The 57,407-nt window shown below is 56.0% G+C and carries 52 protein-coding genes and 1 pseudogene (1 of these 53 running past the window's edge); 30 read left to right on the forward strand and 23 right to left on the reverse strand.

Annotated features, from left to right (window positions below):
- The 3 genes from ACOTYB_RS10205 to ACOTYB_RS10215 form a co-directional block, all read left to right on the forward strand.
- The coding region (locus tag ACOTYB_RS10205; RefSeq protein WP_421765802.1) for a phage tail protein at nt 1-1,221 on the forward strand (1,221 nt) is incomplete at its 5' end.
- A gap of 82 nt (nt 1,222-1,303) precedes the next feature.
- Complete coding sequence (locus tag ACOTYB_RS10210) at nt 1,304-1,543, forward strand: hypothetical protein (protein WP_022650864.1); 240 nt, start codon at nt 1,304-1,306, stop codon at nt 1,541-1,543.
- Entirely contained in the window at nt 1,543-1,866 is a 324-nt protein-coding gene (locus tag ACOTYB_RS10215) for a hypothetical protein (protein WP_137041795.1), read from the forward strand. The genes ACOTYB_RS10210 and ACOTYB_RS10215 overlap by 1 nt, the downstream gene beginning before the upstream one ends.
- Before the next feature lie 189 nt (nt 1,867-2,055).
- Here ACOTYB_RS10215 and ACOTYB_RS10220 read toward each other — a convergent pair whose 3' ends face one another.
- The 3 genes from ACOTYB_RS10220 to ACOTYB_RS10230 are packed head-to-tail and all read right to left on the reverse strand — an operon-like array spanning nt 2,056 to nt 2,949.
- Nucleotides 2,056-2,238: a DUF1869 domain-containing protein gene (locus ACOTYB_RS10220; RefSeq protein ID WP_003856955.1), complete on the reverse strand. Its 183-nt coding sequence runs from the start codon at nt 2,236-2,238 to the stop codon at nt 2,056-2,058.
- Between the two features lie 3 nt (nt 2,239-2,241).
- On the reverse strand, nt 2,242-2,595 hold the full coding sequence (locus tag ACOTYB_RS10225) for a DUF1971 domain-containing protein (protein ID WP_003856958.1): 354 nt from the start codon (nt 2,593-2,595) through the stop codon (nt 2,242-2,244).
- A 27-nt stretch (nt 2,596-2,622) separates the two neighbouring features.
- Complete coding sequence (locus tag ACOTYB_RS10230; RefSeq protein WP_023303799.1) at nt 2,623-2,949, reverse strand: DUF1971 domain-containing protein; 327 nt, start codon at nt 2,947-2,949, stop codon at nt 2,623-2,625.
- A 243-nt stretch (nt 2,950-3,192) separates the two neighbouring features.
- On the opposite strand from ACOTYB_RS10230, the gene ACOTYB_RS10235 reads away from it, so the two are divergent.
- On the forward strand, nt 3,193-3,366 hold the full coding sequence (locus ACOTYB_RS10235) for a GhoT/OrtT family toxin (protein ID WP_003856960.1): 174 nt from the start codon (nt 3,193-3,195) through the stop codon (nt 3,364-3,366).
- An 86-nt stretch (nt 3,367-3,452) separates the two neighbouring features.
- Entirely contained in the window at nt 3,453-4,211 is a 759-nt protein-coding gene (locus ACOTYB_RS10240) for an alpha/beta fold hydrolase (RefSeq protein WP_003856961.1), read from the forward strand.
- A gap of 33 nt (nt 4,212-4,244) precedes the next feature.
- On the opposite strand, the gene ACOTYB_RS10245 is transcribed toward ACOTYB_RS10240, so the two are convergent.
- Genes ACOTYB_RS10245 through ACOTYB_RS10255 form a run of 3 tightly spaced genes read right to left on the reverse strand, consistent with a single transcriptional unit; the run spans nt 4,245 to nt 10,739 of the window.
- Complete coding sequence (locus tag ACOTYB_RS10245; protein WP_211989037.1) at nt 4,245-6,419, reverse strand: virulence factor SrfC family protein; 2,175 nt, start codon at nt 6,417-6,419, stop codon at nt 4,245-4,247.
- The gene (locus ACOTYB_RS10250) at nt 6,416-9,397 is read right to left on the reverse strand and encodes a virulence factor SrfB (RefSeq protein WP_409248849.1); all 2,982 of its coding nucleotides are present in this window, start codon (nt 9,395-9,397) and stop codon (nt 6,416-6,418) included. Before ACOTYB_RS10250 ends, ACOTYB_RS10245 begins: the two co-directional genes overlap by 4 nt.
- A 4-nt stretch (nt 9,398-9,401) precedes the next feature.
- Entirely contained in the window at nt 9,402-10,739 is a 1,338-nt protein-coding gene (locus ACOTYB_RS10255) for an SrfA family protein (protein ID WP_023324697.1), read from the reverse strand.
- Between the two features lie 282 nt (nt 10,740-11,021).
- On the opposite strand from ACOTYB_RS10255, the gene ACOTYB_RS10260 reads away from it, so the two are divergent.
- Entirely contained in the window at nt 11,022-12,620 is a 1,599-nt protein-coding gene (locus ACOTYB_RS10260) for an ABC transporter substrate-binding protein (RefSeq protein WP_032609282.1), read from the forward strand.
- 101 nt (nt 12,621-12,721) lie between these two features.
- A complete protein-coding gene (locus ACOTYB_RS10265; protein WP_003856971.1) occupies nt 12,722-12,955 on the forward strand; it encodes a YdcY family protein in 234 nt (77 codons plus the stop codon).
- 3 nt (nt 12,956-12,958) lie between these two features.
- Here ACOTYB_RS10265 and ACOTYB_RS10270 read toward each other — a convergent pair whose 3' ends face one another.
- Together ACOTYB_RS10270 and ACOTYB_RS10275 are read right to left on the reverse strand one after the other, a co-directional pair.
- Nucleotides 12,959-13,408: a DMT family transporter gene (locus ACOTYB_RS10270; protein ID WP_003856973.1), complete on the reverse strand. Its 450-nt coding sequence runs from the start codon at nt 13,406-13,408 to the stop codon at nt 12,959-12,961.
- Nucleotides 13,405-13,923 carry a GNAT family N-acetyltransferase gene (locus ACOTYB_RS10275; protein WP_003856975.1) on the reverse strand — a complete coding sequence of 173 codons (519 nt, stop codon included), beginning with the start codon at nt 13,921-13,923 and terminating at the stop codon, nt 13,405-13,407. Before ACOTYB_RS10275 ends, ACOTYB_RS10270 begins: the two co-directional genes overlap by 4 nt.
- 148 nt (nt 13,924-14,071) lie before the next feature.
- On the opposite strand from ACOTYB_RS10275, the gene ACOTYB_RS10280 reads away from it, so the two are divergent.
- The 3 genes from ACOTYB_RS10280 to ACOTYB_RS10290 all read left to right on the forward strand — a co-directional run bounded on the left by ACOTYB_RS10280 (nt 14,072) and on the right by ACOTYB_RS10290 (nt 16,675).
- Nucleotides 14,072-14,647 (forward strand): helix-turn-helix domain-containing protein, encoded by a 576-nt coding sequence (locus ACOTYB_RS10280; RefSeq protein WP_003856978.1) that lies wholly within the window; start codon nt 14,072-14,074, stop codon nt 14,645-14,647.
- Nucleotides 14,648-14,713: 66 nt separating this feature from the next.
- The gene (locus tag ACOTYB_RS10285) at nt 14,714-15,748 is read left to right on the forward strand and encodes an NADP-dependent oxidoreductase (RefSeq protein WP_045336345.1); all 1,035 of its coding nucleotides are present in this window, start codon (nt 14,714-14,716) and stop codon (nt 15,746-15,748) included.
- Nucleotides 15,749-16,006: 258 nt separating this feature from the next.
- Nucleotides 16,007-16,675: a GntR family transcriptional regulator gene (locus ACOTYB_RS10290; protein ID WP_003856981.1), complete on the forward strand. Its 669-nt coding sequence runs from the start codon at nt 16,007-16,009 to the stop codon at nt 16,673-16,675.
- Nucleotides 16,676-16,798: 123 nt separating this feature from the next.
- Here the strand turns inward: ACOTYB_RS10290 and pqqU are convergent, their stop codons facing one another.
- Nucleotides 16,799-18,916 (reverse strand): TonB-dependent receptor PqqU, encoded by a 2,118-nt coding sequence (pqqU, locus tag ACOTYB_RS10295; RefSeq protein ID WP_421765803.1) that lies wholly within the window; start codon nt 18,914-18,916, stop codon nt 16,799-16,801.
- Between the two features lie 246 nt (nt 18,917-19,162).
- On the opposite strand from pqqU, the gene ACOTYB_RS10300 reads away from it, so the two are divergent.
- On the forward strand, nt 19,163-20,224 hold the full coding sequence (locus ACOTYB_RS10300; RefSeq protein WP_220153855.1) for a YncE family protein: 1,062 nt from the start codon (nt 19,163-19,165) through the stop codon (nt 20,222-20,224).
- Between the two features lie 93 nt (nt 20,225-20,317).
- On the opposite strand, the gene ansP is transcribed toward ACOTYB_RS10300, so the two are convergent.
- Entirely contained in the window at nt 20,318-21,814 is a 1,497-nt protein-coding gene (ansP, locus tag ACOTYB_RS10305) for an L-asparagine permease (RefSeq protein ID WP_022648235.1), read from the reverse strand.
- 327 nt (nt 21,815-22,141) lie between these two features.
- Nucleotides 22,142-23,032 (reverse strand): LysR family transcriptional regulator, encoded by an 891-nt coding sequence (locus tag ACOTYB_RS10310; protein WP_220153854.1) that lies wholly within the window; start codon nt 23,030-23,032, stop codon nt 22,142-22,144.
- Nucleotides 23,033-23,144: 112 nt separating this feature from the next.
- Between ACOTYB_RS10310 and ACOTYB_RS10315 the strand changes: the two genes are divergently transcribed.
- The 13 genes and pseudogenes from ACOTYB_RS10315 to ACOTYB_RS10375 all read left to right on the forward strand — a co-directional run bounded on the left by ACOTYB_RS10315 (nt 23,145) and on the right by ACOTYB_RS10375 (nt 34,620).
- Complete coding sequence (locus tag ACOTYB_RS10315) at nt 23,145-23,543, forward strand: (R)-mandelonitrile lyase (RefSeq protein ID WP_023314200.1); 399 nt, start codon at nt 23,145-23,147, stop codon at nt 23,541-23,543.
- A gap of 71 nt (nt 23,544-23,614) precedes the next feature.
- Nucleotides 23,615-24,154: a shikimate kinase gene (locus ACOTYB_RS10320; protein WP_048240726.1), complete on the forward strand. Its 540-nt coding sequence runs from the start codon at nt 23,615-23,617 to the stop codon at nt 24,152-24,154.
- Between the two features lie 109 nt (nt 24,155-24,263).
- The gene (locus ACOTYB_RS10325) at nt 24,264-25,265 is read left to right on the forward strand and encodes an MsnO8 family LLM class oxidoreductase (RefSeq protein ID WP_045342988.1); all 1,002 of its coding nucleotides are present in this window, start codon (nt 24,264-24,266) and stop codon (nt 25,263-25,265) included.
- A complete protein-coding gene (locus tag ACOTYB_RS10330) occupies nt 25,262-26,383 on the forward strand; it encodes an amidohydrolase (protein ID WP_220153853.1) in 1,122 nt (373 codons plus the stop codon). The genes ACOTYB_RS10325 and ACOTYB_RS10330 overlap by 4 nt, the downstream gene beginning before the upstream one ends.
- Before the next feature lie 16 nt (nt 26,384-26,399).
- Nucleotides 26,400-28,663, forward strand: a pseudogene (locus ACOTYB_RS10335) (NtaA/DmoA family FMN-dependent monooxygenase).
- A 9-nt stretch (nt 28,664-28,672) separates the two neighbouring features.
- Entirely contained in the window at nt 28,673-29,182 is a 510-nt protein-coding gene (locus ACOTYB_RS10340; RefSeq protein WP_220153851.1) for a GNAT family N-acetyltransferase, read from the forward strand.
- 9 nt (nt 29,183-29,191) lie between these two features.
- On the forward strand, nt 29,192-30,118 hold the full coding sequence (locus ACOTYB_RS10345) for an amino acid ABC transporter permease (RefSeq protein WP_003857005.1): 927 nt from the start codon (nt 29,192-29,194) through the stop codon (nt 30,116-30,118).
- Nucleotides 30,102-30,875, forward strand: coding sequence for an amino acid ABC transporter ATP-binding protein (locus ACOTYB_RS10350; protein ID WP_003857007.1), 774 nt, complete (start codon nt 30,102-30,104; stop codon nt 30,873-30,875). Before ACOTYB_RS10345 ends, ACOTYB_RS10350 begins: the two co-directional genes overlap by 17 nt.
- A 9-nt stretch (nt 30,876-30,884) precedes the next feature.
- A complete protein-coding gene (locus ACOTYB_RS10355) occupies nt 30,885-31,772 on the forward strand; it encodes a transporter substrate-binding domain-containing protein (protein ID WP_003857009.1) in 888 nt (295 codons plus the stop codon).
- 41 nt (nt 31,773-31,813) lie between these two features.
- Nucleotides 31,814-32,431, forward strand: coding sequence for a glutathione S-transferase family protein (locus ACOTYB_RS10360; RefSeq protein WP_006810732.1), 618 nt, complete (start codon nt 31,814-31,816; stop codon nt 32,429-32,431).
- A gap of 37 nt (nt 32,432-32,468) precedes the next feature.
- Complete coding sequence (gene pptA, locus ACOTYB_RS10365; RefSeq protein ID WP_032609265.1) at nt 32,469-32,699, forward strand: tautomerase PptA; 231 nt, start codon at nt 32,469-32,471, stop codon at nt 32,697-32,699.
- Nucleotides 32,700-32,885: 186 nt separating this feature from the next.
- Nucleotides 32,886-33,887: a Kdo(2)-lipid IV(A) acyltransferase gene (locus ACOTYB_RS10370; RefSeq protein ID WP_059370431.1), complete on the forward strand. Its 1,002-nt coding sequence runs from the start codon at nt 32,886-32,888 to the stop codon at nt 33,885-33,887.
- A gap of 91 nt (nt 33,888-33,978) precedes the next feature.
- Nucleotides 33,979-34,620 (forward strand): hypothetical protein, encoded by a 642-nt coding sequence (locus ACOTYB_RS10375; RefSeq protein ID WP_023296669.1) that lies wholly within the window; start codon nt 33,979-33,981, stop codon nt 34,618-34,620.
- Here ACOTYB_RS10375 and ACOTYB_RS10380 read toward each other — a convergent pair.
- Nucleotides 34,613-34,912: an ArsR/SmtB family transcription factor gene (locus tag ACOTYB_RS10380; RefSeq protein ID WP_000612740.1), complete on the reverse strand. Its 300-nt coding sequence runs from the start codon at nt 34,910-34,912 to the stop codon at nt 34,613-34,615. The genes ACOTYB_RS10375 and ACOTYB_RS10380 overlap by 8 nt on opposite strands.
- Before the next feature lie 161 nt (nt 34,913-35,073).
- Between ACOTYB_RS10380 and fusA the strand changes: the two genes are divergently transcribed.
- Complete coding sequence (gene fusA / locus ACOTYB_RS10385; protein WP_003857019.1) at nt 35,074-37,176, forward strand: elongation factor G; 2,103 nt, start codon at nt 35,074-35,076, stop codon at nt 37,174-37,176.
- Nucleotides 37,177-37,243: 67 nt separating this feature from the next.
- Here the strand turns inward: fusA and ACOTYB_RS10390 are convergent, their stop codons facing one another.
- From ACOTYB_RS10390 to ACOTYB_RS10400, 3 genes are all read right to left on the reverse strand, one after another.
- Nucleotides 37,244-37,669 (reverse strand): DUF3828 domain-containing protein, encoded by a 426-nt coding sequence (locus ACOTYB_RS10390; protein WP_220153849.1) that lies wholly within the window; start codon nt 37,667-37,669, stop codon nt 37,244-37,246.
- Entirely contained in the window at nt 37,669-38,031 is a 363-nt protein-coding gene (locus ACOTYB_RS10395; protein WP_038416106.1) for a hypothetical protein, read from the reverse strand. The genes ACOTYB_RS10390 and ACOTYB_RS10395 overlap by 1 nt, the downstream gene beginning before the upstream one ends.
- A gap of 125 nt (nt 38,032-38,156) precedes the next feature.
- Nucleotides 38,157-38,729: a flavin reductase family protein gene (locus ACOTYB_RS10400; RefSeq protein WP_220153848.1), complete on the reverse strand. Its 573-nt coding sequence runs from the start codon at nt 38,727-38,729 to the stop codon at nt 38,157-38,159.
- A gap of 105 nt (nt 38,730-38,834) precedes the next feature.
- On the opposite strand from ACOTYB_RS10400, the gene nhoA reads away from it, so the two are divergent.
- Nucleotides 38,835-39,680, forward strand: coding sequence for an N-hydroxyarylamine O-acetyltransferase (gene nhoA / locus ACOTYB_RS10405; protein WP_045894438.1), 846 nt, complete (start codon nt 38,835-38,837; stop codon nt 39,678-39,680).
- 79 nt (nt 39,681-39,759) lie between these two features.
- Here the strand turns inward: nhoA and narI are convergent, their stop codons facing one another.
- The 6 genes from narI to ACOTYB_RS10435 form a co-directional block, all read right to left on the reverse strand.
- Complete coding sequence (narI, locus tag ACOTYB_RS10410) at nt 39,760-40,440, reverse strand: respiratory nitrate reductase subunit gamma (protein WP_003857027.1); 681 nt, start codon at nt 40,438-40,440, stop codon at nt 39,760-39,762.
- Complete coding sequence (narW, locus tag ACOTYB_RS10415; RefSeq protein ID WP_023324683.1) at nt 40,437-41,132, reverse strand: nitrate reductase molybdenum cofactor assembly chaperone; 696 nt, start codon at nt 41,130-41,132, stop codon at nt 40,437-40,439. The genes narI and narW overlap by 4 nt, the downstream gene beginning before the upstream one ends.
- Nucleotides 41,132-42,676 (reverse strand): nitrate reductase subunit beta, encoded by a 1,545-nt coding sequence (gene narH, locus ACOTYB_RS10420; RefSeq protein WP_003857031.1) that lies wholly within the window; start codon nt 42,674-42,676, stop codon nt 41,132-41,134. Before narH ends, narW begins: the two co-directional genes overlap by 1 nt.
- Nucleotides 42,673-46,413: a nitrate reductase subunit alpha gene (locus tag ACOTYB_RS10425; RefSeq protein ID WP_409248852.1), complete on the reverse strand. Its 3,741-nt coding sequence runs from the start codon at nt 46,411-46,413 to the stop codon at nt 42,673-42,675. The genes narH and ACOTYB_RS10425 overlap by 4 nt, the downstream gene beginning before the upstream one ends.
- A gap of 67 nt (nt 46,414-46,480) precedes the next feature.
- Nucleotides 46,481-47,866, reverse strand: coding sequence for a NarK family nitrate/nitrite MFS transporter (locus tag ACOTYB_RS10430; RefSeq protein ID WP_003857034.1), 1,386 nt, complete (start codon nt 47,864-47,866; stop codon nt 46,481-46,483).
- A gap of 211 nt (nt 47,867-48,077) precedes the next feature.
- Nucleotides 48,078-48,653, reverse strand: coding sequence for a TetR family transcriptional regulator (locus ACOTYB_RS10435; RefSeq protein ID WP_045342981.1), 576 nt, complete (start codon nt 48,651-48,653; stop codon nt 48,078-48,080).
- Between the two features lie 116 nt (nt 48,654-48,769).
- On the opposite strand from ACOTYB_RS10435, the gene ACOTYB_RS10440 reads away from it, so the two are divergent.
- On the forward strand, nt 48,770-50,260 hold the full coding sequence (locus ACOTYB_RS10440) for an MFS transporter (protein ID WP_409248853.1): 1,491 nt from the start codon (nt 48,770-48,772) through the stop codon (nt 50,258-50,260).
- Between the two features lie 45 nt (nt 50,261-50,305).
- Here the strand turns inward: ACOTYB_RS10440 and ompC are convergent, their stop codons facing one another.
- Both ompC and yddG read right to left on the reverse strand, forming a co-directional pair.
- Nucleotides 50,306-51,379: a porin OmpC gene (ompC, locus tag ACOTYB_RS10445; protein WP_023314189.1), complete on the reverse strand. Its 1,074-nt coding sequence runs from the start codon at nt 51,377-51,379 to the stop codon at nt 50,306-50,308.
- 627 nt (nt 51,380-52,006) lie between these two features.
- Nucleotides 52,007-52,885: an aromatic amino acid DMT transporter YddG gene (gene yddG / locus ACOTYB_RS10450; protein ID WP_023314188.1), complete on the reverse strand. Its 879-nt coding sequence runs from the start codon at nt 52,883-52,885 to the stop codon at nt 52,007-52,009.
- Between the two features lie 220 nt (nt 52,886-53,105).
- Between yddG and fdnG the strand changes: the two genes are divergently transcribed.
- The 3 genes in view from fdnG to fdnI are tightly spaced (at most 11 nt apart) and all read left to right on the forward strand, a layout consistent with a single transcriptional unit that may run on beyond the window.
- Nucleotides 53,106-56,153, forward strand: a complete 3,048-nt coding sequence (fdnG, locus tag ACOTYB_RS10455) for a formate dehydrogenase-N subunit alpha (protein WP_409248854.1) — start codon at nt 53,106-53,108, stop codon at nt 56,151-56,153.
- Between the two features lie 11 nt (nt 56,154-56,164).
- Entirely contained in the window at nt 56,165-57,049 is an 885-nt protein-coding gene (gene fdxH / locus ACOTYB_RS10460; protein ID WP_409248855.1) for a formate dehydrogenase subunit beta, read from the forward strand.
- Nucleotides 57,042-57,407: the 5' portion of a formate dehydrogenase-N subunit gamma gene (gene fdnI / locus ACOTYB_RS10465; protein ID WP_003857050.1), read on the forward strand. Its footprint extends 291 nt past the window's final position; the window shows 366 of its 657 coding nt (coding positions 1-366); the start codon lies at nt 57,042-57,044; its stop codon lies off the right edge, out of view. Before fdxH ends, fdnI begins: the two co-directional genes overlap by 8 nt.

The following is a 57,407-nucleotide window of genomic DNA, read 5'->3' on the forward strand; positions in this document are numbered from 1 at the left end:
TTTCAGATTACCGCAATTGGAGGAGCAACAAGCCTCACTGTTACGCCAGCGGCCAGTCCTGCCATTCCGGCCGGAACAAAATACGCCATTCTTCTGAGTGACAGCCTGAGCGTGGACGGTCTGGCGCAGGACATCGCTGAAACCTTCACAATGTACCAGCGCTATATGAGCGGGTTCGCTGATGTGATGAACGGGACATCTGATGTTACCATCACTATCAATGGCGTTGCCGTTACCGTACCGGGTCAAAAATCACTGGCGAAGAAAGGTGCAAACAGCGATATCACCAGTCTTTCCGGTCTGACAACAGCGCTCAGTATCAGCCAGGGTGGTTCTGGGGCAAAGAATGCCGCTGACGCTCGCACAAACCTCGGTTTGGGAAGTGCCGCAACAGCCGCACTAACCACATCATCAACTGATATGACTTTAGGTCGGGTTCTGAAAGTTGGTGACTTTGGATTAGGCAGAACAAATCTGAATGCGTCTGACGCCACTTTAAATGCAAATGACGTAACTTTCTCGTGTTTTAGTTCTGGCCCTGGTGCCAGCGGTTCTAATTATTATGACCCCTATTCCACCATGATAACTGGCGTACGTGCGGGGGGAGGTGATGACACAGGTTATGTATCGCAAATACAGCTAACAGTTGATAATCGAATGGCATCACGTCGAAGATATCTTAATAACTGGTCACCGTGGGTCGTCTATTATTCCTCGGCGAACACCACTAAGGCATCAGATGGCACGCTTAAGGCAGCTTCGCCGGTGGCCAGAATCGTGAAATCTCAGAACGAGAACCAGCGTACCGATGTTGACGAAGTAGGCTTCACCTGGTGCGGCTGCGGTACGGCGAACACCGAAGCTGAAGGGATCAAAATTTCCCGGCTCGATGTGGGAGTTTATGTGTTGACTGGTTCGGCAGGCCTGGCATCAGAAGGCTGGCAGCTGCTGCCGCCAATGGACCCTGGCGGCATGGGAGAGCTTGGGATTGTTGAAGCAGAGCAAACCGAAAACGGAGGACTGACTATCCGCCTGTTTAAGCGAAAATACATGCTGAGCGATGAAGGGGAGATCGTCAAAACAAAAGGGCAACCGATGGACGTGCCGGCCAACAGCTGGATCGACGTACGCCTCGACATGCCTGATGATAGCATTTGGAATACAAGATCTTCTGAAGCTTCTCTGGAACTGACAGAGCAGCCAGCAGTCATTCAGCCTTAAAAATTAATAGGCGAACCCAAATTGATCTGCATTCCATTTGAAACTACTGTATATAAACACAGTAATAAAGGGAGTGCAGATTATGCCCCGAATTTCAGATATTCAGGCCGCCTTTATTGCGGCCATAGAGCTTAACCCAAAGGGCTACCGCTACCTGAGAACAGACAGCTTTATAGAAAAGTTGCGTGGTTTTAACTGGCACTTCACCCGAGCCGACGCCAATGCATGGATAGAGCGCAATCAGCCAGGCTTCGCTGACAAGACGACAGACGGCAGTGATAACAGATACTGGATCCTGCGCAACATGGGGAGAGTTCTCTAATGGGATTTGCATCACCTGCTACCGATTACGTCGAACGCCAACTTTCTCCATCCGTTCTGTGCAACATAGGGGCCGAAAGCAGGGTGCTTGAAACAGATGTTGGGTTTGCAGTCATCGAGCCAGCCACGAAAAAAAGGCCAGGAGATGTGTTGTTAATTTTGTGCGACGGCCATACGCAGTTTGCCAAACTGATGGGTAAGGCGTTAATCACGGACGATGGCGAGGCGATAGAAGGCCCGGCACTGGAAGAGGTTGAGGTAATGGGGCGGGTGACGTTCTTCATTAACCGTGCGAGGGATGATGACGACTGCCCGGTGATGTAATGGGGCATGGTTGGGGCAAAAAATTAGCGCAAAACAACTCAAAACCTCATAAGGCAGTGATTCGTCTTGCGCTAATACTTTGGTTTTAGCTAGCTTCTTACTTACTTCAACTCAGTTCGTCAAAAAGATGCCGTACATCATGTTTAAACACTAAACCCTCATGCCCGGCGCAGTGCCGGACGATTCAGCTTACCAGCCACATACCTCGTGTTCATTTTCCGTATCGTAGGCGCGAACGGTGTTCACCAGATCCTTCACGACATCTGCCGCGACGTCCGGGATCAACAGCTCCATTGGCGCTTCTGTTTCATAATCCACTGACACGCCGTTGCTGTTGTTGGTGACGGTCACAGTATAGGTAGCCTTACCCATTATTTACTCCTTATGCGTGTTGACCACTTTACCGATGCCCGCACCGCTGAGCGTGACGGCAGGATCCGCGAAAAAGTCGATATTAAAATAGGTGTCGTCGGTCAGAAGCTCAATGCGGTGCCATTTTTGCGGTGGGGAGATGCCAAAAGAACCGGCCTCAATGACCACTTCCAGATCGGGCTCGGTGGCGTCGCCATCGGCAAAGCCAAAGTAACGCACCGCACCCTGCATGACGGACAACCGACCGTACACGCCGGCTTTGGTGTTGTGATGGGTAAAAAGCGCTTTTGGGGCGGTCTCTTTATTCCAGAACGGCGTCGAGCGGGTATGAACAAAGTTTTCAGGAATACGTAACATCATAGTTTCCTTCATGTTGGCGGGTGCTTAAAGGGACTTAAGCACCTCAGGTTCAACAAAGAATTCAATATTGAACAGGGTGTCGTCGGTCATCACCTCAATGTGGTGCCATCTCTCTGGCGGGAAAACGCCGAAACGACCCGCTTCAATGACGAGCTCGCTGTCAGGCTCAGAGGTAAATTCATCAGCATAGCCCAGATAACGCACTGCGCCACGCATCACCGACAGGCGAGGGTAAACGCCCGGACGCGTGCCCGTATCAAGGTGACGTTTAAAAATGCCGGCGGGGGCCGTTTCTTTGTTCCAGAAAGGCGTGGAACGGGTGTGAATGCAACTCTGCGGAATGCGTAGCATGTTTCCTCCCTTAAAAGCCTGCTGTTATTAAACTGCTTTCTGAGGGGATGGATTTATCAAAAAGTGCATTTAATTTGCATGTTATCAATAATAACCGTTTTGCTTTACCCGGCGTTGTTACACAAGGTACTCAGTTGTTATTATCCATAGTATTTAAGTGGTTATGATGTAACGAAAAAACTTGATCTGTGTCAACATATGACGCATATTGCGTGCGGTTATTTTTCGGCTCAGGTAAACAGAATGACGTTGTATCAAAAGATGTTGGTGTTCTACGCAATCATGGCCTCCATCTGCGCATTAATCACCTGGTTCCTGTCTAAAGATCGTAAACGTATTCGCCTGTTGAGCGCATTCCTGGTGGGTTCCACCTGGCCGATGAGCTTTCCTGTTGCCCTGTTGATCTCTCTTTTCTGAAGCACGCTTCCAGAATCGGCATCCAGACATAGCATTCCATACATTGAGGCTGTATAAATATACAGTTTGTCATACATGGAGTGCTTATGAACAGTTTCTATTCGCAGCAAGCAGGCTGCACTGTGCGCTGGCAGGATCTTCCCGGTTTCGGTGACCCGGTTGTGTTTATCCACGGGTTGGGCTGTGCATCGTCGTATGAATATCCTCGTATTGTCTGTGATACCCGTTTCGGGGGGCGCAGAGCCATTCTGATCGATCTTCCCGGTAGCGGTTACAGTGACAAACCTGACAACTACCGTTATCGCACGAGCGAACAGGCGCAGGTGGTGGTTGAACTGTTAAACCATCTCGGCCTGGATAGTCTATGGCTCTATGGTCATAGCATGGGGGGGAGTATCGCGATCGAAACGGCAACGCTGTTAACGTCGCGCGTTAAGGGCCTGATAGTGTCTGAACCCAATTTTCATGCGGGTGGCGGGATGTTCAGCCGGGCAATTGCGGCCCAAACGGAACAACATTTTCTGGCTCAGGGCTATGATGACATGCTGCGGGCGGAAACGTCGCCGTGGGCTGGAAGCCTTCAAAGTAATGCCCCCTGGGCCGTCTGGCGCGGCGCAACAAGCCTGGTCGAGGGCGTTAAACCTGACTGGGAACACCTGTTCTTGTCATTGCGCTGCCCGGTAATGTTAGTTTTTGGTGAGCGATCCCTGCCTGATGACGATTTTAATCGTCTGCAACAAAACGGCGTTGCTGTAAAAATTATCCCTGATGCGGGCCATTCAATGTCCTGGGAAAACCCGTCAGCGTTGGCTCAGGCTTTGTCTGGCTTCATTAACGGCTCATGAATGGGCAGCCCGCATTGTTGCGGGCTGGAATGATTAAGACAGCAAGGCAGACAAGGCTTTCCGTGCCGCAGGCTGAACGTCATACGGACACTGATAATCCACGTTCTCAATCGCGCGGGTGTAGAGCGCAACCAACCAGTCATAAACATAGGCTGTCGCCGCATGGACAGGCTGCTCGCCAAGTCGGGTAAGACGGGGTGAAGCGCTGCTCACAACGGGCGTCACAAAAATTGGCTCACCTTTGCGGATCCGGCTTGCAGGCCGTTCAGAGACGGGTGTCAGTTCATAGCCAAGCCAGCTAATGAAATTGCCTGTCGCGGCATGCAGCTGCGCGGCGCTGCTTTTATCTTTTTCTGCAATGCGTTGCAGTTGCAGCGGCAGATCCAGCCGGTAGCTGGTAACGATCAGCACATCCGCAATCTGCTGTAGTACCTCTGCGTCCAGGCCCAGACGGGCAGCCGCCGCGTCGTTGCGACTCCACTGACGAAGATGGTTAACCCACACGTTATGGGCCAGCCGCGCTTTGTCTTTGGTCTGCAACGCGCCTGGATTTTCCTGCGTCTCTTCCGCAAACAGATCGATAACATCGTTAAACAGGCCGTTGACCTGTTCCTCACGAGGCTGGTGGACGGTCAGCAGCGTCTCAAACGCGTTTAACGGCGGCAGAAGCCCCTCAAGCAGTTCACCATGACGAGCGGCACTGCCTTGCAGCGTTCGGACCATTTTTTCGGCCATTGCCCGCCCTGCGCCTGGCTCCTGAGTGAGAGGCGCGACATATGGGCGCATCAGCGTTGACAGCAACTCTTGTAACAGCCTTTTCAGCGCGCGGAGACGCTTCTGGCGCTGTGCCGGCAGGGTAGCCTGCGACAGCCACTCAATCACTCGCTGCATGCTGTGGCTATCGAGCGCCTGAAGCGTGCCCCAGCGCAGACCCGGCTGGCCCAGCAATTGCTGCACCGCTTCGTCCAGATTCTGCTTTGTGGTAAACCGCGCATCATGAGGGGTAATGGCCCAGACCAGCCCCGGCAACGCGGATTCTTCAACCGGCTGCGTCTCTTTGACCCAGTTTTGCAAGAGCCTTGCCGTTTTCGCGGTCTGCTGGTGGTGCGCCGTTGCATTGCAGATAACCAGGACATCTGGCTGAATGTGCTGACGATAATGCTCCAGCAACCACAGGCATTTTGCCTGCATCATCAGCGGCGTGTTTTCCTCAGAAATGGCCGGAATATCAATGACGTCAACGGTATCCAGCACGCAGTTCTCAACGGGCAGCACAACTTCGCGGGTCAGAGATGCCAGTACATCAACTGGCAGGCTAATGGCGTTAAGCAGCTCGCCGTTTTTTACCGGATGAAGCAGTGTTTCCTGTGCTTCCGGCACGGTAAACGCCCCGTGAGTAAGAAAGCCTTCGCAGGGTAGACCAAAGCTGTCCACCAGCAGACTCAACGGCGCCGCAAGTGCGCTGGCATGGCTGGTTTGATGCAGCACCTGGGCGAATTTAAGCCACTGCTGGGTTAACTCCTGCTGCTCACCCCACAGCAGAGACCAGACGCTGGCGCGGGTGCTGAGATCAAGCGACGGAACCAGCAGAGCAAACTGGTGCCACAGGGCATCATCAATATGCTGCTTAGCGCCGGGTACTACGCTTTGCCAGAACCGGGCAATGGTCGCGACTTCCCGCGCCGTCATTCCCGGCACGCTCTGCGGTTGACGCAGCACCCGCCACTTCTCAAGCCGGGCTTCAATCACCGATTTATCCACCGCGCGGATCTGCGGATCCAGCGTGGTGCGCGCGATAAACAGCTGCACCAGCTCGGCCTCTGTTACCAGGCGCAGGCGCAGGGGAAACGCGTCGTCTGCGACCTCGCGGGACGCTCTGCTGAAACGCACGGCCATGTTGGTCGGTGCATGCCCGGGGTTAATATGCGAGAAGTAATCAAACGTGCGTTGACCCGGCGTAACGTTCAGCCGTTCGTCCCCGCTGTCGCACAGGGCAGCCAGCAGGTACGCTTTCGCGGCCTGCGAGTGGCCATATAGGCCGATACTGCCCTGGCTGACAAGGGCGCGATCGAGCGCCTCTTCACGCGCGCTTACTGCGTTAAGGCGGGCAAGCAGGGCGTCGGCTTCGTTATCCAGCATCGGGGCGTGCTGTCGCGTCTCGTTGATCCACCCGATTAAGGCCTGAGTGGTGGCAGTCGTCGCAGTCATTTGAGGTATACGCTCCCGCTGTCGATCCAGTAGTGGCTGCCGCTGTGTCGGCGATCGGCCAGAGTATTCAGTTTAAAGGTCAGGGCATCCGGCGGCACTGGCGTGCCGTCCTGTAGCCAGGCATCACTCAGCTCGAAAGATTCCGGACCTTCCTGCTTAGTGCCGCCACGCAGCTTCAGGCGCACGTTCAGTACGCCGTCGCCCGCAATGGCTTTCGCCAGCTCGGCAGAGTTGATGCTCAGGGTATAGAGCGGCGTCGCGGGCCAGCGGGCATTGGCCAGCTGCCGGAAGCCGAGCGTAACGTTGCCGCGCAGCGGGAAGTGCAGACGGGCGTCCAGTTTCGCGCCGGGTTTATCGAGGTCGATATCGTGATACCAGACGTTCTCGTCCCGCAGGGTATTGATCGTGTTATCCAGCACGCCCAGATAGCGCACCGTAGAGTACGCGCCGATATCCGCTGCTTTAAAGTTAAAGCGCGGCAGACGAAGATCCAGCGCCAGGCTACAGAGCATCGCTCCCACCGCAGCGGTGGATTTCGGGTTGCCGATCCGTCCCTGCTGGCTGAACGGATACCATTCATGAACCTGATATTTATCCAGCCAGACGATGCGGTTGACGGGCACCGGTTGCAGGTGGCGAATCAGGGCCTGAACGCCCGGCAGACAGCCCGGCCGTCCCGTGATCAGCAGGATATCGCAGCTGTAGTGAGAGATCGCCTCACATACCGCATGAAGCGGGGCGGCAAGCGTGAACTGACCCGCCAGCATGGCGTCCCGCATCTCCCGAAAGCTGACGTGCAGCGGTACGCTGAACAGATCAAAGTGTTCTGAGCCGGCAGGCAACGCATGGTCAATCGCCTGCTGGAGATAATTCATCACGTTGCGCGTCGGTTTTTGCGTAAGCAGGTCGCCAAAGGTGGCATGCAGCCCGGCCAGCGGATCGTCAACATCGCTCGATTCCCACGCCGCCAGGATCGCGTGACCTATCGGCATAAAAAGCTGAAGCGCCGTCTGCTGGCGCAGGACCGCCTGGGTATCGATCCGCCCGGAATCACCGAACAGGGATGCCATCAGTTGGGAGGCATCGGCTATGCCGGATTTCTGAAGCTGGGTTTGCAGCGCGGGCAGAACGTAGCGCTGGATCACGTCCAGCAGCGTATCATCGCCAGCGACCTTGAACCCTTCGCGGAACAGCAGCTGCGGGGTGATTTTGACGTTATTTCCGGAACCATCATCTAACTGATAGTGCGTGATGGCCATATCCGTCGTGCCGCCGCCGATATCAATCGAGGCCACGCGCAGCGCACGCCCCGGCAGGACGCCAGGCTCAGGCGCGCGATCCGGACGGGCGAGGGAGGCGAAAAAGGCCTCGGTCTGGCCACCGAAATGGGAAATGGCTTCGTTATACAGCCACACCAGCTGGCCGCAGCTGGCCTCGTCCCACTCCATCTGGATCTCAGGGACCGGCACCACGCTTTTTTCCTGCTGCTTGCGGCTGGCAAAATCTTCATCCTGCGGGTGCCAGCCCATCGCTTTCCAGACGATGGCGATGGCTTCGAACATGCGGCGACGGAAAATCTCGCGCTCCTGTTTCGGCATTGCTGAAGGCAGGGTGAGGATCAGCGTCCGCAGCTGGCGGGGAGAGGCCGGGAAGCCGAGCCGCAAGCGGGTGGCCACGCTGTTAATCTGGCCAAGCGCCTGAGCCAGCAGCTCGCAGAGCATGTGCGTCATCAGGGTGCTGCGGCTGTACTGCGGAGAGAACACCGGCAGACGCTCATCCTGCGGCAGCGTAAAGAGTGGTTCCCCGTCGTCGTTCATCAGGTTCATCAGCGGAAACGCAGTTGCCAGCGGTTCGCGCTGGGTTTTGCTGTTCATCTGGCTAAAGCGCCAGTCCTGCACTACCGGCGTCTCGTCCCACAGATAGCGACGCGGGCTGGAAATTCCACTGTTGCCTTCCGTGCCCAGACGCTGCATTGCCAGCTTTTGCGCTTCATCACCCACGCGGACAATGGACGGCCAGACGAATGCATCCTCCCGGCCGCTTTCCACCGAGAAGTGCTGCTTGCCAAAACGCGCTTCGCAAAATTCAAGACGGCTGGTAAACAGCGGCTCATTCAGGAACTGTGGCTCACTCAGAGATCGTACCTGAAGTTCAGCCGTCTGGCGCAGGCCGTCGTTGGCATCACCATGATCTTCAATAATCACGCCGCAGGTGTGGGTGTTGCCTACGTCAAGGATCAGATCGACAGGAATAGCAGGGGTGCTCAGGGTATGGGTGACAAACTTCACTTCCGGCACGGTGAGTTGTTCCCCGAGCATGGAGAGCAGGTTGAGCCAGTGTGCCTGATATTCAAAGCTGCGCATGGCCTGATGCAGCTCCCGCTCGGAGCGTTTTTCAACCCCGTCGGCAAACTGCGTAAAGGCTTCGCGCAGCCAGCCGTCAATCCAGGTCTGGTCAAGGAAACTCTCAACCTCACTGTCGCGCCAGGCGAGCGCGAAACGCGTGCCGTTAAGGATATCGTTTTCAACCGGCGACAGCGCAGACGTCGCATGCTCTGCAATCTGGCTGTCGAGCGCGACGGTGACCCGGTGCGTATTGCCAGCCGCGTCGGGCGTGGAAAGCTTTCGTACCTGGACGCGCGCCCAGTTATCCGGGCCATCAACAAACGTCCGCGGCGGGTTAAAGCGCAGGAAAGGGAGCGGCAGCCAGACGCCGTCCAGCACGTTCAGGGAGTTATGCAGTGGAATGGTGCTTTCAGGCTTGACCACTTCCGGCTGCCCGCCATCGGTGGCAGGCAGCGTGTACCGGCCGTTAACCAGATCAAAATCCAGGCGCAACAGCGGGCCATTTGCCGTTTTACGCACGAAACGCCCGTTGCTGGCAGTGTCCTGCGGAGTCAAGCCAAAATCGAGAAACTGCACGCCGCTGTTAGCAATCAGCGTCACGCTCTGTTTATAGTCGCAAAGATTAACCAGCATAGGATCAGACACCTGCTTTCTTGAACGTCAGAGGAACGATGGTGTTGGCATCGTAACGTGCGGTGCATTCCGCCACGTCGCTGGCACCTGCCTTACAGGTCACTTCCGGCATCGGATAGCGTGAACCGTCGGTGCAACGAGCGTTTCCGCGCGTTTTGATCAACAGCTCGCCGTTGCTGTGTAATCCGGAAAAGACGTCTACCCGGCAGACAATGTTGTCGCCATGCACAACCCGGGCGAAACCTTTATTGTTCTGGATCTGATAGCGCAGCGACGGCGGTTTGCCGGTGAGCGGATCCTGCACATCGAGAAACGCGCGCCAGGTGCCATTCAGGAAGCGCGTTAACCCCGCTTTGACCTGGTTTGCCTCCATCACCATCGCATCTTTCGGTATCGCGGTAATGACCACTGGTTCGGCTGCCGGTGCAGGCGTTTTCACCTTCGGCTCTACCACTTCGGCCTGGTGCAGCGGGAGTTTCAGCTCAAGCGGCTCGACCGTCTTTACGGGGGCCGGAGCAATGGCGACAGGCACTGGCGCTGGTGTGGCAACAGGCGCTGCGGTCGGGGCCTGTTTTGGCCAAAGCAGCGGGGTGGCAATGGCCGCAATAATGACGGCGGCAACCGGCAGCAACCACAGGGGGGAGCGACGTTTTTTCTGCATGGCCGCCGGTGCGGGCTCTGGCGGCGCGGCGTTCATGCGCACCGGCTCTGGCGTATACAGTTCATCTTCGGTGATACGGACGGAAGCCACAGGCGTGATAAGCGGCGCGTCGGCCTGCTCAAAGGTCACTACCGGGGCCGGTTCTTGCTCCTGTTCAGGTTCAGGCTCGTTAATCACCACTGGCTCAGGTTCAGGGACCAACGATTCGCGCAGGCAGTCCAGCACGTCGTCGCGCGCGTTCTCGTTAAGATTGACGAAACCCCAGAAGCAGATCACCGGTTTGCCATCCACCAGGAAAACAAAGTTTTCACCGGGAAACTGAAAGGCTTTTGAGAGCAGAGAGCCAAACAGTTGCTGCGCCGTTTTCGGTGACTGAAGGCATTTTTTACTCAGCGACTCCACGCTGGCGAGCGTGTTTTCCAGATAGCGTAGGGCGCGATAACGATCATCTTCATCCGCCGCCTTCCAGCTGGAGACGGTTCCCTCAACCGGGGAGTACCAGTCAACGCGATCGCCGCCGTCGTAGACCTGGGGGATGGCCAGACAATCGACGATAGCCTGTTGTTTGCGCAACCGAAGCGCTTCGCGGATTTGCAGCGCTGATTCAAAAACGGCCTGTCCGCCGCCACCAACGGCCTGAAAATCATCCAGATTACCGCTGCGTAAAAGTGTTTTTGCCACGATTTGGTCCTGTAGACTTCTTCACGCCATTACTTTAACGAAACAGCTAAGCAAGCAAACGGCGGAGGAGACGATAAAAGGGACGATTTCTTGCGGCATTGATCGTGATGGTTGTGCTTGACGAATAATGAACCTTAAGGCAAATCGGTTTCTGCGGGGTGATGCTAAAACCAGCGAAATGTACGGCTTAAGAAAAACCTGATAGTGATTCGTTATTTGTCAGGCCAATACGTCTGTGCTGTTATTACTGTTCACTATAATAAAACCGAAAGGGTAATAACCATGTCTACAGGGAAAACCGTGCTCGCCCTCGCGCTGAGCGCGCTGCTACCGGCAAGCGCCGCATGGGCGGCAAATAAAGACACCATTATCTACTGCTCCGAGGCGTCGCCGGAGTCGTTTAACCCGCAGATCGCCAGCTCTGGACCTTCGTTTGTCGCCAGCTCGCAAACGCTGTATAACCGTCTGATTAACTTCGACCCGGTAAAAAACACGCCGGTGCCTTCCCTGGCCGAGTCGTGGACCATTTCGCCAGACGGCAAAACATACACGTTTACCCTGCGTAAAGGGGTAAAATTCAACAGCAATAAATACTTCAAACCTACCCGTGATTTTAACGCTGATGACGTTATTTTCTCCGTTATGCGTCAGAAAGACCCTAAGCATCCCTATCACAATGTTTCCCAGGGTAATTACGAATACTTTAATGACGTGGGCCTCGACAAGCTCATTCAGGATGTGAAAAAGATCGACGATTATCACGTCCAGTTCACGCTGAGCGGACCCAACGCGGCGTTCCTGGCCGACTGGGGAATGGACTTCGCCTCGATCCTCTCTGCCGAGTACGCGGACGCGATGCTGAAAAAGGGGACACCTGAAAATGTGGACACCTGGCCAATCGGCACCGGCCCGTATGTGCTTCAGCAGTACAAGGTGGATTCGCTGATCCGCTACGTCGCCAATCCGAACTACTGGGACGGTGAGGTGCCGACCAAACACCTGATCTTCTCCATCACGCCAAACGTTGAGACGCGTCTGGCGAAGCTGCAAACGAACGAGTGTCAGATCATTCCTGCGCCGTCGCCGGTGCAGTTTGAAGCGATCAAGAAAAACAAAGACCTGACCCTGCACTCGGTGGATGCGCTGAACGTGGGGTACCTGGCGTTCAACACGGAGAAAAAACCGTTTGATAACGTGCTGGTGCGCCAGGCTCTGAATTACGCGACGGACAAAAAGGCCATTGTGAACGCGGTCTTTATGGGGTCTGGTACGGTCGCTAAATCGCCGATCCCGCCGAACATGCTCGGCTTTAATAAAGACCTGAAGGATTACGGCTACGATCCGGAAAAAGCGAAAGCGCTGCTGAAGCAGGCGGGTCTGGAAAAGGGCGCGGAAGTGACCCTCTGGTCCATGCCGGTTCAGCGTCCGTACAACCCGAACTCACGACGCATTGCGGAGATGATCCAGGCTGACTGGGCGAAAGTGGGTGTGAAGGCGAAAATCGTCTCTTACGAGTGGGGTGAGTACCTCTCCGGCATGCGTAAAGGCGAGCATGATTCCGCGCTGTTCGGCTGGATGTCTGATAATGGCGATCCGGACAACTTCGCCGATGTGCTGCTGGGTTGTAACAGCATCAAAACCGGATCTAACGCCGCGCGCTGGTGTGATAAGGGGTATGATGAGCTGGTGCAAAAGGCCAAACTGACCAGCAACCCGGACGAACGTGCGAAGCTGTATGGACAGGCACAGGAGATTTTCTATCAGCAGGCACCGTGGATTGCGTTAGCTAACGGCAAAACGTTCTACGCGACCCGCAGCAACGTGACCGGGTACAGCGTGAGTCTGATGGGCAGTGACTTCTCGAAAGCGAAGCTGAACTGATCGTATTCTTGCCGGGTGGCGGCTATGCCTTACCCGGCCTACAGTTAGCACCCGTAGGCCGGGGAAGCGTAGCGTCACCCGGCACGTGATAAGGAGTGACAATGTCACATTTAAACAAAGTTATCGCCCGCGTCGATGCCACCATCGAAGAGAGCGTGATTACCCACATGAACGAACTGCTGATCGAATTAAGCGACGATGCAGAGCTCAGCCGTGAAGATCGTTATACCCAGCAGCAGCGCCTGCGTACCGCGATTGCGCATCATGGCAAGCAACATAAAGAAGAGGCGGAGGCACGCCATGCCCACCTCACGCAGGGTGGGACTATCCTGTAAGGGTTAAAACTGGCGCCGTGCCACCAGCCAGGCGCCAACCACCAGCATCACTGCGCCGCAGACCGGGCCAACCAGCGCGCGCAGGGGAACGCCGTTGCTCTTGAGGATGTCCATCACCAGACCGCCAATCAGTTGGCTTGCCACCAGTACGGCAATGGTCGTTGCCGCGCCCACATTCTGATATCCGCTAATACTGGCAAAGACAAAAAATGACCCCAGCAGGCCGGGGATCAGTGTCCACCAGCGCACCGTTGACGCCAGTTCGTTAAACCCCGCCATGCCATTTTTCACCAGCAACATGCTGACAAACAACACAATCCCCACCAGCGAGTTCAGCAGCATGGCGATAAGAATGGTGGAAGAGGATTGCGTAATGCGCACCATAAGGGTGTTTTGTACCACCAGCCCAATCCCGGCGGCCACCAGGAATGCTAACGTCAACGATTGATTCATGGCAGAGCATCCGGATCGCTGCGCTCATCGAGCTGGAGTTGCATAAAGGTTAAATCCAGCCAGCGACCGAATTTGGTTCCTACCTGCGGCATATTTCCGGTGGTAATAAAGCCCAGGGTTTCATGCAGATGAATCGACGCCTGGTTCTGCGCCTCAATACCGGCAACCATCACATGTTTACCAATCTGGCGGGCTTCCTTAATTAATTCCGTCATTAGCAGTCGACCAATGCCTTTGCCCTGATGATCGGGATGAACGTAAACCGAGTGCTCCACCGTATGGCGAAAACCGTCGAATGCTCGCCAGTCGCCAAATGAGGCGTATCCCGTCACTACACCTTCTTCTTCACTGACCAGCACCGGATAACCCAACAGCGTGCGCGCCTCAAACCATGCAATACGGTTATCGGTATCGACAGTTGTATCGTTCCAGATTGCGGCGGTGTGCAGCACCGCATGGTTATAAATTTCACCGATAGCGGCACAATCTTCTTTGCAGGCATGACGAACAATCATGGTTAACCTCTGGCTGTGTTGTTCACTATAGTAGTATGATTTTCTCACAATATTACACAGTTCATGTATTCCATCGCTACGACAAAATCCCTGTTTTTTTGTCACAAAACTGCCCCGAAAAACCATCCGTACACTATAGTATGACGTCATGAATACAATGACAGACAATATGAATCAACGCATTAGCGCCCGCATACGCCTTGAACGCGAGTCGCGTGGCTGGTCATTAAGCGAACTGGCCGAACGGGCAGGTATCTCACGCGCCATGATCCATAAGATTGAACGGGGTGACAGTAGCCCAACGGCGACGCTGCTTGCGCGGTTATCCGGTGCCTTCGGTATTAGCATGTCTACGCTCATTGCGCGCGCGGAAATGCAGGAGGGCAAACTGTTACGTCTGGCGAACCAGCCCGTCTGGCGCGATCCGCAAACCCACTATTTGCGTCGCCATGTGTCGCCGCGCACCGATATGCCTATCGACCTCGTCCAGGTGGAGCTACCCGCAGGCAGCGATGTGCCGATGCCCGCTTCCTCTTACGCGCTGGCGCGACAGCTGATTTGGTTGCAGGCAGGTGAACTGGTCTTTCTGGAGGGGGATACCCGCCATGAAATGAAGGCCGGAGATTGTCTGGAACTCGGGCCGCCGAACGACTGCCGGTTTATCAACGAAACGGATGAATCGTGCCTCTATCTGGTCGTGCGGCTTAATCAGTCCGGCTCATAATGCAAAGGCGATCCGCAGGATAACGTGCCAGACTTGAATGACATTTTCAGCAGTAAGGAGCGAAGAATGAATCAATCAACTACGCAAAACCGACGCTGGGTACTGGCTTCCCGTCCACACGGCGCGCCGGTTGCCGAAAATTTCCGCCTGGAAGAGCAGCCGATCCCCACGCCCGCAGAGGGACAGGTGTTATTACGCACCGTATGGCTCTCGCTTGATCCGTACATGCGTGGCCGTATGAGCGATGCCCCATCCTATTCACCTCCTGTCGAGATTGGCGCGGTGATGGTGGGCGGCACGGTAAGCCGCGTCGAGACCTCCCGCCATCCGGATTATAAAGAGGGCGAGTGGGTTCTGGGCTACAGCGGCTGGCAGGAGTATGAACTTTCCGACGGGAAAGGGCTGGTCAGGCTGGGCGAAAACCCGTCGCACCCTTCATGGGCACTCGGCGTGCTCGGGATGCCGGGCTTCACCGCGTATATGGGGCTGCTTGATATCGGCCAGCCTCAGGCAGGGGAAACCCTCGTCGTGGCGGCGGCCACGGGGCCGGTTGGCGCAACGGTGGGGCAGATCGGAAAAATCAAAGGGTGCCGGGTCATCGGCGTGGCTGGCGGGGAGGAGAAATGCCGTCATGCGGTCGACGTGCTCGGTTTCGACGCCTGTCTGGATCACCATGCGGATGATTTTGCCGAACAGCTGGCGAAAGCCTGCCCGCAGGGCATTGACGTGTATTATGAAAACGTCGGCGGTAAAGTCTTTGACGCCGTACTGCCGCTCCTGAATACCTCCGCGCGCGTGCCGGTTTGCGGACTGGTCAGCGGCTACAACGCGACCAACCTGCCGGAGGGGCCGGATCGCTTGCCGCTGCTGATGGGGACCATCCTGAAAAAACGCATCCGCATGCAGGGCTTTATCATCGCTCAGGACTATGGTCATCGTATCGGCGAGTTCCAGCAGGAAATGGGACGCTGGGTGCAGGAAGGCAAAATTCACTATCGCGAGCAGGTCACCGAAGGGCTGAACGCGGCGCCGGAGGCGCTGATTGGGCTGCTGGAAGGGAAAAACTTCGGCAAGGTCGTGATCCGCGTGGCGGCGGACTAAACAGAGCATCGGTTATGGCGGGCAAAGTCCGCCATAATTATTTGTGAAGATACGATATATTGTCTTTAATTAATCCATAAGCATTGCGCGCCATCGGCCAGCTGAGCCAGAAGTGGTAAACGTAATAGTAATTGAACAATTTTTATTTTAACGCGCGCCCTTCATACCAGGCATGACGATACAGGATATATCAAACCGGCGATGTTTTTTTAAACAGTCGCTGAAAATGGCATTTTGTTTTGGCTACGGGAATTAAACATGCTTGATTTGGAAAACCTGGAAAAAGCACAAAGAATCAGTCTGACGATGCAAGTTGAGAACAGTTTAAAGGGAGCGTTAATTACGGGCTCATTAAAACCTGGGGCTCGACTCATCACGAAAGAGATTGCGGATAAATTAGGCACCAGCATCACACCAGTGCGCGAAGCCCTGCTGCGTCTGGTGTCGGCAGGCGCATTACAGGCCACGCCTGCTCAGGCGTTTTTGGTGCCAGAGGTTACGCTGGAGCGTTATAACGAAATTAACGCCATCCGAAAACAGCTTGAGCCGATGGCCGTTGCGGCGGCGTGTCAGAATATGACCGAGACCAAACTGGATGCATTACGCGCGCTGTCAGATAACTTCAGCACCGCCATGCATCAGGGCGACGTGCAGAAGGCGATCCATGCCAACCGCGTGTTCCGGTTTACGCTCTATCAGTATGCCGAAATGCCGACCCTGAACTCGCTGATTGAGCAGCTATGGGTACGGATTGGTCCGTGTATCAACTACCTGCACGAAGAGATGAAAGATATCCCTGCCACGACTTACCATTATGCCGATCTGCTTTCTGCGCTTGAGCAAAGGGACGTGACGGCCAGTCGGGAAGCGATCGACCGAGCCATTGATGAAGCCAATATCCTCCTGCAACGGCAATACTACAGTTAAGGATCGCACTGGCGCACTTATTTTTTTATTCGTTTTAAACTTCCCTGAGTATATTCCCGGCGCTTAAGGCTACCGGGAATGATGTTATTTTTTTACCGGCAACGTGCGCTGCCGGAAAATGTTTTACTCAAAGCGATAAGAGACCGACAGGCCCACGCCATAGTTACGGCCAGGGGCGGGTTCGTAATAGCGATTGTAGCCTGCGTTTACAATCTCTGAACCGACGTACTCTTTATCGAACAGGTTATCGACGCGACCAAAGATGTCCATTCCCCATTTGCCGTAATTGAGTTTATACCCGGTATTCAGACCGACCACGGTATAAGAGGGCGCTTTGGCGGTATTGGTGTCGTTTGCCATCACGTCGCTCATGTAGCGGGCATCTGCCCCCGCGTACCAGCCTTCCTCAGGCTCCCAGCCAAACGACGCATACCCCATGTTACGGGCAATCCCCGGCATCCGGTTGCCGCTACAGTCTGCATTGCTACAGACGTTGGTACGGTAGGTCGCATCGAGATAGGTCCACGCCATTTTCAGCTTCCAGTTTTCGGCAAACTGCTGGTCGAGCGCAATTTCCACACCCTGACGGCGCGTTTTCCCCGCATTTTTGTAGGTAGTGCGACCATCTTTGTTTTCGTCTACCACGATCTCGTTGTCGGTATCCGTGCGGAACAGCGCCGCCGTCAGGATGCCATTGCCGATGCGGGTTTTGCTGCCAATCTCATAGGTGTTGTTGGTTGACGGTTGCAGGTTGATATTGAGGCCGCCTTTGCCATCAGAACGGTATGAGAGTTCGTTGATGGTAGGGGTCTCAAATCCCCGTCCCGCCGCGGCATACAGGTTCCAGGCGTCGGTCACGGCGTATTTCACCGCACCAGCCGGGAGCCATTTATGGTAGCTGGCGTCACCGCTGTCATCGCCGTTTTGCGGGGTAATGTAATGATCGTTGGAGTCAAACCAGACGGAGCTGTAACGCACGCCCGCCTCAACGGACAGCTTTTGCGTGAGCTGCCATTGGGTTTGCAGGTAGGGATCAAGGTTCCACATCAGGTTACGTTCGTCACGGCGTTTGTTACCCTTCACGCCAAAATCCGGCACGCCGTTGTTCATCACGAAGTTTTCATACCCGCGGCGATTTTCACTCATATTTTCGTAGTTCAGGCCGGTGGTAAACGTTACCGGCACCAGCAGCTCACCGCGGTGGGTCCAGCGGGTATCAATACCCTGATAGTGGCGCTGCATATCAATTACGCCACCCGAATGCGCAGGATTTTCAGTCTGCGCGGTATCCGGAATGGACTGGTACTGGGTCATTTCACGCTCACCGGCGTACATCATCACGCTGAGGTCGTCCTGTTCGCTCAACTGACGGTCGTAGCGGATCCCGGCCTGGGTCTGCTTAATGGTTTTACGCGTGTTGTACTGATCGCCACGGGGTGACTGGCGTGGGTTGTTCTGCCACTCCTGATAACTCAGTCCGCCCGGATCGTTGGCTTTCATGTCGACGCTGTTAAAAATCAGCGTTAGCTTGCTGACATCATCAATGCGTACGCCCAGTTTCGCATTGGCGAGGTTTTTCCGTGCGCCGCTGTGGTCGCGATAGCCATGGGTGGTGAAGCGGGTTGTGGATACCGCATAGTCCACATCCCCCGCCTGAGTCCCGTCGCCCACCGCACCGGTGGCCTTCATGCCGTAACGCCAGGTGCCGTAACTGCCGTAATAGCTGCTGGCTTCAATTGTGGCTGGCTGTTGTCCGGTCTGGGTGTAGATGTTGATTACGCCGCCGGAGGCATTGCCGTACAGGGCAGAGAAGGGGCCGCGCAGCACGTCGACGCTCTCAATGCTGTTGAGGTCTATGTTTGACGTCTGCCCCTGGCCGTCGGGCATGGTTGCCGGAATGCCGTCCACGTACATGCGGATCCCGCGTACGCCGAAGGTTGAACGCGCGCCGAATCCGCGAACGGAAAGTTGCAGATCCTGAGCATAGTTCTGGCGGTTCTGGATTTGCAGGCCAGGCACGCTCCCAAGGGATTCAGAAAGGTTGATGCGCGGTGTGGCATGTCGCATATCCTCGCCGCTCACCACGCTGACTGCGGCCGGGGTGTCCAGTTCGGAGACAGTTTGCGGCGTGGCGCTGACGATCAGGGTCTGTTCATCCGCGGCCATCGCACTCAGCGGGCCAAAAATGACGGGAGCGAACAGCAGGGGTAGTGATGCCTTGCGGGCAGTAATAATTTTCATGGAGTAAACCGGTTAAGAAAAATTCGAACCAAATCAACTGGAACCTGTGTATATATGTTAAATCCTTTGTAAATGTTATGAAAACTATAACCGCACATTTCGTGAATGTAAGGCTTTGAAGGAAAGAAATACTCCACATTCAACTGATTAATGATTACTATTCTCATTAAAATAACGGCAAAGCGATGACTTTGCCCACCGGAAGTGATGTCAGCGGTAAATCTCCTCATTTAAAAAGGAATTGTTATGTCTTTACGTCATCTGTGCTCGCCGCGCCTGCGTGGGTCTCTGCTGTTGGGCTCTTTACTGTTTGCCGGTACGTTCCAGGTTCATGCCGCTGAAGAGATGTTGCGCAAAGCGGTCGGCAAGGGCGCGTATGAAATGGCCGTCAGCCAGCAGGAAAACGCGCTGTGGGTTGCGACGTCACAAAGCCGCAAAACCGATAAGGGCGGCGTGGTTTATCGTCTGGATCCGGTCACGCTGGAAGTGACGCAGGCGATTCATAACGATCTCAAGCCGTTTGGCGCCACGATCGATAACGCCACCCAGACGCTGTGGTTCGGTAACACCGTCAACAGCGCCGTGACGGCGATTGACGCCAAAACGAGCGAGGTGAAAGGGCGCCTGGTGCTGGACGATCGCAAGCGTAGCGACACGGTGAAGCCGCTTCAGCCGCGCCAGCTGGTGGCCGATGACACGACCAATACGGTGTACATTACCGGCATCGGCAAGGAGAGTGTGATCTGGGTTGTTGATGGCGCAACGCTGAAGCTGAAGGACACTATCACGAACACCGGCACGTTCAGCACCGGACTGGCGCTGGATGCGAAGGCAAAACGCCTGTATACCACCAATGCGGACGGCGAGCTGGTGACCATTGATACGGCAACCAACAAAATCCTCAGCCGTAAAAAAGTGCAGGATGACGGAAAAGAGCACTTCTACCTGAACCTGAGCCTGGACACTGCCGGCCACCGTGCGTTCGTGACGGATTCAAAACAGCCAGAAGTGCTGGTGGTGAATCTGAAAGATGGCAGCGTGATGCAGAAAATCGCCGCGCCAGAATCGCTGGCCGTACTGTTTAACCCGGCGCGTAACGAAGCCTATGTGACGCACCGCGAGGCGGGCAAGGTGAGCGTGATCGACGCCAAAACTTACAAAGTGACCAAGACCTACGATACCCCGGTTTACCCGAACAGCCTGGCGCTGTCCGCGGACAGTAAAACGCTGTACGTAACGGTGAAACAGAAATCAACCCGTCAGCAGGAAGCGACCCAGCCTGACGATGTGATTCGTATCGCGCTCTGATGTGGGATTTGCCCGGTGGTGGTGCGCTTACCGGGCATAAAAAAACCATGAAATGCAGGCCGGGTAAGGCGAAGCCGCCACCCGGCTTTTTTATTAACGCGACGTCTCTTCCACCAGTGGACCGTCCTGTTTGTCATCTCCAGGATGAACCGGTGCGGTACTGTGGATTTCATTCACGCGTTTACGAACGCCAAACCAGCCAGCAATCAACAGCACCGCCAGCAGCGGGATTGTGGCGATGGTGTAGGTACCGTTCGGGTAGTCGAAGGCCATCAGCACCAGCACGCTCAGCAGGAACAGCAGGGTAAGCCAGGAGGTCACCGGTGCGCCCGGCAGCTTGAAGCTGACGTCAGCCGCTTTTCCTTCTTTGATCGCTTTGCGCAGACGCATCTGACACACCACAATAAAGGCCCAGGAGGCAATAATGCCCAGTGCAGCGACGTTCAGCACAATCTCAAACACCTGAGACGGCACCAGATAGTTCAGGAACACGCCAAAGATATACACCACCAGAGTGGCCAGAATACCCGCGTAAGGCACCTGCTGCTTGCTCATCTTCGACATAAACTTCGGCGCAGAGCCCCCCATCGACATGGAGCGCAGGATACGGCCCGTCGAATAGAGTCCGGAGTTCAGGCTGGAGAGCGCGGCGGTCAGTACCACGATGTTCATGATGCTGCCCACGTACGGCACGCCCAGCTTAGAGAAGAAGGTTACAAACGGGCTTTGGCCCGCCTGGTATGCGTTCCACGGCAGCAGCAGAACCAGTAGCACCACGGAGCCCACATAGAACAGGCCGATACGCCAGATCACGCTGTTGATGGCTTTTGGCACCATCGTCTGCGGATCTTTGCATTCACCTGCCGCTGTACCGACCAGTTCGATGGAGGCAAAGGCGAACACCACCCCCTGCACCAGAACCAGCGCTGGCAGCAGGCCGTGCGGGAAGAAACCACCGTTATCGGTAATCAGGTGGAAGCCGGTTGCGTTACCGTCCAGCGGTTTACCGGTGCCGAGGAATACGGTCCCGACCACCAGGAAGATCACAATGGCCAGCACCTTAACCAGCGCGAACCAGAACTCCATTTCGGCGAACCATTTCACGCCGATCATGTTCATGGTCCCGACAATTGCCAGCGCTCCGAGGGCGAACACCCACTGCGGCACATCGCCAAACGCGCCCCAGTAGTGCATATACAGCGCAACGGCGGTGATATCGACAATACCGGTCATTGCCCAGTTAACGAAGTACATCCAGCCCGCGACATACGCGGCTTTTTCACCAAGAAACTCGCGGGCGTAAGAGACAAAGCTGCCGCTGGAAGGGCGGTGGAGTACCAGTTCGCCGAGCGCACGAAGGATGAAGAAAGAGAAGATCCCGCACACCAGATAGACCAGGGCGAGAGCGGGGCCAGCCATTTGCAGACGTGCGCCTGCACCTAAAAACAGACCTGTACCGATAGCGCCGCCGATGGCGATCATCTGCACCTGACGGTTGCCCATCGCCTTGTGATAGCCCTCTTCATGAGAGTTCAACCAGCGACGTTTCGCAGCATGATGATCGGCTGCGCTTTTATTGCTTGTTTTCATTGAGTTACCTGTTTGCCTGTCTGAACCATTAACGTGATAGTCCTGCCTGGCAGATGCCGAAACAAACGATTGCTTCTGCGCAGACACATGCTGCCTTTCCAGTCATTCTGTGTATGGATAAGGCAAAACATGGCGAGGCATCCTACCCGCAATTGATAAGCGACGCAAAATATAACCGTGCCGAAAGTGATGCACGTCGAAGGAAATCGTGTGGTCAGAGCAGACGGGGATCACAACGCGCTGAATCGTGGCGTTTTTTTAGGCAAAAAGGTCTGCGAATGCTGATTTAATCATCAGGTTTACTTAATAGTTACTTATAGGTAGAGACTATGTATGCCGCAGGGCTGCAATGAGTAATGCAAAGGCGGTAGTGTGCTGGCGGCGGCTCGGATAATACAGATGGTATCCCGTAAAAGCCGGACACCAGGCTTCAAGCACACCCACTAACCGGCCCTTAGCAAGGGCGTCCTGAACCGCATCTTGCGGAACATACGCCAGCCCCAGACCGTTTTCGGCGGCATCGATGCGCTGCGGCAGGCTGTTGAGGATCAGCTGGCCGTCAACCCGCACGCGCAGCTCACGTCCGTCCCGTTCAAATTCCCAGGCATATAATCCGCCGCGTGTGGGCAGGCGCATATTAATGCAGCGGTGCTGATCGAGCTGCTCCGGCGTTTTCGGTATGCCGAAACGTTGCAAATACTCTGCTGACCCGACAACCGCCATGCGCATGTCCGGCGCAATACGTACCGCAATCCTATCTTTCGCCACCTGCTCACCCAGACGCACCCCCGCGTCAAAGCGGCCATCGACAATATCAGTCAGCCCATTGTCCACCGTGACTTCAACGTTGATGTCAGGATACTGCGCCATAAAGGGTTTAAGCACAGGCCACAGCACCGTAGACATGGCGTGTTCCCCGGCGTTAAGGCGAATATTCCCGGCAGGTCTGTCGCGGGTATCACGCAACGCGGTGAGTTCCTGCTCGATCTCCAGCAGATGGGGGCTTAAGCGCCTAAAGAGTTGCTCGCCGGCCTCGGTAGGGGCCACGCTACGGGTGGTGCGGGTTAACAGACGGACTTCCAGCCTCGCTTCCAGCTTGCGCATTGCGTGGCTGAGTGCCGACTGAGATACCCCAAGCTGCGCCGCGGCGCGGGTAAAGCTGCGCTCCCGGGCGACGACCATAAAGGAAAGCAGATCGTTGAAGTTGTCTTTTAACATGGCGGCTTACTCGATTTATGAATTGAACTCATGGTTCCTTTCTGATTATGCACTCTAATGCTCCCCATGGCTTTACGCTACTGTTAACGCAACAGCAAACGAGGAGTAAATCATGAAAATTATCCGTAGCGGTTCGTTACCTTCCGTTCAGGGTCCAGAGGCCTGGTTTACCGGCAGCGTGCGCATTGACGCGCCTTTCCAGGCGACTGAACCGGCAAAAGTCGGTGGCGCGACCGTCACCTTTGAACCCGGCGCACGTACCGCCTGGCATACGCATCCTCTTGGACAAACGCTGATCGTGACGCAGGGGCGCGGCTGGTTACAGGAGTGGGGGAAAGAGGCGGAACCGCTGAATCAGGGGGATATCGCCTGGATCCCACCCGGCGTGAAGCACTGGCACGGCGCAAGCGCGCAGACGGCGATGACTCATATCGCCATCGCAGAAGCGGTCGACGGGAGTCCGGTGGCGTGGCTGGAGAAGGTCACCGACGAGCAGTATCCGAACGAGTAGTCTGGCGTTTCGTAAACAAATTATTAACGTTATGATTCGATCCGTTTTCTTCAGCATTTGCAGGCGGAACGGTGAAAATCAATATCATAGGTACCAGCGGAAGTGGGAAAAGCACGTTTGGCAGGCGAATCGCGGAGGCGCTGGCTATCCCTTACATTGAGATGGACAGGCTTTACTGGCGAGCGAACTGGCAGGGAACACCGGACGATGAGTTTCTTGCAACCCTGGAAAAAGCACTCGCCGCCTCGCCTGACTGGGTCCTGGACGGGAATTACAACCGCACACGCGACGTTAAGTGGCGCGACGTCGATCTGGTGGTGTGGATAGATCGTGGGTTTATCCGCACGCTCTGGCAAGCGGTGACGCGGGCCTCCAGACGCGCCTGGCACAAACAGGAGCTCTGGCCCGGCACGGGGAACCGCGAAAGCTTTCGTCGGTCGTTCCTTAGCAAGGACTCTATTATCATCTGGACGATCAAAACCTGGCGCAGCAACCGCAAACGCTATCAAGCGGATATGCAAAACCCGCAGTACAAACACATTCGCTTTCTCCGCATTACCCGACGGCAGGATGCCGAAAGACTCATTGCCTCGCTTAATTCACGCCGATGACAGACTCTCTATTGCCGTTTTCCGGCAATCCAAATGTAAATTAATTGTTTCTCAGAGGTGAAATCCGCCTTTAATAATGACGACATGTTAAGTCAAACGAGAACGCAACATGTCATGGCGAATCAGCATTCTGGATAAAAGCCCCGTCGCAGAACACGAAACAGCCGCCGATGCGCTGGCGCGAACCTTAGCACTGGCGCAGCAGGCAGAAACGCTGGGTTATCACCGCTTCTGGATTGCCGAACACCACAATACCCCGCAGCTTGCCAGCCCCTCGCCGGAGCTGCTGATTGCCTGGATCCTCGGGCAAACAAAGCGTATTCGCGTGGGTTCAGGCGGCGTCATGCTGCAACATTACAGCCCCTACAAAGTCGCCGAAAATTTTAACGTACTGGCCGCCATTGCGCCGGGCCGGGTTGATCTGGGCGTTGGCAAAGCGCCCGGCGGTCTGCCGCTCTCTACCCGCGCCTTGCAGTACGGCCTAAATCCGCAGGAGAAAGGCAGCTTTGCGGACCAACTGACGCAGCTTGATCGCTGGATCCGCCCTGAAAATCAGTCAGCGGAGGAGGACGTTCGCGCCACGCCGCTGCCACCGGCGCCTGCCCGGGGATTCCTGCTGGGCGCCAGTACCGAAAGCGTGCTGCTGGCGGCCTCCCTCGACTGGCATTTTGTCTTTGCCGCCCATCTGAATGGTGATCCTGAGCTGCTGCGCGAGGTCGTCACAGCCTGGCGTCAACACAGCGTCCGGGAGGTGATTGTGGCCGTGCAGGTCATTGTTGCCCCAACCCAGGCTGAGGCCGATGCGCTGGCGCAGAAGGTTGAAGTGTGGGGTGTGGAGCTGGCAAACGGACAGCGCGTCACCGTCGCCAGCGAAGAACAGGCCTACGCCTTTGCGCGGCAGGCGGGGAGTGAACCGGTGCGCATTGCGCGTCGGGCGCAGTCTCTGCTGGCCGGAACGGCGGCGTCGGTGCTTGAACAGCTTAACGCGCTGCATCAGCAGTGGGGGATTGACGAATTTATCATCGACACGCCGGTCGCTGATGGCGCAACGCGCGTGCAGTCCCTGCGACTGCTGGCCGAGGCGCGTCTTAACAGGGAGGTTACCGTATGAGCTTTAGCGAACAACTGATTGCCTGGCGCCGTGAGCTGCACCAGAACCCTGAGCTGTCCGGTCAGGAGGTCGAAACAACGGCCCGCCTGCGCGAGTGGCTGACGGCAGCCGGGATTGCACCGCTGCCTTACGATCTCCAGACCGGGCTGGTTGCGGAGATCGGCACGGGCAACCCACTGGTTGCGCTGCGCGCCGATATCGACGCGTTACCCATCGACGAGCGCAGCGGGGTGCCGTTTAGCTCCCGGCGTGCCGGGGTGATGCATGCCTGCGGACACGACATTCACACCAGCGTGATCCTCGGCGCCGCGCTAAAGCTGAAAGAGCGGGAAGCCTCGCTTAACGGTCGCGTGCGGATCCTGTTCCAGCCTGCGGAAGAAAATTTCGGCGGAGCGAAAAGCATGGTGCGGGCCGGGGCGTTACGCGACGTACGCGCGATTTTCGGAATGCATAACGAGCCTTCACTGCCGGTCGGCGAGTTTGCCACGCGCGGCGGCCCGTTCTATGCCAACGTCGATCGCTTCGTTATTCACGTGACCGGCAAAGGCGCGCATGCCGCACGTCCCCATGAAGGCAACGACGCCATCGTGCTGGCAAGCCAGCTGGTAACCGCGCTGCAAAGCGTAGCCAGCCGTAACGTCAATACGCTGGATTCGGTTGTTCTGAGCGTGACGCGCATCGCCGGGGGGAATACCTGGAATGTGCTGCCGGAAAGCGTTGAGCTGGAGGGCACGCTGCGCACGCACCGCACGGAAGTGCAGCAGAACGTGAAAGCGCGCGTCGGTGAAATCGCCGCCGGATTTGCCAGCGCCTTTAGCGCGCAGATCAACATCACCTGGTACGCCGGGCCCACCGCGCTGGTGAACGATGAGCACTGGGCCGTGTTTGCCACCTCGGTCGCGCGCGAAGCGGGATATGAAACCCGGCATGCGGAACTGCACATGGGCGGGGAGGATTTCGCGGTCTATCTGCAAAACATACCCGGCGCGTTTGTCAGCATTGGCAGCAACAGTCCGTTTGGGTTACATCACCCGGCATTTAACCCGGACGAAGCATTAATCGAACCCGCTGCCCGCTATTTTGCTCAGCTCGCGGAAAAAGCCCTGCAACACGTTTAATTAATTTGAGGTGAATATGACTGCACATCGTCAATTGCGGCTGGGGACCATTTTGCATGGTGCATCCGGTAATATGTCTGCCTGGCGCCATCCCGCGGCGGTCGCGGATGCCAGCATTAATTTTGATTTCGTTAAAGAAACGGCTTTAAAAGCAGAAGAGGGCAAGCTCGACTTTATATTTGTGGCCGACGGTCTTTATATTAACGAGAAATCCATTCCGCATTTTTTAAACCGCTTTGAGCCGCTGACGGTGTTGTCCGCGCTGGCGAGTATCACCTCGCGCCTGGGACTGGTCGGCACGTTGTCCACCTCCTACAGCGAGCCCTTCACCGTTGCACGCCAGTTCGCCAGCCTCGATCACCTGAGCAACGGACGCGCGGGCTGGAACGTGGTGACCTCACCGCTGGAAGGGTCAGCTAAGAACTTCTCACGTGAAAAACACCCGGAGCATGCGCTGCGCTACCGCATTGCCGATGAGTATCTCGACGTGGTGAAAGGACTGTGGGATTCCTGGGAAGGGGATGCCTTTATCCGCAATAAAGAGAGCGGACAGTTCTTTGATGCGTCGAAACTGCATACTCTGGATCACCACGGTGATTTCTTCCAGGTTTCCGGCCCGCTGAATATTGGCCGCACGCCGCAGGGACGTCCGATAGTCTTTCAGGCTGGCGCGTCCGACGACGGTAAAAAGCTGGCGGCAAAACACGCTGACGCCATCTTTACCCACCATGACACGCGGGAAGAAGCCCAGTCTTTTTACCGCGATGTTAAACAGCAGCTGGAAAGTCACGGCCGTCGCGCAGGGGATTTACATATATTCCAGGGCGTCAGCGTGATTGTTGGAAACGACGCCGATGACGTAGAAAACCAGTATCAAACTACGGCGGCACTGGTCTCCATTAATGATGCGCTGAATTACCTCGGACGATATTTCGAGCATCACGACTTCAGCCAGTATCCCCTCGACGCGCCGTTCCCGGATATTGGCGATTTGGGCAAAAACAGCTTCCGCAGCACCACCGATGAAATCAAGCGTAACGCCCGTGAGCGCAACTTAACTCTGCGTCAGGTCGCGCTGGAAGCCGCATCGCCGCGCCCGCGTTTTTCCGGCACACCGGAGCAGGTGGCCGATGGTTTACAGGCCTGGTTCGAAGAGAAGGCGGCGGATGGCTTCATCATTCAGGGTGGCACGCCGGACACCTTCCCGCGCTTTGTCGACCAGGTGGTGCCCGTTTTACAGGCGCGCGGCCTGTTCCGCACCGACTATCCCGGCACCACGCTGCGCGAAAGTCTGGGCTTAGACGAGCCCAAAAATCAGTTCACACAACAATAAAAGAGAAAAACGCTATGCAGAAATCATCGCTTATTCTGGCGCTTGCGCTGGCCTTTACCCCTGTCGTCTGGGCAGAGAACGTCAATATTAACGGCACCGGCGTGAGCATTGAGGCCAATAAAACGCCGATCAATACCGCCAAAAACAGCGATGCGATCGCGCAACTGCCGAAAGACTATCGCTTTGCCGTGCCGGGGAAATTTACCGTGGCGGTGGCGGGACTGAATCAACCGCCGCTGACGGTCTTTTCCGACGACAACAAAACTCTGCTGGGAAGTGAGGTCGACATCGCGCGTCTGGTAGCGGACAGCCTCGGACTGGAGCTGAACGTGGTGCCCACCTCCTGGGAGGACTGGCCGTTGGGGGTTGCCTCCGGGAAATACGACGCGGCTATCAGCAACATCACCGTCACTAAAGCGCGCAAAGAGAAGTTCGACTTCGCCACCTACCGCAAGGATTCACTTGGCTTCTACGTGAAATCCACCAGTCCGATCAACTCGCTTGTGAAGGCAGAGGATATCGCCGGGCTGCGCATCATCGTGGGTTCCGGCACCAACCAGGAGGCCATCCTGCTGGCATGGAACGAAGAGAACCTCAAAAAAGGGCTTAAACCCTTTACGCCGATCTACACCAAAGACGACGCGGCCCAAACGCTGGCGCTTCAGTCCGGACGCGCGGACGCCTACTTTGGCCCGAACGTGATCGGTGCCTGGAAAGCGGCGCTTAACGGTAAAACCAAACTGGTCGGCAGCGTCGATGGCGGCTGGCCGAAGGCAGCGCATATCGCGGTGACGCTGAAAAAAGGCAGCGGCCTGGTCGAACCGGTTCAAACCGCGCTGAACGGCGCGATCAAGAACGGAGATTACGACAAGGTGCTGAACCGCTGGGGGGAAGGCGTGGAGCGTATCCCCAGTTCCGAAGTTAACCCGGCGGGTCTGGGCGATTAAGGAGGCGCTATGCGCGAACAATTTCGTGACGTTTCGCCGGAAGATGCCGATCTTCAGCCCATTATCGAGGGGCTTTTTGGTGCATACGCCGCTCGTTACGGCGACTACTTTTCAAAGGATGCGGAAGTCGAGCTGACAGAGTGGTACCTGGCGCCGCAGGGGCTGTTTATCGTTCTGGAGCGCGATGGCGAGATCATCGCCACCGGGGCGTATAAGCCCTTCGACGAACATACCGCAGAGATCAAACGTATCTGGACGAATAAAACGCTGCGCCAGCAGGGGCTGGCCGCGCGCGTGGTACAGGAGCTGGAGCGCCGGGCGGTGCTGGCGGGCTACAGCCACATCTACCTGACCACGGGGTTTCGTCAGCCGGAGGCGGTGCGGCTCTATCTCAGCCAGGGGTATCAGCCGCAGTTCGATCTCAACCGCGACCCGGAAGAGTACAGCCAGCCGCCGTTCGACGGTCGGCTGCGTTTCACCAAGACGCTGATCCGCGAAGCGCTCAGCAAAACCGCATAAGGAGCGACGATGAGCAACGTTGAAACCATAAAAGTGGTCCCGGCACGTTATCCGCTGCGCGCTGCTGGCGCCGTGGTGGCGCTGTTTGTGCTGGCGGTCGTGATCCAGTCCGTGGCCTTTAATCCGCGCTGGGAGTGGGCGGTATTTGCCCGCTGGTTCTTCGACCCGGTGATCCTCGAAGGCGTCGGCCAGACGCTGCTGCTGACGTTGATAAGCACCGTACTGAGCGTGGTGATTGGCGGCATGCTGGCGCTGGCGCGGCTCTCGTCATCATGGCTGTTGAGCAGCCTGGCGTGGGGTTACATCTGGCTGTTCCGATCGCTGCCGCTGATCGTGGTGCTGATTATCCTCTATAACTTCTCCTATCTCTACGACACGCTCTCTCTCGGCGTGCCTTTTACCGGCATTACCTGGGGCAGCTTTGAAACCATCAACGTTCTCGGGCAGTTTTCTACCGCCATCGTGGGGCTGACGCTGGTGCAGAGCGCCTATACTGCGGAGATCATTCGCGGGGGCTTCCTTGGGGTCGACCACGGTCAGTATGAGGCGGCCGCTGCGCTAGGTCTGCCGGCGTGGCGTCGCACCGTGCGCATAATTCTCCCGCAGGCGCTGCGCACCATCCTGCCGTCCGGGTTTAACGAAATTATCAGCCTCGCCAAAGGGACGGCGATGGTGTACGTGCTGGCGATGCCGGAACTGTTCTACACGATCCAGATGATCTACAACCGCACCCAGGAGGTGATCCCGCTGTTGATGGTGGGGGCCGTCTGGTATCTGGTGATCACCACCGTACTGTCTGCCATCCAGCATGTTATTGAGCGTGGACTCGCCCGCAGCGAGCGCCGCTCCGCCGTAAACCAGAACCGGGCGGCGAGTCGCTCGCGTTCGGTCACCACTTCGCCAGCACAGGAGCCTGTTCATGCAAGCCTCTCCTGAAGGACACATTTCCATTACCGGCGTCAGTAAGTTTTTTGGCCGACATAAAGCGCTCGATAACGTCACGCTTGAGATCCCGCCGGGCTCCGTGACGGTGATCCTCGGCCCCTCTGGATCGGGAAAATCGACGCTGCTGCGCGCCATTAACCATCTGGAGCGCGTAGACGAAGGCTTTATTCAGATTGACGGGGATTACATCGGCTATCGCCGTCAGGGTGACAAACTCTACGAACTAAAAGAGAGAGAGATCCTCAAACAGCGCGTCAACGTTGGGTACGTGTTTCAGAACTTCAATCTTTTTCCGCATCTCACGGTGCTGGAAAACCTGATTGAAGCACCCATCGCGCATAAAAAGTTCAGTAAAAAAGAGGCTGTTGAAAACGCCTACAGCCTGCTGGATGTGGTAGGACTGCGCGATAAAGCCGATGCCTGGTCGCGTCACCTCTCCGGCGGCCAGCAGCAGCGTATCGCCATTGCCCGCGCGCTGGCGCTGCGCCCGCGCGTGATGCTGTTTGATGAACCAACCTCGGCGCTGGATCCGGAACTGGTTGGCGAAGTGCTGGACGTGATTAAAAAACTCGCCCGTTCCGGCACTACGCTGGTGGTGGTCACCCATGAGATCGGCTTTGCCCGGGAAGTGGCGGACCAGGTGGTATTTATGGTCGACGGTAAAATTGTGGAGCAGGGCAGCAGCGATGACGTTTTAAACCGACCGTCTCATCCGCGAACGCGCCAGTTCCTCTCAAAAGTGCTGTAAGGAGCGCAGATGAAATATGGACTCCTGGCGGGGCTGGTCTTCACGACGGCGAGCCACGCCAGCATTGATTTAAAGGCCAACGAACAGCCGCTGCCGGTGACGGTTGATCAACAGGCAGTGGCGAAAATCCCGGCGAACTATAAATTTGTTGAGCCGGGTACCCTCACGGTGGCGATTTCAGCCCTGAATTCTCCGCCGCTTGCGCTGCTGGCCAGTGATAACCGCACCCGTATTGGCAGCGACCCGGATATCGCCCGGTTGCTGGCGGGCAGTCTGGGGCTGAAGCTGAAGCTGGTGCCAACGGCGTGGGAAGACTGGCCGCTGGGGATCACTTCCGGGCGCTATGACGTGGCGTTGGTGAATATCGCCGTCACCGAGCAACGTAAGGAGAAGTTCGATTTTGCGACCTATCGCGTCGATTCCCTGGCCTTCTCGGTGAAATCCACCAGCAACGTACAGTCGATCACCAGTGCGAAAGATCTGGCCGGGAAAAAGGTGATTGTCGGGTCTGGCACCAATCAGGAGCGTATTCTGCTGGGCTGGAACGAAGAGAATAAAAAGGCCGGGCGCGAGCCTGCGTTGCCGGTTTACCTGACCGACGACGCCTCAGGCAATCTTTATATTCAGTCCGGCAGGGCGGATGTGTTCTTTGGACCGCAGTCCGTTTCGGCCTATAAAGCCGCGTTAACCGGCAAAACCCGCGTCGTGGGTTTAGGCCCGAAGAAAGCCTATGTCGCCACCACAACCAAAAAAGGTAATGGGCTGGTGTATGCGTTGCAGGCTGCGCTGGACGGTGCGATTAAGCGCGGGGAGTATCAAAAGGTGCTGGCGCGCTGGGGGGAAGCGGGCGAAGCGGTGACGTCTTCAGACGTTAATCCGCCCGGGATAACCTACTAATGGTGCTCTACACTTAGGGTTTTCATCCCTGAGGGGGCAACATGATCAAACTCTATGGCGTACCTGGCTGGGGATCGGCAATCAGTGAAGTGATGCTGACTCTGGCAGACATCCCGTATCAGTTCGTCAACGTGGACGGGTTTGACCAGCCCGGCCCGCAGCGCGAATTGCTGTTGAAACTGAACCCGCTGTGCCAGGTGCCGACGCTGGAGCTGGAAAACGGGGCGATCGTGACGGAAACCGCGGCGATCGCCCTGATGGTGCTCGACAGACGTCCCGACCTCGCGCCGCCCGTTGGGCAGGCCGAGCGCCAGCAGTTTCAGCGCCTGCTCATCTGGTTTGTGGCGAACGTCTATCCCACCTTTACGTATGCAGATTACCCGGAACGCTGGGTTCCTGATGCCCCGGAACAGTTGAAGAAAAACTGCATTGAGTACCGAAAATCGCTTTATCTGTGGTTCGACAGCCAGCTCAGCGCCTCGCCGTTTGCGTTTGGCAAACAGCTGACGCTGCTTGACGTCTATATTGCCGTTGCGCGTACCTGGGGTCCACGCCATGAGTGGTTTGCCACCAACACGCCTAATATTACCGCCGTCGCGGATGCCGTCTGCGCGCTGCCGGAACTGCACAAGGTGCTAAAAGCTAACGATATAATCTGATAACGTGGAACGCTCACCTATAAAAGGAGCCCTGCCCATGCCACACGTTGATATCAAATGTTTTCCACGCGATCTGACTGACGAACAAAAAACGGCCCTGGCGGCGGATATCGCCGAAGCGATCGCCCGTCATCTGAACAGCAAAGATCGCTCAATCTCCGTGGCGCTTCAGGAGATTCAGGAAGCTGACTGGAAGGCGCAGGTCTGGGATACCGAGATCGGCCCGAAACTGGATGAACTGATTAAGAAGCCCGGCTATTCGATGTAACTTGCCTGCCGGGTGGTGCAATATCACCCGGCGATCCCCATTTTTATTCCCTTTCGCAAAAATCGATAATAAAAACCATAACGATTCCGCTACAATTCATCCTTCCGAACAATATTCGTTAAATCAGCAGGTAAGCACTGCAACTGCACCAGATTAAGTACAAATTAGTAAAAGGATAATTTTTCCATGACAAAATTACCTCAGTTTTCACTCGCCTTTATTCATCCTCGTTACTGGCTCAGCTGGGCAGGCATTGCCGCACTCTGGTGCACGGTTCAGCTTCCGTATCCGCTGCTGTTAAAAACAGGTCACGGGCTTGGGCGTCTGGCCATGCGCCTGCTTCCACGCCGCGTGGAGATCGCCAGACGGAATCTTGAGCTTTGTTTTCCTGATATGAAAGAGGACGAGCGCGAGGGTTTACTTGAGCGTAATTTTGAATCGGTTGGAATGGGGGTCATCGAAACCGGCATAGCGTGGTTCTGGCCTGACTGGCGCGTGCGGAAACACTTCAGCGTGACCGGCTACGAACATATGGAACAGGCGCGGGCGCAAGGTAGGGGCGTGGTGCTCATTGGCATGCATTTTCTCACGCTGGAATTAGGCGCACGCATCTTTGGCATGCTCAACGCGGGTATTGGTGTGTATCGTCCCAACAATAATGCGTTGCTCGACTGGCTGCAAACGCGCGGTCGTCTGCGTTCCAATAAAACCATGCTTGACCGCTATGACCTGAAGGGCATGATCCGCGCGCTGAAGCAAAACGAGATCCTGTGGTATGCCCCGGACCACGACTATGGCAAAACGAATAGCGTGTTTGTGCCGTTTTTTGCCGTCCCGGACGCCGCGACAACTGCCGGGAGCTACATGCTGGTGAAAAGTGCCAGACCGGCCGTGATCCCGTTTGTACCGCGCCGAAAAGCAGATGGCACAGGGTATGAGCTGCTTATTCTGGAAGATATCAGCGATACCTTGCAGGGAGGCGATAAAGCGTCGGTGGCCACGCAAATGAACAGAGCGATTGAGCGCGCCGTGATGATGGCGCCTGAGCAATATATGTGGCTGCATCGCCGGTTCAAAACCCGCCCTGAAGGCCAGCCGGACCGGTATAAACGCAAAAAACAGGTCGCGTCTACTGCAAGAACCTTATCTGCCAGCGATATTTCGGACCGGTCGAGTATCCAGCAGTAGTCGGACAGGGCGGGTGCCGGTGCGCTCCGCCCTTTATAAATCCTGCCGCGCTGGATAGAATTACCGCATCCACATTGACGGGATGCCCCACATGACCGGAAGAGTCGATTATCATCTTGAAAAATACCTCCTTACCGAAGCCGGCGAGCCCGAACGTTTGACGCGCCAGTGGGCCGAGGTGATGCGCGAGTGTCATGACCAGAAATCCGGGGCAGAAGAGCGGCTGCGTCTCGCGCTGCTGAACGTGGATTATGTGACCAGCTTTGAGCTTCCCTTCCGGTTACTTCTTACCCGTGCACCGCAGCTGATTGATGGCATCAGAAATGAGTTCCAGCTCAGTCAAAAAAATGTCCTGTTCAACGGCAAGCGGTTTGGCTGCGTTTACAGCCTTAAACAGGATTTGAACGGCATACCAGATGAATTTACCTACCACCTGAAGACCCGTATTCAGCGGATCGATGCGTCCGGTGGTTCGGAAGTGCCTTACCGGCAAATCGCTCAGCAGGTGAAAGCCCCCCGCGAGCGCCTCCAGCTGGCGCTGGAACAGGGGCTTGCGGTCACCGCGCTTGACGGGCTTTTCTGGTTTGGCCTCCAGCGCATAGCCGCCGACGTGCAGCGGTTAAGGAAGACGGGGATGAGAATAGTGACGTCCGATACGGAGGTGTTCGACACCCTTACCGGAACAACACGGCGCATTCCGGTTTATCGTCTTGAGGACGCTGCCGCTACTTAGCCTGGAGCAGGATCGCCAGCAGTCCCGGAAAGCGGGCGTCCAGATCCTCTCTTCTCAGTGAAATCATATTCTCGCGCCCCTGCGGGCGCTGCCAGATCACGCCGCTGTCGCGCAGCACGCGCCAGTGGTGAGTCATAGTGGATTTCACCACCTCTTCCGGGCGCAGCGCGTTACAGCTCAGTTCGCTGCCGTCGGCCAGCCTGCGAATAATCGCTAATCGCAGCGGGTTGCCGAGGGCGAACAGCACATTTTCCAACACTATTTGTTCAGGTTCCGGGTGGTTTGGGATCATCGTTTTCCTGCGTCTCGCGTGAGATTGAGCTATATCAACAATAGGTCAACCGTTAAAAAATAGTTCGATAATACTCGTACAATGGGACTATTATAACAAACGAACGAATACGCGACCATCCCGGTCGTCACAAACCAGTCTTGAAGACTTAAGGAAATATCATGCCCCGACCCATTCCACTCGAACGTTATCGCAACATCGGTATCTCCGCGCATATCGATGCCGGCAAAACAACCACCACTGAGCGCATCCTGTTTTACACCGGGATGAGCCACAAGCTGGGTGAAGTACACGATGGCGCGGCAACCACCGACTGGATGGCGCAGGAGCAGGAGCGCGGGATCACCATTACGTCGGCGGCGGTAAGCTGTTTCTGGCCTGGTATGGACAGAGGCTTTGAACCGCACCGCATCAATATTATCGACACCCCCGGGCACGTGGATTTCACCATTGAGGTGGAACGTTCCATGCGTGTGCTCGACGGCGCGGTAATGGTCTATGACTCCGTCGGTGGCGTGCAGCCGCAGTCGGAAACCGTCTGGCGTCAGGCGAATAAATATCATGTTCCGCGTCTGGCATTCGTCAACAAAATGGACCGCCCGGGCGCAGATTTCTTCCGCGTGGTGCGGATGATGCAGGAGCGGCTGAAAGCCAATCCTGTCCCGATTGTGATCCCCGTGGGGGCAGAAGAACACTTCACCGGCGTGGTGGATCTCATCAAGATGCGCACCATTCTGTGGGACGATGCGACGCAGGGCATGGCATTTAGCTACGCGCCGGTGCCTGACGATCTGCTGAGTACCGCCCAGACGTGGCGAGAAAAAATGGTCTCGTCTGCGGCAGAAGCCAGCGATGAGCTTATGGATAAGTATCTTGAGACGGGCGAACTGGATGAAGCGGAAATCATCAAAGGACTGCGGATCCGGACTATCTCCGGTGAAATACAGCCCATGCTGTGCGGCAGCGCTTTCAAGAACAAGGGCGTGCAGCGCATGCTCGACGCGGTGATTGAATTGATGCCGTCTCCACTGGACGTGCCCGCTATTGATGGGGTAGACGAAGACGGACAGCACGCCGAGCGCCACCCAAGCGATGATGAACCGTTCTCGGCGCTGGCCTTCAAGCTGATGAGCGATCCGTACGTCGGCCAGTTGACCTTCATCCGCGTCTATTCCGGCATACTGCGTAAAGGCGACGCGGTGTACAACCCGGTGAAGGGCAAGAAAGAGCGTATCGGGCGCATCGTGCTGATGCATGCCAACGATCGCCATGAGGTGGACGAGCTGCGCGCAGGGGATATCGCAGCCTGTGTCGGGCTGAAAGACGTCACCACCGGTGACACGCTGACCGACCCGAATGCGGTGATCACCCTTGAACGGATGGAGTTCCCGGATCCGGTTATTTCGTTGGCGATTGAGCCGAAAACCAAGGCCGATCAGGAGAAAATGGGGATCGCTCTACAGCGCCTGGCGGCGGAAGATCCGTCGTTCCGCCTGCACACGGACGAAGAGTCCGGTCAGACGATTATCTCCGGGATGGGCGAGCTGCATCTGGAGATCATCGTCGACCGCATGAAGCGCGAGTTTGGCGTTGAGGCGAACATTGGTCGTCCGCAGGTCACCTACCGTGAAACCCTGCGTAAAGCGGTGAAAGATATAGAAGGTAAATTTGTCCGACAGTCCGGCGGGAAAGGGCAGTACGGTCATGTGGTCCTGAGCCTTGAGCCGTTAGCAGCCGGGAGTGGTTTTGTGTTTGAAGATGCCACCAAAGGCGGGGTGGTGCCGCGGGAGTACATCCCGTCGGTGGAAAAAGGGTTGCGAGAAGCCATGAATACGGGTGTGCTGGCGGGCTATCCGGTGGTGGATGTGAAAGCGACCCTGACGTTTGGTTCTTACCATGACGTTGACTCCTCGGAGATGGCCTTCCGCATGGCGGCGATCCTCGGCTTCAAAGAGGGCGCACGGCGGGCGGACCCGGTTATTCTTGAGCCGGTCATGCACGTTGAGGTGGAAACGCCGGAAGAGTATGCCGGGAACATTATGGGCGATCTCTCCTCCCGTCGCGGCCTGGTGCAGGGGATGGCAGAGCAGTACGGCAGCCAGATTATTCGCGCTGACGTCCCGCTGGCTGAGATGTTTGGTTATGCCACCACGCTGCGCTCGATGTCCCAGGGGCGCGCGACGTATACGATGGAATTCCATCATTTTGCGGAAGCTCCGCGGAATGTGGCGGATGAGATCATTGCGAAGCGTGTGAAGAGTTAATTAATTACACATGGTAGTCATTTGGCTACCATGTGTCTTTATTATTGCGACAGGGAGTTTATGCCTGTTACTTAATTAGCGTCGCCGATCGCACTTTCCATTTTCCTTGCTCTTCAACGAGACAATCTGCAATAACATGATCTTGCTTCTTACCAAATGCGACATAGACGTTTGTGCATACGGCGTCAAAATCAGAATGTAAGACGGTTACCTGATTCCAGTCATCTTCCCAGTCCTGCGCTTTGATAAACATATCCGCATCGGGCATATCTTTATCGTTACTGTCGCCAGAGTACATTTCTTTAATTGCTGCAATGGTCCCTGAGGCTACGTACTCGTTCATAATGTCTGGATTGAGTACGGGCGGTTTGTTCTGATCTAACTGCGCTATATACCATTGATTGAATTTAAGTGCCGCCTGACCCGGTGCATAAATATTTTCTGCGGCCGCGAGCGGAGACAGGGCGAAAAGTAAAAAGTAGAGTGGTTTCATTAATCATGCCTGAACAGTTCGTAATGAGGTTGTATGTTGCGGTAAGCCTGCCCAGGATACATGGTGCGTTGCACAAAATCGCTGATCCACTGTTGACCATCGTATATACAAACGTGACCGCTATCATGACCAACTATATTTTGGATAACTGCGACGTCACCAGCATGGGGTTGATCATATACCAGGTGAAAGCCTGCATTGACTAATGTGCGCCCCATATCTTTTGCCAGACGCGTGTTGGGGATTTTTAATCGACCACCCGCTCTGATCGCTTCTGTTACGTAACGAGCACAATAACCCGTGCTGCTGGGTTGCGCGTGTGATTTCGCATATGATATTGCGCCATCTTTGTTCCATGACATGGATATTTCCTTTACGAAAGATTGTTTATGCAACAGCTTCTGAAATATCCTCCGTTTAACATCGTCATGATAAACATAAAATGCCATAGAAATTTTATATAATTCATATGGGTATAATTAAAAAATCATTCCAGCGCCTTCACCATTTTCCCGCTCGCAACAAACGTACCCGCTCCCATGTGATGCAACGTATTCAGCTTATCCCCGTCAAACTGCCAGCGTCCGGCGACAAATGCGCGTTCATCCGCCGCGGCGGAAACCACTTCGCCAAACAGGGTGTCATATTTCTCTGCCGCAGAGGTGACAGGTAATAACCGGCACTCCATCCAAGCCAGACATTTTTCTTCTATAACCGGCAGGTCAAGCTCAGGGCCATAAATAACCGGGATCCCGTAGCAGTTAAATTTATCCTCGTCGCGCCCGCTGACGCTGCCGACCGCCCAGGTCCAGTTGGCTGCCGCCACGCCGGGGATCACAATGCCGAATTTCCCGCTGCGTTCGATCAACTCCCGTGACCACGCGCTTTTGTCTACCACAATCGCGATACGCGGGGGTTCAAATTCCACCGGCATAGACCATGCGGCGGCCATGACATTGCGACGATCGATGGTCGCATCCCGGCTGGTGATGAGCACGGTTGGACCGTGATTCAGAAGGCGGCTGGCGTGACGTAATTCAACAGGGCGAAAGTGGCTCATAGGATCTCCTCGTGTACACGATGAGTATGACGAAAAAGCACTTTTACGCATATGCAAAAGGGAAAATAGTTTATAAACAGGGGATATCACCTCCTGGAGCAAATCATGTCCCCATTTCTGAGTGCTTATTTTGCCCGCACGGGCTGGCAGCAGCCCGTACAGGTTAATATCGATACCCTGCGGGGGCTGCATTTACACCATAACTGCGCGATCCCCTTCGAAAATATCGACGTCGTTTTGCCGCGGGAAATCCATCTGGACGACGGGTGTCTGGTGGATAAACTGGTCACCGCACGTCGAGGGGGGTATTGCTTCGAGCAAAACGGCTTGTTTGAGCGGGTATTGCGCGAAGTCGGGTTTACGGTGCGCAGCGTGCTGGGGCGGGTTGTGCTGGCCAATCCGTCGCAGATGCCGCCGCGTACGCACCGGTTGCTGCTGGTTGAGCTGAACGGAGAGCGCTGGATCGCCGATGTGGGATTTGGCGGACAAACGCTGACGGCGCCGATTCGTTTGATCGCCAACGAGGAACAGGAAACCCCGCACGGGCGTTATCGTTTGCTGAGCGAGGGTAACGACTGGATACTGCAATTCCGCCATCACGAGCACTGGCAGTCGATGTACCATTTTGACCTGGCGACCCAGTACTTCAACGATTACGTGATGGGAAACTTCTGGTCGGCGCACTGGCCGCAGTCCCATTTCCGTCATCACCTGCTGATGTGTCGCCACCTGCCGGACGGGGGCAAGCTAACGCTGACCAACTTTAATTTTACCCACTGGCAGAACGGTCATGTGGAAGAGCAGATCCATTTGCCGGATGCGGAGGCGCTGTATCAGCTGATGCAGGCGCGGTTTGGCCTGGGCGTTGATGACCCGAAGCACGGCTTTACCCTGGCAGAGCTGACGGCCGTGATGGCGGGGTTTGATACGCATCCGCAGGCGGGGAAATAGCCCGGTGGCGGCTACGCCTTACCGGGCCTACGGGAGTGTGAACGTAGGTGGAATAAGGCGTAGCCGCCACCCGACAAAATCAACGGCGCGATCTCACAACCTGATAGCGACGGGTAAAATACTCAAACGGCGCGCTCCACACGTGCACCAGGCGGGTGAACGGGAAGATAAGGAAGATCGTCATCCCCAGCACCAGATGCACGCGGAAGATCGGCGCGACGCCGCTCAGCATTTCCGACGAGCCTCCCTTAAACGTCACGATCCCCTGCGCCCAGCCGACCAGCTTCATCATCTCGCTTCCGTCAGGATACTGGGCGGAGAAAGGAATGGTCGACAGCCCAAGGATGCACTGAAGCAGCAGGATACTCATGATGATAATATCCGGCGTGGTGGACGTGGCGCGCACCCGCTGGTTGAACAGGCGGCGGATCAGCAGCATAGAGCCGCCAATCAGCGTTAGCACCCCGCAAATACCCCCCGCAATCATGGCTAACTGCTGTTTAACCGCGATGGGTAAAAACCAGGCGTACATCCAGTGCGGGGTTAACATGCCGAACAGGTGCCCGAAGAAGATCCCCAGAATGCCGATATGAAACAGGTTCGAAGCCCAGTTCATCCCGCGCTTGCTGAGCATCTGGCTCGACGAGGCGCGCCAGGTGTACTGCCCGTAGTCGTAGCGCAGCCAGCTGCCAAGGAAAAAGACGGTGGCGCAGATGTACGGATAAATGTCATAGAAAAACACGTTCAGGTAATGAGTCATTTTGGGCCTCCGGCGCTGACGTCCACGTACTGCGGCGCGACGTCCTGGCTAAAGCGTCGTTGATATTGCTGCATCGGCGAACTGTCGCACGATGTGGCGTTGTCTTCGATAAACTTGACCTGTTCCTCTTCCCACACGGCGTCCAGCGCCTGACGGGTATCATCCCGTATTTCACCGGACACCTGTTTCGCCACGCTGTCGCTGGAAAGCCGTGTTTCCGCCAGCGACAGCAGGGCGTCAAACAGCTGGTAATGCGCGACCTCGCGCTGTTTCAGGCGGCCTCCAATCAGCGCCAGTATAGGCGCGACGTTTTGCAGCCCTTCACGTGCCTCGTCGTCGCTGACGATACTGAGATATTCCAGATAGAGCGGCAGATAGTCCGGCAGCTCGCGGCAATCCAGCTCCAGCCCGGCTTTCTCATACTGGCTCATCAGGTCGACCATCGCCTGACCGCGATCGCGTGACTCGGCGTGAACGTGCTCGAACAGCAGCAGCGACGTTGCGCGTCCCCGCTCGAAGACTTCACACCATTCGGCCTGCTTATCCAGCAGCGGGGCGCTCAGGTGCTGCTGCGCAAACGGCAGCAGCATGGGCGCATCCTGTTCCACCAGGGAAAGCGCTTCGTCACGGTTTTCCCACAGCAGCTCATCGGGATACTCAATGAGCAGCGCGATGATTTTGAGGATTTGCATTACTCTCCCTCCCCGTGATCGCGCACTTCGGTGATGTTGATCGCGTCGATGCGGCTGCTGTTGAAGAGGTTGAATTTTGTGTCGGAGCCGTGACAGCCGTCGCCGAAGGTGAAGCCGCAGCCGTTTTTCTCCGGGAAAGCGTCGCGTGCCATTTCGCGGTGGCTGGTGGGGATCACGAAGCGGTCTTCGTAGTTGGCAATCGCCAGATAGCGGTACATCTCTTCAACCTGCGCTTCGGTCAGGCCGACCTCTTCAATGGCGCGGGTATCGGTCACGCCTTCCACGGTCTGGGAGCGCTTGTAGTGACGCATTGCCATCATGCGCTTCAGGGCGCGCAGCACCGGGCCGGTATCGCCCGCGCTGAGCATGTTTGCCAGGTACTGCACCGGGATGCGCAGGCTTTCTACCGCAGGCAGTACGCCGTCGCTCTGCGGCAGACCACCCGCGTCCGCGTAGGACTGAATCGGTGACAGCGGCGGCACATACCAGACCATCGGCAGGGTGCGGTATTCCGGGTGTAGCGGCAGGGCGAGCTTCCAGTCCATCGCCATTTTGTAAACCGGGGAACGCTGTGCCGCGTCGATGACGTTCTGCGGAATACCCTGTTTCAGCGCTTCCTCAATCACCGCCGGATCGTTCGGGTTAAGGAACACGTCGCACTGGCGCTCGTACAGATCGGTTTCATGCTCGGTGCTGGCCGCCTCTTCAATGCGGTCTGCGTCATACAGCAGCACCCCGAGATAGCGGATGCGTCCGACGCAGGTTTCCGAGCAGACAGTCGGCTGGCCGGACTCGATGCGCGGATAGCAGAAGATGCACTTCTCTGACTTGCCGCTTTTCCAGTTGAAGTAGATTTTTTTGTACGGACAGCCGCTAATGCACAGACGCCAGCCGCGGCATTTGTCCTGGTCGATCAGCACAATGCCGTCCTCTTCGCGCTTGTAAATTGCACCGCTCGGGCAGGTGGCGACGCAGCTCGGGTTCAGGCAGTGCTCGCACAGGCGCGGCAGGTACATCATGAAGGTGTTTTCGAACTGGCCGTACATCTCTTTCTGGATCTTCTGAAAGTTTCGATCGCGGGCGCGTTTTTCGAACTCGCCGCCCAGCAGCTCCTCCCAGTTTGGTCCCCAGACGATCTTATCCATCCGCTTACCGTCGATCAGCGAACGTGGGCGGGCGGTAGGGAGGTGATCCCCCTCCGGGGCGCGGTGCAGATCCTGGTAATCGAAGGTGAAAGGTTCATAGTAATCGTCAATCTGCGGCAACACGGGGTTGGCGAAAATTTTCGACAGGACGCCCATTTTTCCGCCGAGGCGTGGGGTCAGCTTGCCGTGAATACCGCGGATCCAGCCGCCTTGCCACTCATCCTGATCTTCCCAGTTTTTCGGATAGCCGATGCCGGGTTTGGTTTCGACGTTATTAAACCACGCGTACTCCATCCCTTCGCGCCCGGTCCAGACGTTCTTACAGGTGACCGAGCAGGTGTGGCAGCCAATGCATTTATCGAGATTCAGTACCATGCCAACCTGTGAGCGTATTTTCATTTTTTCGCCTCCTGTACCTGATCCCGACCTTCGCCGTCCAGCCAGTTAATGTTTTTCATTTTGCGGATCATGATGAACTCGTCGCGGTTCGAGCCGACGGTGCCGTAATAGTTGAAGCTGTACGCCAGCTGCGCGTAGCCGCCGATCATGTGGGTCGGTTTCGGGCAGACGCGGGTAACCGAGTTGTGGATCCCGCCGCGCCGTCCGGTTACTTCTGAACCCGGAATGTTCAGGATTCGCTCCTGAGCGTGGTACATCATGGTCATGCCCGGCGGCACGCGCTGGCTGACCACCGCGCGGGCGGTGAGGGCGCCGTTGGCGTTGAAGGCTTCAATCCAGTCGTTGTCCTCAATGCCCAGCTCGCGCGCGTCGGTTTCGCTGATCCAGACGATGGGCCCGCCGCGCGACAGGGTCTGCATCAGCAGGTTTTCGCTGTAGGTGGAGTGAATGCCCCATTTCTGGTGCGGCGTCAGAAAGTTAAGCGCTTTTTCAGGGAAGCCGTTCGGCGGGATCTCGCGCATATGGGTGACGCTGCGGGTATCAATCGGTGGACGATAGGCCACCAGACTCTCCCCGAAGGCGCGCATCCAGGCGTGATCCTGATACAGCTGCTGGCGGCCCGAAATCGTGCGCCATGGGATCAGCTCGTGAACGTTGGTGTAGCCCGCATTATACGAGACGTGCTCGCTCTCAAGGCCGGACCACGTTGGGCTGGAGATAATTTTGCGCGGCTGCGCCTGAATATCGCGGAAGCGGATTTTCTCATCTTCTTTGTTCAGCGCCAGATGGGTGTGATCGCGCCCGGTCAGTTCGCCGAGGGCTTCCCAGGCTTTGACCGCGACCTGACCGTTAGTTTCCGGGGCAAGGGCGAGGATCACCTCTGAAGCATCAATGGCGGTCTCGATGCGCGGACGGCCTTTGGCCGGGCCGTCGAGCTTGACGTAGTTGAGCTTGCCGAGGAAATCGACCTCATTCTGGGTGTTCCACGATATGCCTTTTCCGCCGTTGCCGAGCGTGTCCAGCAGCGGGCCAAGCGCCGTAAAGCGCTCGTAGGTTTCCGGATAGTTGCGCTCGACGACTGCAATGTTTGGCGCGGTTTTGCCGGGGATCAGATCGCACTCGCCTTTGCGCCAGTCCAGAATATCAAAAGGCTGCGACAGCTCCCCCGGGGAGTCATGCTGTAGCGGCTGTAGCACCACGTCAGTTTCGGTGCCGAGATGCCCTACGCACACTTCAGAGAACACCTTAGCGATGCCCTTGTAAATCTCCCAGTCGCTGCGGGACTCCCACGCCGGGTCAACGGCGGCGGAGAGCGGGTGAATAAACGGATGCATGTCCGAGGTATTCATATCGTCTTTTTCATACCAGGTGGCGGTGGGCAGGACGATATCCGAGAACAGGCAGGTGCTGGACATACGGAAATCAAGCGTCACCAGCAGATCCAGCTTGCCCTCAATGGCGGCGGTTTGCCATTCCACCTCTTCAGGTTTCACGTCGTCCGTTGAGCCTAAATCCTCACCCTGGATACCGCTCTCGGTGCCAAGCAGGTATTTCAGCATGTATTCATGGCCTTTCCCGGACGAACCGAGCAGGTTAGAACGCCAGACGAACAGGTTGCGCGGGTGGTTCTTGCCGTTGTCCGGCTGTTCGCAGGCGAAGCGAATATCACCCGATTTTAACGCCTGCACGGTGTAATCCTGCGGCGACATCCCGGCGGCGTCGGCGCGAGCTTTCACGTGCAGCGGGTTGAGGTTGAGCTGCGGCGCGGAAGGGAGCCAGCCCATACGCTCGGCGCGGACGTTGAAATCAATCAGGTGACCGGTAAACTTCGATGCGTCTGCGAGGGGAGAAAGCAATTCCCTTGCGGTGAGCTTCTCATAGCGCCACTGGTTGGCGTGGTTGTAAAAGTACGATGTGCTGTTCATCTGGCGCGGCGGACGGTTCCAGTCCAGCGCGAAGGCCAGCGGCAGCCAGCCGGTTTGCGGGCGCAGCTTTTCCTGGCCGACATAGTGCGACCAGCCGCCGCCGCTCTGCCCGACGCAGCCGCAGAAGACCAGCATGTTGATCATCCCGCGGTAGTTCATGTCCATGTGGTACCAGTGGTTCACACCGGCCCCGAGAATGATCATCGACCGTCCGTGGGTCTTTTGCGCCGTGTCGGCAAATTCACGGGCGATTTTTTCTATCAGATAAGCGGGGACGCCGGTAATTTGTTCGCCCCAGGCCGGGGTGTAGGCTTTTATCTCGGCGTAGTTTGTCGCCGCGTTACTGTCTTCCAGACCGCGATCGAGGCCGTAGTTTGCGAGCACCAGATCGTACACGCTAACCACGCGTCTCTGGCTGCCGTCGGCCAGCGTCAGGGTTTTACTCGGTACTCGGCGCGTCAGCACCGGCTCCTGCTTCACGCTGCGGAAATGCGGGTTCTCGTTGCCCCCGAAGTAAGGGAAGGCCACGTCTGCCACGCTGTCGTGGGTGATGAGCAGGGAAAGCGTCAGCTCGGTTTCCTGTCCCGCGGCCAGCGACTCCAGGTTCCATTTGCCTTTTTCACCCCAGCGGAAGCCGATGGAACCATTCGGCGCCACCAGATTTCCGGCCACGTCAAAGGCGATGGTTTTCCACTCCGGATTATTGGTTTCACCCAGCCCGTCGGCCAGATCCGACGCGCGCAGCATGCGGCCCGGCACCACGCGACCGTCAGCCTGTTCATCCAGCAGAACCAGCATCGGCATGTCGGTGTAGCGGCGGCAATAGTTGAGGAAGTAATCGCTCGGGTTATCAAGATGGAACTCTTTGAGGATCACATGCCCCATCGCCATGGCAAGGGCGCTGTCGGTACCCTGTTTGGGGGCCAGCCATTGGTCGCTGAGCTTTGCCACCTCCGAGAAGTCCGGCGTAATGGCGACGGTCTTGGTGCCTTTGTAACGCACTTCGGTAAAGAAGTGGGCGTCCGGGGTACGCGTCTGCGGCACGTTCGAGCCCCAGGCAATGATATAGCTGGAGTTGTACCAGTCCGCCGATTCCGGCACGTCGGTCTGTTCGCCCCAGGTCATCGGCGACGCCGGAGGCAGATCGCAATACCAGTCATAGAAGCTCAGGCAGGTGCCGCCGAGCAGGGAGAGATAGCGCGTACCGGCGGCATAAGAGACCATCGACATGGCCGGGATGGGGGAAAAACCGGCTACCCGATCCGGGCCGTAGTTTTTGATGGTCCAGACGTTGGCGGCAGCAATCAGCTGGTTAAGCTCTTTCCAGTTTGAGCGGATAAAACCGCCTTTACCGCGCGCCTTCCTGTAGCTCTGCGCTTTCTGCGGATCGTTCTGAATGGCGTCCCAGGCCAGCACCGGATCGGTATGCTGCGCCAGCGCCTCGCGCCAGAGTTCGATCAGCCGACGGCGCACCAGCGGGTATTTCAGGCGGTTGGCGCTGTAGAGATACCAGGAGTAGCTTGCGCCGCGCGGGCAGCCGCGTGGTTCGTGGTTAGGCAGGTCAGGGCGGGTACGCGGGTAGTCGGTCTGCTGGGTTTCCCAGGTCACCAGGCCATTTTTGACATAAATCTTCCAGCTACAGGAGCCGGTGCAGTTAACGCCGTGGGTGGATCGCACAATTTTATCGAACTGCCAGCGTTGACGGTAGCTGTCCTCCCAGTCGCGGTTGGTGTGGTACACCTGCCCGTGCCCATCGGCGAAACTGTCGCCTTTTGTTTTGAAGTAACGGAAGCGGTCCAACAGTTTGCTCATGACATTTCTCCTGCTTCGATAGCATGGCCGGAGGGTGAGGCATCACGCTCCGGCGAAGATGTAGTTATTATTTTTGTGAGGATTTGCGGCCGTACACCAGCCAGGTGACGAGCACGCAGACGATGTAAAACACGAGGAAGACTTTCATGGCGCCCACCGGGGATCCGGTCATCGCCAGGGATGTGCCAAAGGCTTTGGGAATAAAGAACCCGCCTACCGCACCGATGGCAGAGATAAAGCCCAGCGCGGCAGCCGTTTCGGTCACCGCTTCATGCTGTGCCTGTTCGTCGCTCCCGCCCTGTTTTTTTACGCGGTCGAGGGTGATTTGGCGAAAGATAATCGCGATCATCTGGAAGGTCGAGCCGCTGCCCAGGCCTGCGGTCAGAAACAGGCCCATAAAGACCAGATAGAAGGCGATAAAACTGCCTGAACCAGACCCGGGGAGCGTCAGGAAAATCAGGGCGCTAAAGATGGCCATAAAGACGAAGTTGATCAGCGTCACCCGTACGCCGCCCAGCCTGTCTGAAATCATCCCGCCAGCCGAACGCGCCAGGGCGCCAATCAGCGGGCCAAAGAAGGCGAGGTGGAGGATATTTACGTCCGGAAACTGGGTTTTCGACAGCATGGCAAAGCCTGCCGAGAAACCGATAAACGAGCCGAAGGTTGCCAGATAAAGCAGGCTCAGCAGCCAGAGGTGAAAGCGCTTAAGTACCGGAAGCTGGCTGGCAATGGATGCTTTCGAGCTGGCGATGTCGTTCATGCCAAAAAACGCCGCAAGGGTGGCCAGAATCAGCAGCGGCGCCCAGATCCACGCCGCGTTCGCCAGCCACATCGTCGAGCCATCCTCCTGGGGGACGCCGTGAACGCCGAGAAAGGTAAACATCGGCAGGAAAATCACCAGCGGCGCAACCAGCTGCATCACGCTCACACCCAGGTTACCCAGCCCGCCGTTAATGCCCAGCGCGCTGCCCTGTCTGGCTTTCGGGAAGAAGAAACTGATGTTTCCCATGCTGGAAGCGAAGTTGGCGCCGGCAAAACCGCACAGCAGTGCAATGATGATAAAGACCCAGTAAGGCGTGGCGGTATTCTGGATGGCGATCCCAAGCCAGACACAGGGTACGACCAGGATAACGGTGCTTAACACGGTCCAGTAACGCCCGCCAAATATCGGCACCATAAAAGAGTAGGGGACACGCAATATCGCGCCGGAGAGAGAAGGTAATGCCGTTAGCATAAAAAGCTGATCGGTGCTGAAATTAAATCCGACCTTATTAAGGTTTACCGCAATAGCGCTAAACAACATCCAGACACAAAACGCGAGAAGCAAACACGCCACGGAAATCCACAGGTTTCTTCGTGCGATATGTTTCCCTTTATTCTCCCAAAATTGCGCATTTTCCGGTTTCCAGTTACTCAACAGATGCTGGTTACTCTTCTCGCTTTGATGTGACATATCACCCTCTTGCTTACCCAAGTGGAGAGAAAAAATTAAATAAAAACAGAAAGATACCTGTCGATAGCTCGTAGGAATTATTGGATGTTATGGGATACATCTGAAAGGATAGATAAAAAAGCGAATCCCTGAGTTTGGAATGGGAATCTGGGTTCGCTTTATGTGTTACTAATTGTAACTTTTTGCGGAAATTAATACCCCGATGGGAGTATTAAAACAATTCGAGGGAGATAAGTTTATCCAGATGCTTATTAAAGGCCGCGTCGTCCATTTCAGGCATATTTAATACGTATATGCCATCCAGGCCACATACCAGACCAATTAAACGCCAGGCGATATTTTCCGGCTGGTCAGCAAGCGTAAAGGCGTTGGCCTCCGCCCCGGCCCTGATAATCGCAACCGTTTCCTGGTGCCACATCTCCATAGTCAAAACGTAGGCGCCTTTAATATCGCTATCCCGGCTGGCGAGAATTTGCGCCTCTCGCCACAGCCGAATGTAGGGCTCAAACCCGCCGTCATCGCTGCCGAGCATGGCATGCAGGCGCTCGCGCCAGCCAGCGTTTTCGCCAACGATTTCAGCATCCAGCAAATCGCGGATTAGCCGGACAAACGCCAGCGACTTAAGCTCGCCCGCCGACGCAAAGTGGTGATGCAACTGCCCGGTGGCGACGCCCGCTTCGGTGGCGATGCGGCGCACGGTCATTGCAGCGAATCCTTCGGTCAGCGCCACGCGCATCGCGGCCTGGAGGATCCCTTCCCGCCGCTCGTCCTTGCTCAGATAACGCATAATTTCTCACTCTCAATGGCAACGAAACGAGTGTAACAAAGAGCTGGACAAGTGTTCAACTTTACGTAGGATCGCAATCTGGACACGTGTCCAATTTTTAACTGAAAAGGAAATTTATGTTTCGTCAGTGGTTAGCGTTAGTGATTATCGTGCTGGTATATATCCCGGTGGCGATTGACGCGACGGTGCTGCACGTGGCGGCGCCAACATTGAGCATGACGCTGGGTGCCAGCGGCAACGAATTGTTGTGGATTATTGATATTTACTCGCTGGTGATGGCGGGGATGGTGCTGCCGATGGGCGCGCTGGGCGATCGCATAGGTTTTAAGCGCCTGCTGATGATCGGCAGCGTGCTGTTTGGCCTGTCATCGTTAGCGGCGGCTTTTGCGCCGTCCGCGGGCTGGCTGATTGCCGCCCGCGCGTCGCTGGCGATAGGCGCGGCGATGATTATTCCGGCTACGCTTGCAGGGATCCGCACGCTGTTTATTGATGCGCGGCACCGTAATATCGCCCTCGGCGTCTGGGCTGCCGTTGGGTCGGGCGGCGCGGCGTTTGGCCCGCTGATTGGCGGCATGCTGCTGGAGCACTTTTACTGGGGTTCGGTGTTCCTGATTAATGTGCCGATCGTGCTGATGGTGGTTTCGCTTGCTGCGCGCTTTGTGCCTGCTCAGCAGGGTCGGCCCGAGCAGCCGCTCAATATCAGCCATGCCATTATGCTGATTGTGGCGATTTTACTGCTGGTCTATAGCGCCAAAACCGCCCTGAAAGGGGTGCTGTCGCCGTGGATGGTGACCATTACGCTGCTTACCGGGGCGGTGATGCTGTTTATCTTCGTCCGTATCCAGCTGCGCGCGCGCGTACCGATGATCGACATGCGTCTGTTTTGCCATCGCATTATTTTAAGCGGCGTGGTCATGGCGATGACCGCCATGATTGCGCTGGTGGGCTTTGAACTGCTGATGGCGCAGGAGTTGCAGTTCGTGCATGGTTTTACGCCGTTTGAAGCAGGGATATTTATGCTGCCGGTGATGGTGGCGAGCGGATTTAGCGGGCCGATCGCGGGCGTGCTGGTCGGGGGTCTGGGGCTGCGCATTGTCGCGGCCGGAGGCATGGGGCTAAGCGCAGTCAGTTTTATCGGCCTGTCGATGCTTGATTTCAGCACCCAACAGTGGCAGGCGTGGAGCCTGATGGTGCTGTTGGGCTTCAGTGCCGCCAGCGCACTGCTGGCATCGACGTCAGCGATCATGGCTGCCGCGCCGAAAGAGAAAGCGGCCGCCGCAGGCGCGATCGAAACCATGTCCTACGAGCTGGGCGCTGGTCTGGGGATCGCCATTTTCGGTTTGCTGTTAACCCGCAGCTTTTCGGCGTCTATTGTACTGCCGCAGGGGCTGAGCGCGTCGCTGACCGATAAAGCCTCGTCGTCCATCGGTGAAGCGATGAAGGTGGCGCAGGAGCTGACGCCGTCGCTGGCCGAGCCGGTGATGACGGCGGCGAAAACTGCGTTCATCACCTCGCACAGCGTGGCCCTGGGCAGTGCGGGAGGCATGCTGCTGATTCTGGCGGTCGGGATCTGGTTTAGTCTGGCGAAGGTCGGAGGGCAGCAGTAATAAAAAAGGCCAGCCGCGAGGGCTGGCCTTTTGAACTAACAGATCTTAGAACTGGTAGGTCAGACCCACAGCCACGATGTTGTCGGTAGCCACTTTGGCATCTTTGGTGAACTGGCTGTCATCCACGAGGTTGATTTTGTAATCAACGTAGGTGGACATGTTTTTGTTGAAGTAGTAGCTCGCGCCAACGTCAACGTATTCAACCAGATCCTGGTCGCCATAAGAACCGATGTCTTTACCTTTGGATTTCAGGTAAGCGATGGATGGACGCAGACCGAAGTCGAACTGGTACTGCGCCACAACTTCGAAGTTCTGCGCTTTGTTGGCAACGTGACCGTTACCGAACGCCGTCATGTTGCGGGTTTCAGAGTAGGTGGTTGCCAGGTAGATGTTGTTCGCATCGTACTTCAGGCCAGCAGCCCACACTTCTGCGTTTTCGCCACCGGCGTTCAGGTCGCTTGCAGCACGAACCTGACGGTCGGTACGGTCAGATTTCGCGTAGGTCGCACCCACACCGAAGCCGTCGAATTCATAGGTAGAAGAGAGACCCCAGCCGTCACCGTTGGATTCGGTGATCTCTGAACGGTCGTTTTTACCCTGGTACTGAGCAGCCACGTTCAGGCCGTCAACCAGACCAAAGAAGTCGGTGTTACGGTAGGTTGCAACGCCAGTGGTACGGCCGGTCATGAAGCCGTCAGTCTGCGTCCAGGTATCGCCACCGAACTCTGGCAGAACGTCAGTCCACGCGCCGATGTCATAAGCCACACCGTAGTTACGACCGTAGTCGAAGGAACCGAATTCATCGAATTTCAGACCAGCGTAGGCCAGACGGGTTTTGTTGCCGTCGGAACCTTGAGCTTCGGAGCGATTGCCCTTGAACTCATATTCCCACTGGCCGTATCCGGTCAGCTGATCGTTGATCTGAGTTTCACCTTTGAAGCCCAGACGAACATACGTTTTGTCGCCGTCGCTACCAGCATCATCAGAAAAATAGTGCAGACCAGTAACTTTGCCGTACAGATCCAGTTTGTTACCGTCTTTGTTAAAAACTTCAGCCGCGTTAACAACGCCAGCTGCCAACATGGAAGTCACTGCCACTGCAACTAATTTAAGTTTCATCTTAAATAATCCTTATAATTTTATTTAGGTATTTCCTAAGCCACCTGAGCGATTTTTAAACGAGGCTTATCGTCAATGGCAGACTATTTTTAAAATTCCGTAGACTGCTTTCAATAATAAGTTTCAAAATATTAAAGACAATTTCAATTAGTGTGATCCTGATCGGGTAAATTACCCTTAAATCGCTCAATCAGGTTAATATATAGACATAAATTGATTATTAACAAAGCACGATAATATGGCTGTAAATTATTGTCGGACGTTTTAGTTTTTCGGGGGAATTAAAGGAATTTGACAGAGAGTATCAACGTGTGGGGCGCGATAACATCTTGTAAAACAGCGGATTATGAATTTTTCGGTGAGCCAATGTCTGTTTTCAAAGTGAAATATTCAGAAATAAACTATTGCACTTTGTGCTATATAGCGGGGTAATATTGGCGCTGAACTAATTACCTGTGTTGTCAGTTTATGTCAACTTCCACAACGGCTCTGGCTATCTGTGGGCATTCTATACAGAAATTTTAGTTGTCTCGAATGTTACTAATTATATTCGAGGGTGTGATCACATATTAAAAAATTGTTAATTTTGTGCCGGGCATATTGGGTACCCGGCAAAAAATAAAAATACTATTTGCGGGTGGCATACCAGCACAGTAACGATCCGGCGCACACCATTAATGCCCCTTGCCAGAATGAGAATGAAAGCGGAGAGCTCAGCACAATAGCCGCCAGCGCGGCGGAAAGAACGGGCGTGAAATAAGAGACAGCCGCAAGCACCGTGACGTTACCGTGAAGAATACCGATATTCCAGGCGGCGTAGCCAAAGCCAAGCGCAACCCCACACATCAATAGCTTCACCACAACCGGGACGCTGAACACCATTTCGGGCTGATCGCTGACGGCATATTTGACCCACAGGCTCAGGGCGGTCAGCAGGACGAAAAGGGTAATGCCATTTTGCCCTTTGGCATACTTGCTGGTGACGGTGCAGTAGGCGGCCCAGATAAAAGCGCCAGCAAACGCCAGCCCATAACTCAGCGGACTTGAAACGACGTTCTGCATGATGTCATTCAGTTGCAGACCGTTTTCGCCACCTAAAACCCAGCACACCCCCAACAGCGAGATGAGAAGCCCAGGGATGACCCACAGGGTGGATTTTTGCCCGTTGAACAAAATCGCGAAGGCAATCGTCAGGCTTGGCCACAGATAATTGACCATACCGACTTCAATCGCCTGTGAGCGCGTCGCGGCATATCCCAGCGACAGGGCCAGGCACATCTCATAGCTGACAAACAGGATGCTGCCCGCAAGAAGATAGCGCCTGGAAAAACGCCGAAGATCGGGAAAACCCACCGTTACCAGACACAGCAGCCCGCTGACGGTGTAAATCATCGCCGCGCCGCCCACCGGGCCCAGTCCTTCACTGACGCTGCGGATGAGACCCACCATGGTGCTCCACAGCAATATGGCCGCCAGGCCTGTCAGCGTTGCTCTTTTTCTGTCCATTACCCTGCCAGTCTTCAAAAAATCAAAGGAAAAACTTATAGCATCTATCCGCTTCACCTGGCGAATTTTCTACGGGGTAGATACCCCGAAAAGAGTAGCAAATCGTACCAGCGGTGACTATTTGGGGGGCTAAGTATAGCGACCTTGATTTGACGCAATAAAAAAAGGGGCTTTGCTGTTAGTTTGCCGCGCGAAGTCTTATCAGATAACGAGGACAACAATGGACGTCAGCCGCAGACAATTTTTTAAAATCTGCGCGGGCGGTATGGCCGGAACAACAGCCGCGATGCTGGGATTCGCTCCCAAAATGGCGCTGGCTCAGGCACGCAACTATAAACTGCTGCGCGCGAAAGAGATCCGTAACACCTGCACATACTGCTCCGTGGGTTGTGGGCTATTAATGTATAGCCTGGGTGATGGCGCGAAGAACGCCAAAGAAGCGATTTATCATATTGAAGGGGACCCGGACCATCCGGTGAGCCGCGGGGCGCTTTGCCCGAAAGGGGCGGGGCTGCTGGACTACGTCCACAGTGAAAACCGTCTGCGCTACCCGGAATATCGTGCGCCGGGGTCTGACAAATGGCAGCGTATCTCCTGGGACGACGCTTTCTCCCGAATTGCAAAACTGATGAAAGCGGATCGCGACGCCAATTTTATTGAGAAGAACGAGCAGGGCATCACGGTAAACCGCTGGACCTCCACCGGGATGCTGTGTGCCTCTGCGGCAAGTAATGAGACCGGCATGCTGACGCAAAAATTTGTGCGCTCCCTCGGCATGCTGGCGGTTGATAACCAGGCGCGCGTCTGACACGGACCAACGGTAGCAAGTCTTGCTCCAACATTTGGTCGCGGTGCGATGACCAACCACTGGGTTGATATCAAAAACGCAAACGTCGTGGTGGTTATGGGCGGTAACGCCGCTGAAGCCCATCCGGTGGGGTTCCGCTGGGCGATGGAAGCGAAAAACAACAACGATGCGACGCTGATTGTCGTCGATCCACGCTTTACGCGTACGGCATCGGTGGCTGATATCTATGCGCCGATCCGCTCCGGTACGGATATTACGTTCCTTTCCGGCGTACTGTTGTACCTGATCGAAAACAATAAGATTAACGCGGAATACGTTAAGCATTACACCAATGCCAGCCTGCTGGTGCGGGAAGATTTCGCTTTCGAAGATGGTCTGTTCAGCGGCTATGACGCCGAGAAACGTCAGTACGATAAATCATCCTGGAACTATCAGTTCGACGAAAACGGCTACGCGAAACGCGATGAGACCCTGAGCGATTCGCGCTGCGTGTGGAACTTGCTGAAACAGCACGTTTCCCGCTATACGCCGGACGTGGTGGAAAACATCTGCGGTACGCCGAAAGCGGACTTCCTGAAAGTGTGTGAAGTGCTGGCCTCCACCAGTGCCGCCGACAGAACCACTACTTTCCTGTACGCGCTGGGCTGGACGCAGCATACCGTGGGCGCGCAGAACATTCGCACCATGGCGATGATCCAGCTGCTGCTCGGCAACATGGGGATGGCCGGTGGCGGCGTGAACGCCCTGCGCGGGCACTCTAACATTCAGGGCTTAACCGACCTCGGCCTGCTGTCGACCAGCCTGCCGGGTTACCTGACCCTGCCGTCCGAGAAGCAGACCGACTGGCAAAGCTGGCTTGACGCCAACACGCCAAAAGCGACGCGTCCGGACCAGGTGAACTACTGGAGTAACTATCCGAAGTTTGCCGTCAGTCTGATGAAATCGTTCTACGGCGACGCGGCGCAGAAAGAGAATGACTGGGGCTTTGAGTGGTTGCCGAAATGGGACCAGGCTTACGATGTCATCAAGTATTTCAACATGATGGATAAGGGCGACGTCACGGGGTATATCTGCCAGGGCTTTAACCCGGTGGCGTCATTCCCGGATAAAAACAAAGTCGTTCGCAGCCTGAGCAAGCTGAAGTACATGGTGGTTATCGATCCGCTGGTCACCGAAACGTCTACGTTCTGGCAGAACCACGGTGAATCAAACGATGTCGATCCGGCATCCATTCAGACGGAGGTGTTCCGCCTGCCATCGACCTGCTTTGCGGAAGAGGACGGTTCTATTGCCAACTCTGGCCGCTGGCTACAGTGGCACTGGAAAGGTCAGGATGCGCCGGGTGAAGCGCGTAATGACGGCGAAATTCTGGCCGGGATTTACCATCGTCTGCGCGAGATGTACCGCACAGAAGGCGGCAAAGGCGCTGAGCCGCTGCTGAAGATGAGCTGGAACTACAAGCAGCCGGATCATCCTGAGTCCGAAGAGGTGGCAAAAGAGAACAACGGTGTGGCGCTGGCCGACCTGTACGATGCCAACGGCAATCTGGTGGCGAAGAAAGGCCAGTTGCTCAATAGCTTCGCGCTGTTGCGTGACGACGGTACCACCGCCTCGTCCTGCTGGATCTACACCGGCAGCTGGACTGAGCAGGGTAACCAGATGGCCAACCGCGATAACGCCGATCCGTCAGGCCTGGGTAACACCCTGGGCTGGGCATGGGCGTGGCCGTTAAACCGCCGCGTACTGTACAACCGTGCCTCCGCAGACGTGAACGGTAAGCCGTGGGATCCGAAACGCATGCTGATCGAGTGGTACGGCACGAAGTGGACGGGGAACGATATCCCGGACTTCAACACCGCCGCGCCGGGTAGCAACACCGGGCCGTTTATCATGCAGCCGGAAGGGCTGGGACGTCTGTTTGCTATCGACAAACTGGCGGAAGGGCCGTTCCCTGAACACTACGAGCCGATGGAAACGCCGCTCGGCACTAACCCGTTGCACCCGAACGTGGTGTCAAGCCCGGTGGTACGCATCTACGAAGACGACGTGCTGCGTTTAGGTAAAAAAGACAAGTTCCCGTATGTCGGCACTACTTACCGCCTGACCGAGCATTTCCATACCTGGACCAAGCACGCGCGGCTTAACGCCATCGCGCAGCCGGAACAGTTTGTGGAGATAAGCGAAACCCTGGCGAAGGCGAAAGGCATTGCCAATGGCGATCGCGTGAAGGTCAGCAGCAAGCGCGGCTTTATTCGCGCGGTGGCGGTGGTCACCCGTCGTCTGCAAACGCTGAACGTGCACGGCCAGCAGGTGGAAACGGTGGGCATACCACTGCACTGGGGCTTTGAAGGGGTAGCGCAGAAAGGCTACATCGCCAATACCCTGACGCCAAACGTCGGCGATTCCAACTCGCAAACGCCGGAGTATAAAGCGTTTCTGGTCAACATCGAGAAAGCGTAAGGAGCGATTAAATGGCGATGGAAACACAAGACATTATTAAACGCTCCGCGACCAACCCGATAACGCCCGCGCCTCGTGCGCGGGACTACAAGGCAGAAGTCGCCAAGCTGATCGATGTCTCTTCCTGCGTGGGCTGTAAGGCCTGCCAGGTGGCCTGCTCGGAGTGGAACGATATCCGCGACGAGGTGGGGCACTGCGTAGGGGTCTATGACAATCCTGCTGATCTGAGCGCCAAGTCCTGGACGGTGATGCGCTTTAGCGAAACCGACCAGAACGGCAAGCTGGAGTGGCTGATCCGTAAAGACGGCTGTATGCACTGTGAAGATCCGGGCTGCCTGAAGGCATGCCCGTCTGCCGGGGCAATCATTCAGTACGCCAACGGGATCGTCGACTTCCAGCAGGATAACTGCATCGGCTGCGGTTACTGTATTGCGGGTTGTCCGTTTAATATCCCGCGTCTCAATAAAGAGGATAACCGGGTCTATAAATGCACCATGTGCGTCGATCGCGTCAGCGTCGGCCAGGAGCCTGCCTGCGTGAAGACCTGTCCTACCGGGGCGATCCACTTCGGCACCAAAAAAGAGATGCTGGAAGTGGCGCAGCAGCGGGTGGATAAGCTCAAAGCGCGCGGCTATGACAAGGCCGGGATTTATAACCCGCAGGGCGTGGGCGGCACGCACGTCATGTATGTTCTGCACCACAATGACCAGCCGGAGCTGTATCATAATCTGCCGAAAGATCCGGCGATCGATACATCAATCAACCTGTGGAAAGGGGCGCTTAAACCGCTTTCAGCGGCGGGCTTTATCGCCACCTTTGCCGGGCTGATTTATCACTACATCGGTATCGGGCCGAATAAAGAGGTGGATGACGACGAGGAGGAGCATCATGAGTAAGTCGAAAATGATAGTGCGCACAAAATTTGTCGATCGCGCCTGTCACTGGACGGTAGTCATCTGCTTCTTCCTGGTGGCGGTATCCGGCATATCGTTCTTCTTCCCGACGCTACAGTGGCTCACGGAAACCTTCGGGACACCGCAGATGGGGCGCATTCTGCATCCGTTCTTCGGCGTGCTGATTTTCGTGGTGCTGATGTTTATGTTCGTGCGTTTTGTTCATCACAATATCCCTGACAAGCAGGATATTCCGTGGCTAAAAGGGATTGTTGAGGTTCTGAAAGGCAACGAGCATAAAGTCGCGAAGGTGGGGAAATACAACGCCGGGCAGAAGATGATGTTCTGGACCATCATGAGC

The sequence above is a fragment of the Enterobacter cloacae complex sp. IR5450 genome (assembly GCF_049238665.1).
Taxonomy (GTDB): domain Bacteria; phylum Pseudomonadota; class Gammaproteobacteria; order Enterobacterales; family Enterobacteriaceae; genus Enterobacter; species Enterobacter hormaechei_C.

Excerpts from the sequence above, each read along its gene's own strand:
- ACOTYB_RS10360 (WP_006810732.1), top strand. The coding sequence starts at position 31,814 with ATGATCAAACTCTATGGCGTACCTGGCTGGGGATCGGCAATCAGTGAA.
- ACOTYB_RS10290 (WP_003856981.1), top strand. The coding sequence starts at position 16,007 with ATGCTTGATTTGGAAAACCTGGAAAAAGCACAAAGAATCAGTCTGACG.
- ACOTYB_RS10270 (WP_003856973.1), bottom strand. The coding sequence starts at position 13,408 with ATGAATCAATCGTTGACGTTAGCATTCCTGGTGGCCGCCGGGATTGGG.
- ansP (WP_022648235.1), bottom strand. The coding sequence starts at position 21,814 with ATGAAAACAAGCAATAAAAGCGCAGCCGATCATCATGCTGCGAAACGT.
- ACOTYB_RS10435 (WP_045342981.1), bottom strand. The coding sequence starts at position 48,653 with ATGCGTTATCTGAGCAAGGACGAGCGGCGGGAAGGGATCCTCCAGGCC.
- ACOTYB_RS10375 (WP_023296669.1), top strand. The coding sequence starts at position 33,979 with ATGACCGGAAGAGTCGATTATCATCTTGAAAAATACCTCCTTACCGAA.
- ACOTYB_RS10265 (WP_003856971.1), top strand. The coding sequence starts at position 12,722 with ATGTCACATTTAAACAAAGTTATCGCCCGCGTCGATGCCACCATCGAA.
- ACOTYB_RS10215 (WP_137041795.1), top strand. The coding sequence starts at position 1,543 with ATGGGATTTGCATCACCTGCTACCGATTACGTCGAACGCCAACTTTCT.
- pqqU (WP_421765803.1), bottom strand. The coding sequence starts at position 18,916 with ATGAAAATTATTACTGCCCGCAAGGCATCACTACCCCTGCTGTTCGCT.
- ACOTYB_RS10225 (WP_003856958.1), bottom strand. The coding sequence starts at position 2,595 with ATGTTACGTATTCCTGAAAACTTTGTTCATACCCGCTCGACGCCGTTC.
- ACOTYB_RS10355 (WP_003857009.1), top strand. The coding sequence starts at position 30,885 with ATGAAATATGGACTCCTGGCGGGGCTGGTCTTCACGACGGCGAGCCAC.
- ACOTYB_RS10300 (WP_220153855.1), top strand. The coding sequence starts at position 19,163 with ATGTCTTTACGTCATCTGTGCTCGCCGCGCCTGCGTGGGTCTCTGCTG.
- narW (WP_023324683.1), bottom strand. The coding sequence starts at position 41,132 with ATGCAAATCCTCAAAATCATCGCGCTGCTCATTGAGTATCCCGATGAG.
- ACOTYB_RS10250 (WP_409248849.1), bottom strand. The coding sequence starts at position 9,397 with ATGCTGGTTAATCTTTGCGACTATAAACAGAGCGTGACGCTGATTGCT.
- ACOTYB_RS10390 (WP_220153849.1), bottom strand. The coding sequence starts at position 37,669 with ATGAAACCACTCTACTTTTTACTTTTCGCCCTGTCTCCGCTCGCGGCC.
- ACOTYB_RS10245 (WP_211989037.1), bottom strand. The coding sequence starts at position 6,419 with ATGACTGCGACGACTGCCACCACTCAGGCCTTAATCGGGTGGATCAAC.
- ACOTYB_RS10400 (WP_220153848.1), bottom strand. The coding sequence starts at position 38,729 with ATGAGCCACTTTCGCCCTGTTGAATTACGTCACGCCAGCCGCCTTCTG.
- ACOTYB_RS10240 (WP_003856961.1), top strand. The coding sequence starts at position 3,453 with ATGAACAGTTTCTATTCGCAGCAAGCAGGCTGCACTGTGCGCTGGCAG.
- nhoA (WP_045894438.1), top strand. The coding sequence starts at position 38,835 with ATGTCCCCATTTCTGAGTGCTTATTTTGCCCGCACGGGCTGGCAGCAG.
- ACOTYB_RS10380 (WP_000612740.1), bottom strand. The coding sequence starts at position 34,912 with ATGATCCCAAACCACCCGGAACCTGAACAAATAGTGTTGGAAAATGTG.
- ACOTYB_RS10220 (WP_003856955.1), bottom strand. The coding sequence starts at position 2,238 with ATGGGTAAGGCTACCTATACTGTGACCGTCACCAACAACAGCAACGGC.
- ACOTYB_RS10230 (WP_023303799.1), bottom strand. The coding sequence starts at position 2,949 with ATGCTACGCATTCCGCAGAGTTGCATTCACACCCGTTCCACGCCTTTC.
- ACOTYB_RS10340 (WP_220153851.1), top strand. The coding sequence starts at position 28,673 with ATGCGCGAACAATTTCGTGACGTTTCGCCGGAAGATGCCGATCTTCAG.
- ompC (WP_023314189.1), bottom strand. The coding sequence starts at position 51,379 with ATGAAACTTAAATTAGTTGCAGTGGCAGTGACTTCCATGTTGGCAGCT.
- ACOTYB_RS10345 (WP_003857005.1), top strand. The coding sequence starts at position 29,192 with ATGAGCAACGTTGAAACCATAAAAGTGGTCCCGGCACGTTATCCGCTG.
- ACOTYB_RS10285 (WP_045336345.1), top strand. The coding sequence starts at position 14,714 with ATGAATCAATCAACTACGCAAAACCGACGCTGGGTACTGGCTTCCCGT.
- ACOTYB_RS10370 (WP_059370431.1), top strand. The coding sequence starts at position 32,886 with ATGACAAAATTACCTCAGTTTTCACTCGCCTTTATTCATCCTCGTTAC.
- ACOTYB_RS10325 (WP_045342988.1), top strand. The coding sequence starts at position 24,264 with ATGTCATGGCGAATCAGCATTCTGGATAAAAGCCCCGTCGCAGAACAC.
- ACOTYB_RS10310 (WP_220153854.1), bottom strand. The coding sequence starts at position 23,032 with ATGTTAAAAGACAACTTCAACGATCTGCTTTCCTTTATGGTCGTCGCC.
- narI (WP_003857027.1), bottom strand. The coding sequence starts at position 40,440 with ATGACTCATTACCTGAACGTGTTTTTCTATGACATTTATCCGTACATC.
- fusA (WP_003857019.1), top strand. The coding sequence starts at position 35,074 with ATGCCCCGACCCATTCCACTCGAACGTTATCGCAACATCGGTATCTCC.
- ACOTYB_RS10395 (WP_038416106.1), bottom strand. The coding sequence starts at position 38,031 with ATGTCATGGAACAAAGATGGCGCAATATCATATGCGAAATCACACGCG.
- ACOTYB_RS10210 (WP_022650864.1), top strand. The coding sequence starts at position 1,304 with ATGCCCCGAATTTCAGATATTCAGGCCGCCTTTATTGCGGCCATAGAG.
- ACOTYB_RS10260 (WP_032609282.1), top strand. The coding sequence starts at position 11,022 with ATGTCTACAGGGAAAACCGTGCTCGCCCTCGCGCTGAGCGCGCTGCTA.
- ACOTYB_RS10330 (WP_220153853.1), top strand. The coding sequence starts at position 25,262 with ATGAGCTTTAGCGAACAACTGATTGCCTGGCGCCGTGAGCTGCACCAG.
- ACOTYB_RS10350 (WP_003857007.1), top strand. The coding sequence starts at position 30,102 with ATGCAAGCCTCTCCTGAAGGACACATTTCCATTACCGGCGTCAGTAAG.
- narH (WP_003857031.1), bottom strand. The coding sequence starts at position 42,676 with ATGAAAATACGCTCACAGGTTGGCATGGTACTGAATCTCGATAAATGC.
- ACOTYB_RS10280 (WP_003856978.1), top strand. The coding sequence starts at position 14,072 with ATGAATACAATGACAGACAATATGAATCAACGCATTAGCGCCCGCATA.
- ACOTYB_RS10275 (WP_003856975.1), bottom strand. The coding sequence starts at position 13,923 with ATGATTGTTCGTCATGCCTGCAAAGAAGATTGTGCCGCTATCGGTGAA.
- ACOTYB_RS10430 (WP_003857034.1), bottom strand. The coding sequence starts at position 47,866 with ATGTCACATCAAAGCGAGAAGAGTAACCAGCATCTGTTGAGTAACTGG.
- ACOTYB_RS10235 (WP_003856960.1), top strand. The coding sequence starts at position 3,193 with ATGACGTTGTATCAAAAGATGTTGGTGTTCTACGCAATCATGGCCTCC.
- fdxH (WP_409248855.1), top strand. The coding sequence starts at position 56,165 with ATGGCGATGGAAACACAAGACATTATTAAACGCTCCGCGACCAACCCG.
- ACOTYB_RS10440 (WP_409248853.1), top strand. The coding sequence starts at position 48,770 with ATGTTTCGTCAGTGGTTAGCGTTAGTGATTATCGTGCTGGTATATATC.
- pptA (WP_032609265.1), top strand. The coding sequence starts at position 32,469 with ATGCCACACGTTGATATCAAATGTTTTCCACGCGATCTGACTGACGAA.
- ACOTYB_RS10315 (WP_023314200.1), top strand. The coding sequence starts at position 23,145 with ATGAAAATTATCCGTAGCGGTTCGTTACCTTCCGTTCAGGGTCCAGAG.
- ACOTYB_RS10425 (WP_409248852.1), bottom strand. The coding sequence starts at position 46,413 with ATGAGCAAACTGTTGGACCGCTTCCGTTACTTCAAAACAAAAGGCGAC.
- yddG (WP_023314188.1), bottom strand. The coding sequence starts at position 52,885 with ATGGACAGAAAAAGAGCAACGCTGACAGGCCTGGCGGCCATATTGCTG.